Genomic DNA, 56,482 nt, shown 5'->3' on the forward strand with positions numbered 1-56,482 from the left:
AGCTCATGCGCCTTGGCAGCTGGCGCCGGCTGGAGCAAGGCACCGTGCTGATGCGCGAGAACACGCCCGGCGACTCGTTTTGCATCCTCATCGAAGGCCAGGTGGCCGTCAGCCGCCAGGGCTGGAACTTGAGCACGCTGGGCCCTGGCGTCACGCTGGGCGAGATGACCTACCTGCGCCCCGACAACCGCACCCGCACCGCCACCGCCGTGGCCGAGACCGAGGTGCTGGTGCTCAAGGTGCGCAACCCCGCGCTGCGCGAGGCGTCGGAAGATCTGCAGTCGCGCTTTGACAAGGCGTTCATCAAGCTGCTGGTAGGGCGGTTGATTGCCACCAACGAGCAGCTGGCTGAGTGGGAGCTGGTGGCGGCGCCGGGGCCTGCCGGTGGCTGAGGCTTAAGTTGCAATTTAATTGATAGCTGCTCGCGCTTACCTCATAAGCGCGGACGGCCTATTTCATCCAAAAAACCGGTAGCACACCATGATGGCGGCGATCACGCCCGCCAATTCGGCGAGGAGCGCGCAGCCCACGGCGTGCCTGGCGCGGTGAATGCCCACGGCACCAAAGTACACGGCCAGCACATAAAAGGTGGTTTCCGTGCTGCCCTGCACGGTGGCGGCGGCCAGGGCGGCGAAGCTGTCCACGCCCTGGGTCTGCATGGTTTCGATGAGCATGGCGCGCGCCGCGCTGCCTGAAAACGGCTTGACCAAGGCGGTGGGCAGTGCGTCCACAAACCTTGCGTCGGCGCCCAGCGTGGTCACGCACCAGCGGATGCCATCGAGCACATACCCCAGCGCCCCCGAGGCGCGGAACACGCCCACCGCGCACAGCATGGCCACCAGGTAGGGCAGCAGGCCCTTGGCCACGTCAAAGCCTTCGCGGGCGCCGTCGATGAAGGCCTCGTACACCGGCACCTTGCGCCATGCGCCCAGCGCCACAAACAGCACGATCAGCGCGAACAGGGTGAGGTTGCCCAGCAGAGAGGACAGGGATGCGAGTGCGGCGGTGCTGAGCGTGGTGAGCAACGCCATGAAGCCCGCCAGGCCCAGCGCCACGGGCAGCAGGTAGGCCAGCACCACGGGGCTCCACAGCGGCAGGCGCTGCACCACGGCCACGCTCAGCAGCCCCACCAGGGTGGATGCGGACGTGGCCAGCAGGATAGGCAGAAAGCCAGCGTCGGATCAGGCGCACCCTGCTGCATGCGGTACATGAAGATGGTGACCGGCAGCAGCGTGAGCGAGGATGCGTTGAGCACCAGGAACAGGATCTGCGCGTTGGTGGCGGTGTCGGGCTCGGGGTTCAGCTCTTGCAGCGCCTTCATGGCCTTCAGGCCGATGGGCGTGGCAGCGTTGTCCAGCCCGAGGGCGTTGGCGGCAAAGTTCAGCGTGATCAGACCCAGCGAAGGGTGGCCGCGCGGCACGCCGGGCATGAGTGCGGCAAACAGCGGCGCCAGCCAGCGCGCCAGTGCGTCCACCAGGCCCGCCTTCTCGGCAATGCGCAAGAAACCCAGCCACAGCGTGAGCGTGCCAAACAGCAGCACCATCACCTCGACCGAGAGCTTGGCCATCTGGAACAGCGCCTGCACCATGGCCGAAAAGATGTCGGCATTGCCACCCACCAGCCACTGGGCTAACGCGGCCACCGCCGCTGTAATGAAGAAACCGAGCCACAGGGTGTTGAGCATGGGAGAGATTCAGAGGCGAGGGCGCCCGGCGGGCAGGCTGCCGAGGTTACACGCTGGCCCACCGGGCGCCGCGCACATGTACCCCGTTTGGCACCGCCACGACAGCGACAGGGTCGTCTGAACGCGATGGCCGCATGGCCGCGGGTAAACTATAGGGTTTTGCCGCGCGGAGCGACCCACGGCAAACATCCTTCCAACATACACAAAGGTAACCCATGGGCGCGCAGTGGAAAGCAAAAGGCAAGGCACAGGTGGCCGATGCCAAGGGCAAGCTGTTTGGCAAGCTGGTCAAGGAAATCACCGTGGCCGCGCGTGGCGGTGCCGACCCGGCCAGCAATGCACGCCTGCGCCTGGTGGTGGAGCAGGCCCGCAAGGCGTCGATGCCCAAGGACACACTGGAGCGCGCCATCAAGAAGGGCTCCGGCACCGGGGCCGATGCCGTCAACTACGAGCGCGTGATCTATGAAGGCTTTGCGCCGCACCAGGTGGCGGTGATGGTCGAATGCCTTACCGACAACGTCAAGCGCACGGCGCCCGAAATGCGCGTGCTGTTCCGCAAGGGCCAGCTGGGCACGTCGGGCTCGGTGGCCTGGGATTTTGACCATGTCGGCATGATCGAAGCCGAGCCTGCCGTGGCAGGTGCCGACCCCGAAGAGGCCGCGATCGAAGCCGGTGCGCAGGACTGCGAACCCGGCGATGAAGCCGGCACCACCACCTTCTGGACCGACCCGGCTGAGCTGGACCTGGTAAGCCGCGCGCTGCCCGCCCATGGCTTCACCGTGCTGTCGGCCAAGCTGGGCTACAAGCCCAAGAACCCGGTGAACCCCGCCAACCTGACGGCCGAGCAGCTGGAGGAGGTCGAGAACTTCCTGGCCGCCATCGATTCGAACGACGACGTGCAGAACGTGTTTGTGAGCCTGGGTGGCTGACGCGGTTCCACTGGCACCACCAGGGACTGATTTGCAGCCTTTGAAGTACAAACCCACTTTGTCATGACGGCAGACCACTACGCAGCCCTCGGGCTGGCGGCCAACGCGTCGCTGACAGACATCAAGAAGGCCTTTCGCCAGAAGGCCTCGTTCTACCACCCCGACCGCAATACGGCCAGCGACGCCGCGCAGCGCTTTGCCGAGGTGCAAAAGGCCTATGAGGTGCTGTCCGACGACGACGCCCGCCAGGCCTATGACGACAACCGTCGCCGCAACCTGCTGGACGACCCGCTGCAGACCGCCCAGGAGATCTGGCAGGCCTACAGCACGCGCATTCTTTCCAATCCTTCTGCCCTGTGAAACTATCTCCTTATTTTTATGACCTTCGCTCCGCCTACCAGGCCGAGCTGGATGACCTGATCTCCGATTCCGAAGGCAAGGACGTTCTGCGCAAGCGCCTGGCCGAAAAGCGCAACGAGATGGCGTTTCTGGTGCAGATGATGGAGCTGGCCCCCGAGATGGTGGCGGTGGTCTTTCACCGGGGCTTTCGCTTCCTCAAACCGGCGGCGGTGGAGCACCTGCTGGGCCTGCCGGTGAACGAGCTGCCCGACTGGCACAGCCTGAGCCACGCGGTGGTGCTGGAGCCCTGGGCGATGGGCCTGGCCGAAACGGTGTTGCGTGAGCCCCTGGGCGCGCGTTTTCTGGCGGTGGCTGCCGGCCTTGAATACCTGCAGCAGCACGCCCGCATGGCCCCTGCTGCCGCAGCCCATGGCGACAGCGATGCCGAGGACGACGGTGAAGACGCCGCCGAACACGACGACGACTACAACGCCTTGAGCGCCGACGATGCGGTGGACCCGCACAACAGCCGTACGCGCGACGAGGCCAGCGCCAACTGGCTGGCCGATGTGGGCTTTGAGCGGAAAGAATGAACCACCCCCTGAGTCGCCTTCAGCGCCTTCCCCCTCTCCTTCGGGAGGGGGACGCACCCGGTGGCCTGGCAAAGCCAGCTCCACGGGCGCACTGGCTTGGGCCACGCCAGTTTCACCGGACTGCGCGTGTTGCCCGGCGATGTGGAAAATCAAGAAGGAAGATGCATGAGTGACCGCAACCAACACCTGGCCCTGATCACCAAAACCACGAGCCTCATCGCTGCCGGTGACATCGTGGGCGCGGAATCCGCGCTGTCCGAACTGGCGGATGCCGAAGGCGACAACGCCCTGATGGTGGTGCTGGACCAGCTCGCGCCCAAGGACATCCTGGCCGTGATGCGCGAGTACGACGATTCCAAGGCCTCCGTGGTCAACCTGCTGGTCACGCCCGAGCAGTTCGCCCGCGCCATGGTGCTGGAAAAGCAGTACAAGGACCTCACCCACACGCACCTGCGCAACATGGTCAACGCCGTGGTCTTCCGCGACGACGCCGACCCGGTGGAGTTCCTCACCGCCATTGGCGACCTGGAAGGCGGCGCCGAGGCCCTGGCCAACTACTTTGCCGAAAAGTGGAGCCGCATCGAGGCCTTTGCCCGCACCGGCACCTTTGACGCGACCGAAGATTACGGTGTCACGCTGAGCGACGACGAGCTGCTGGCCTCGGGCTACGTGCAGCCGCGCGTGGACCAGGACGAGGTGGCCGACCGCGACTGGATGCAGATGGCCTGGCTGCTGCGCTATGAATGCCGCGACCTTTTCATCGAAATGCTGCTGGTGCTGCGCGCCAAGGCCCGTGCGTTTGATCTGGGCCTGGAAGAGGGCGACGAGACGGCGGAAGAAGATGACGGCAAGTTCGAGACCAGCGAAACCGACCGCGGCAAGGCCACACCTGCCGCACGTGCTTCTGACGAAGAATCCGCTATCTAGAGAACAACCCCCTGTGGCGCTGCGCGCCTTCCCCCTTCTCTCGAATGGCTGTGCCATTCGGGAAGGGGGACACCGCCAGCGCGGCGGGGCGGCCCTTGCGCGGCGGTCCTGGCCTGGGGCCGCGCCAGTTGTAAAGAGCGTGAGCAACACCTAGCGTGATGGATACCCACATGACCCAGCCCGATACGCCTTCATCTGATGCCCAGCCGGTTGCAGCCGCGAACGCCCTGCAATTGCACGACGCGCGGCCTTTCTTTGAAAAGGCGCTGGTCTACGGTGTGCAGCACGGCTTCATTGATGCCGACCGGCTGGCCGCCATCAACACCGATGCGCCCAAGGGCATGGTTCAGATTGCCCGCTACTTTGGCAGCGAGTTCTTGCGGCCCGAGCTGGAGAAGGCGCGCGACCGCATGGTCAACCTCATCAGCCTGTACCTGCTGGAGACCACGGACGGCGACCTGGCCAAGGCGGCGGTCTCGCTGCGCGACAACTCGTTCCTTTCGCGCTCCAAGGGTGGCTCAGACATGCTCAAGCGGCTGATTGCCATGCCCGAGAGCAGCAACTTTGGCATGGCGGGCTATGCCGATGCCGAGACGCAGCTTTTGGCCGTGTGGTCGCTGCGCAGCCATGCTGACTACCGGGCCGAGCTGGCGCGCCGCTCACAGATTGCGCAGGCCATCCATGCCGCGCAGTGGTTGGCAGAGCAGTTCGATCTGGACCCCGATGAGCTCGAAGCTGCAGGCGCCGACGCCGAGGCGGTCATCCGCACCGGGCTGCTCATGCTGGCGCTGGCGTCCAGGGCCATGGACCTGGGCGAATGGCCCAACACCGTGGCGTTTGAAAAATGGGTGCTTGCTCAGCGCAAGAAGAAGCTCGCTGCGCCTTCCCAGCTGCGTCTGCCCCCCGGCCTGCCCGTGGAGCTGCGCGATTCAGTGCAGGCACACTGCGCCAGCGTGCTGGCCGACCTGCCCAAGGTACTGGATGCCGCCACACCGCTTCGCACGCTGCTGCGTCCCACGGGCGCTTTTCGCGCGCGCTACTTTCTGCTGGATGACCCGCTGGCCGAGGTGGACAGCTTCCACCGCAGCCTGGATGCGCTGGACGAGGGTGAAGAGCCCCCGCTGCCTGCCAGCAAGACCTGGACAAGAACCACCCAGGGCAACGACGATGAACATTCGCTGCTCACGCTGTTCCTGTGCCTGGCTGCGGGTGTGCCCAAGAAAACCCTGTTGACCGAAAAGACCGCGGCCAGCCTGGTGCGCAAGGTGCGCAAAGCGGGCCTGCAGCCCCAGCTCGCCACCGACTTCATCCGCGCGCACGCGCCCGGCGTGCACCAGCAGGACTACATCACGCTGTGGACGGGTTTCTTTCAGGACGCAGAAAAAATCTTGCTCAGCGACATGGACTACCAGCTGCACGACGCTCTGGCCCTGCTGCGCCGGGAATGCAATGTGGTGGTTTAAAGAAGCCCGCAGTGAGAAGCGCCCCGCGCTGCTGCCAGCGCCTGTGCCATCCCGCGTGGGGCTGAACGATCTGCCGGGTCAGGCCGGTTAACATTCCAGCCGCCCGCCCTACACCCTCACAGTGCACACGCCCACACTTCTCATCATTGCAGCGCTTCTGACGGGGCTTGTCACCGCCGTGCTGTATGCCGTGTGGTCGTTCAACCGGAATATCCCCGGACTGCGCCTTTGGATGCTTTCGTTCCTGACGGGTTCGGTGTTCGGTGTGAGCCTGCTGGTGCGGGAGCGGTTGCACGAGGTGGTGGCGGTGGTGGTGTCCCAGGCCACGGTATCGCTGGCAGCGTACTTTTGCCTGATGGCAAGCCGCGCCTACATGGGGCGGCGGCCTTTTTCGCATGTCTACGCGGTGGTGGCCATCGCTACGCTGGTGGCCTTGTCGGTGTTTTTCACGGTGGTGCATCCCCATCAGGGCATGCGTTTTGTGTTCGCGGGGCTGGGTGCCGGCATCTGCTACCTGCTGGCCGCAGCCACGCTGGCCCAAGGTGGTTTGCGCCGCGTTCCCGCGCGCTATCTGTTTGCCCTGGTGGCCGGGTTGCACGGGTTGTTTCTGTTGCTCCGTCCGGCGCTGTTCCAGCTGGGCGTGGCGGGGGCCCCCGGGGAGGCTGCGGGCGCCGGTCTGGTGGCGCAGCTTTCGCAGTTTGTGGTGCTCGAAGCCATTGTGGCGGTGGTCCTGCTGGCGTTTGGAGCGCTGATTCTGGCCAATGAATACATCACCACCGAGTTGCGGCACCTTGCCGAGGTGGACCCGCTGACCAGCGTTTTCAACCGCCGCGCGTTTCTCACGTTACTCGACAAGGCCATCAGCAGTGCCCAGCGTACGCAGTCTGCGTTGCCCGTGATGGTGATCGACCTCGATCATTTCAAGAAGATCAACGACACGCGGGGCCACCGTGCGGGTGACGATGTGTTGCGCCACTTTGTGATGCTGGCTCTCCGCTGTCTGCGCAAGGAGGACGTGATGGGCCGCCTCGGAGGCGAGGAGTTCGCCATCTTCCTGCCGAATGCGGGCGATGGCGGAGCCCTTGCCGTGGCGGAGCGACTGCGTGCCCTGGTGCAAGCGCAGCCGCTGCTGGCAACGGACGCGTGCCCGATTCCGCTCACGGTGAGCGTGGGTGTCACGCTGTGCGCTGATGGCGACTCCGCAGACTCGGCCCTGCAGCGCGCCGACGAGGCCATGTACCTGGCCAAGGAGCGGGGTCGCAACCGGGTCGAGACGCTGGCCAAGCCCGCCGCCGCGCACGCCGTGCACGCCGCCACTGAGAGCTGAGTGCCGCCGGCCAGGGATGATAGCGACGGCTATCGCTGTGGTTTGCGCCTTGCCTGACAACGATTTCGATATTTTTTCACCGAACTTCCAACTCAGTGCACTAGATGGACGTGAAATCCACACTGCCAGGCCGTCCGTGCACCTGCAGCTGTGCCACGGGCGCCGGGCTGCTGGCCAGCCGCTTGCCGCGCCGCCACACCCCCAGCCGCACAGCGCGCAGGCGGATGGCCTCCACCGGGTTGCGCGCGTGCAGCAGCACAAAGTCGGCATGGCAGCCGGGCGCGATGCCGTAGTCCTCCAGCCCCAACAGGCGTGCAGGGTTCACCGTCACCGCATCGAAACACTGGCGCATTCCGGCCTGGCTGGTCATCTGGCCCACGTGCAGGCCCATGTGTGCGGCCTCCAGCATGTCGGCGCTGCCGCCGCTGTACCAGGGGTCGAGCACGCAGTCGTGGCCGAAAGCGACGGTGAGGCCCGCAGCCATCAGCTCGGGCACGCGGGTCATGCCCCGGCGCTTGGGGTAGGTGTCGTGGCGGCCCTGCAAGGTGATGTTGATGAGAGGGTTGGCCACCACGCCCAGATCGGCCTCGGCCATCAGGGGAATGAGCTTGCTCACGTAGTAGTTGTCCATGCTGTGCATGGAGGTGAGATGCGAGCCCGTCACACGGCCGTGCAGGCCCAGGCGCTGGGTTTCAAAAGCCAGGGTTTCGACATGGCGCGAGTGCGGGTCGTCGGATTCGTCGCAGTGCATGTCCACGCGCTTGCCGCGTTCGGCGGCCAGCTCGCAGAGGATCTTCACGCTCTCGGCCCCCTGGGCCATCGTGCGTTCGAAGTGAGGAATGCCGCCCACCACGTCCACGCCCATATCCAGAGCCCGTTTCAGGTTGTCGAGCCCGCCCGGCGCGCGCAGCACGCCGTCTTGCGGGAAAGCCACCAACTGCAAATCCAGGTAGGGCGCCACGCGCTGTTTTACATCCAGCAGGGCCTGCACGGGCAGCAGGCTGGGGTGGCTCGTGTCCACGTGGCTGCGAATGGCCAGCAGTCCGCGCGCCACGGCCATGTCGCAATACCGCAGGGCGCGCTCCACGATGGACTCGTGCGTCAGCGTCGGCTTGAGCTCGCCCCACAGTGCAATGCCTTCGAGCAGCGTGCCACTCTCGTTCACGCGCGGCTGGCCGTAGCTCAGGGTCGAATCCATATGGAAATGCGCATCCACAAACGGCGGGCTCACCAGCAGGCCACCGGCATCTACCGTCTCATGCGCGGGCGCTTGCAGGCCCTCGGTCACTTCGGCAATGCGGCCGTCCTGCACGGCGATGGACATGTTCTGGCGGCCATCGGGCAGGGTGACGTGGGTGATGAGCAGGTCGAGCATGGCGTGGGCGGTTCAGGTAGTAGTGTCGGGTTTTTTCAAGACGTGAGCGGGCTCTGTGCCTAAGCTCTGGGTCTCGCTTTGCGCATCAACGTTTTAGCGCATCCATTCTTACAAAGGCAGCTCTCATGCAATTTGGCTACACGATTCTCTACGTCGAAGACGTTCCCAAGACCATCGCTTTTTATGAAGCCGCTTTTGGCTATGCTCGCCGCTTTGTGCACGAGGCAGGCGACTTTGGCGAGTTGGACACCGGCGCCACCGCGCTGGCGTTCTCGTCGCTGCGGCTGATGTCCGAGCTTGGCAAGAACCCGCAGCGCGCGTCGGCCGATGCGCCCAGTTTCGAGATCGCGTTCACCACGGCCGACGTGGCCGCCGCTGTGCAGCGCGCGGTGGATGCCGGTGGGCGCCTGGTGCAGGCGCCCGAGCAGATGCCCTGGGGCCAGACCGTGGCCTATGTGGCGGACATCAACGGGGCGCTGGTGGAGCTGTGCACGCCTGTGGCGCCCCCGGCCGCTTGAACTGTGGGGATCACTTTGGCGCTGGCAGCGTCGCCCCGTCATTGGCGCCAGGTGCACACAACAATCAGGCATAGCCCGCCTGCGCCACCGTGGCCAGCAGTTGCGGTGCGCCGCGCAATGACGCAGGTGTTTGCCCCAGCCAACGCAGGCAATCGCGGCTGAAGTGCGCCTGGTCGGCATAGCCGTGATCCGCGGCAATCTCGGCCAGCGGTTGCGTTGTGCCCAAGGCCAGTGCGGCTCTGCGCACCCGGGCCAGGGCGCGCCAGAAACGGGGCGTTTGGCCGGTGGTGCGATGGGTCAGGCGCTCCAGGCTGCGCTCTGAGACTCCCAGGCTGTGCGCCGCCGTGCCTACGGTTCGGCAATGCGCCAGCGAGCGGAGCGCTTCTTGCGCACGCGGGTCCGCGCGGGTGTGCTGGTCAATGGCTTCCAGCAACAAGGTTTCCGGCGCCGTTGTGCCACCACCGGCCAAGCTGGAGGAGGGCCGCCCTGCGCGGTGCTGGGCTTGCTGCCAATCCTGCCAAATAGCTTGTGCAGACCTCAACAAGGCGGGCCCGTCAATGCGGGTGCCCGGTACAAGGCGAAAGCCCAGCCATTGTTCGCCCGCACGCCCCGGCACGACCACTGCAGCATCGGCCAATGCAGAGATATGCCAGTCAGAGTGGCCGCGCGCATCGATATGCAAGATGAGGTCGCTGCAGCCATCGGGCAACACCGTGGTGGGGTTTGCGTCGGTGGTGTTGAACTGCCAACGCGCCAGCACCGTGGGGGGCAGCACAGGTAGTGCGATGCGATGAAGCGGCGTGGCGGGCATGGCAGGGTAGGGGCTTAGCGCCTTTGGGTGGTGCGAAAACGCACATCGCCTGGCTTGTGCCCTGCATCGATGGTGATGCGGAAAGCACGGTCTCCATGGCCGGACTCCGCCCGCGCGGTAAACCGAATGCCTCGGCGCGTGGGCTGACAGTTCATCTGGGTCAGGGTGATTTCGGCGTGGTCGTTGTTGATGGCGTCAAAGCTGTGTGTGTGCACCTCGCTCGCGCTGTCGTTGCCGTCGCGCACGATCCACTGCAGGTACACAAACGACTGCCCATAGCGCGTTGCGTGCACGATGCGATACATGCCTTGGCCTCCCCCGGGCTGCGTGGGCGCGTGCCATTCGCCACAGACCTTGATCCAGTCCACATCGGGCGCGGTGGCAAAGGATTCATACGGCATGTCCATGCCCAGCGCGTGGGCCTGGCCCGCGCAGGCCAGCAGAGCCGGGGCGAGCCAACGGGCAAAAGTCTGTGGAACCAGTTTCATCGCTCTCCCTTGCGATACGGCTTCATCAGCGCCTGTGGATACGCCGCCTTGCGCGCCACCAGCACCAGCGCCAGGATGGACAGCAGGTAGGGCAGCATCAAATACACCTGGTACGGCAGCCATGCATCGCCCGCCTGCTGAAGGCGCAGCTGCAGCGCATCGAAGAAGGCAAACAGCAGGGCGCCCAGCAACGCCTTGCCGGGCCGCCACGAGGCAAACACCACCAGCGCCACACAGATCCAGCCCCGGCCGTTGATCATGTTGAAGAAAAACGCGTTGAAGGCCGACAGCGTGAGGAACGACCCCGCTACGCCCATCAGCGCCGACCCCGCCACGATGGCGCCCGTGCGTGTGGCCGCCACCGAGATGCCCTGGCCTTCGGCCGCTTGCGGGTTCTCGCCCACCATGCGCACGGCCAGGCCGAGCGGTGTGCGCATCAGCACCCAGGCCAATAGCGGCACCAGCAGCAGGGCCAGCAAGGTAAGTGGCGTCTGGGCAGAGAGGATGGGAATGCCCAGCCACTCCATGGACGCAAAGGGCTCAATGGTGGGCGGCGTGTTCACCTTGGGAAAGCTCACGCGATAACCGTAGTAGCTGAGCGCAGTGGCCAGCAGCGTGATGCCGAGCCCTGACACATGCTGCGACAGCGCCAGCCCCACGGTGAGCCACGCGTGCAGCAGGCCAAACACCGCGCCAGTCAGCGCCGCCACCAGCACCCCGGTCCACAGCCCGTAGCCCGCGTATACCGCCAGCCAGCCGGTGAAGGCGCCTGCGACCATGATCCCTTCAATGCCCAGGTTAAGCACGCCTGCGCGTTCGCACAGCAGCACCCCGAGCGTGCCCAGGACGAGCGGCGTGGCCACCCGCAGGGTGGCGATCCAGAAGGCAGGATTGGCGAGGATGTCGAGCAGTTCGGTCATTTGCCCGCCTCGGCACTGGTTACTTTTATTTTGATAGCTGCTAGCGCTTGATGGATAAGCGCTAGAGGCCAATTTGGGTTGAAATTCTGGTGCGCGTGCTTGTTCATGGCGCTCTCATTTCCACCGCACACGGTATTGCGTGAGAAGCCCGGCCACCAGCACCGCAATCAGCGAGGTCGCAACGATTACATCCGCAATGTAGGTGGGCACACCCACCGCGCGGCTCATGCTGTCGGCCCCCACCAGCACGCCCGCCACAAAGGTGCCCGCTGCGATCACGCCCAGCGGGTGCAGCCCGGCCAGCATGGCGATCACGATGCCGCTGTAGCCGTAGCCCGGCGACATGTCGAGCGTTACATAACTCGTGCGGCCCGCCACCTCGATGGCGCCTGCCAGCCCGGCAAGCCCGCCCGAGAGCAGGGCGACCAGAACGACAGTGCGGGTGATGGGCACGCCTGCAAAGGCGGCAGCCCGCGCATTGGCCCCGGCAGCGCGAATGTCAAAGCCCGGCACCGTGCGCGCCAGCAGCGCCCACAGCATCACCGCCAGAGAGATGGCCCACAGCAGGCCGGTGTGCAGACGCGTCTGCGGCACCAGCTTGGAGAGTTCCAGGTCGCCCTGCAGCGCCACACTCTGCGGCCAGCCCATCGAGAGCGGGTCTTTCATCGGGCCATCGAGCAGGGCCGACACCAGCAGCAGCATGATGAAGTTGAGCAGCAGCGTGGTGACCACCTCGTCCACCCCCAGCCGCGCCTTCATCAGCGCCGGGCCCAGCAGCAGCGCGGCGCCCGCCAGCGCGGCGGCCAGCATCATCAGCGGAAAGAGCACGTAGGGAGACCACTCCAGCCCCGTGCCGCCATGCATGCCGCCCACAGCCACGGCGGCCAGCGCCCCGGCGTAGAGCTGCCCCTCGGCCCCGATGTTGAACAGCCGCGCGCGGAAGGCCACGGCGGCGGCCAGCCCGGTCAGGATCAGCGGCGTGGCGCGGGTGAGGGTTTCGGTCAGCGCGAACACCGAGCCGAACGCGCCTTGGAGCAGCAGCGCATAAGTGCGGCCGACCGGCGCCCCGGCCCACAGCACCAGCAGGCCGCTGATCAGCAGCGTGAACACCACGGCGCCCACCGGCGCCAGCACGTAGGCGGCGGGGGAGGTGTGGTTGCGTTTTTCGAGTCGCATGGGGTTGTTGCTTTTGGCGTGTTTTATTGATCCGGCATCCGTCCACACGAACCGTTCACGCTGAGCCTGTCGAAGCGCCACGCAGGGCTTCGACAGGCTCAGCCCGAACAGTGGGGGGAGCGCCCGCCATGGCCAGGCCGATGGCTTCGCGTGTCCAGTCTTCGGCGCGTCGCGCCTCGCTCAGTTGTCCGTCGTGCATGACGGCCACACGGTCCCCCAGGGCCAGCACTTCGTCGAGGTCGTCCGAAATCAGCAGCACCGCCGCACCGGCATCGCGCGCTGCAATGAGCTGCTGCTGCACAAACATCACTGCACCAATGTCCAGCCCCCAGGTCGGCTGGTGTGCCACGATGAGTTGGGGTGCGGGCGCTGTGTTGCCTGCATCGTCCTGCGGCGGCAACAGCGCCCGGCCCAGAATGAGCTTTTGCATGTTGCCGCCCGACAGCGACCGCGCGGGCGTATCCGGCCCGCCGCCGCGCACATCAAAGGTCTCGGCCACGCTCTGCGCATGCTGGCGCGCGGCGCGGCGTTTGACCCAGAAGGCGCGCAACCACGGGTGCGCAAACCAGGGGCCGCGCAGGCGTTCGGACACGGCGTTCTCCCACACCGGCAAGTCGCCCACCACGCCCACGGCGTGCCGGTCTTCGGGAATGCGGGCCACGCCCTGGCTCACCAGCCACGCGGGCCGGGCTTGCAGGGGGGCGCCACGCAGCGTGACCTGGCCGGCGGCGGCTGCACGCACGCCACACAACACATCGGCCAGCGCCACCTGGCCATTGCCGCTGACGCCTGCAATGGCCACGATCTCGCCTGCGCGCAGGGTGAGGGATACATCGTTCAGCCGGTCGCGCCCGGTGGGGGCGGTGCTGACGTTGCTCAGGGTGCAGATGGGCTCGCCCACGTTCTGCGCGGGGCGGCGTTCGGCCGCTTCGATCGCATGGCCCACCATCCACTGCGCCAATTGCCCTTGGGTCGTGCCCTGCGCTGGCGCCTCGGCCACCAGCTTGCCCTGGCGCAGCACGGCCACCCGGTGCGATACACGCAGTACCTCGCCCAGCTTGTGGCTGATAAAGATGATGGACAGGCCCTGCGCCACCATCTGTGCCAGGGTGTCGAACAGTGCCTCGCTCTCCTGCGGGGTGAGCACGGCAGTGGGTTCATCCAGGATCAGAATGTGGGCGCCCCGGTAGAGCGCTTTCAAAATTTCCACCCGCTGGCGCTCGCCCACCGAGAGACTGCCGACCTTCGCATCGGGGCTCACTGGCAGGCCAAACTGCTGCGACACGGCCAGCAGCTTGGCGCGTGCCTCGCTGCGGCGCGAAAAGGGCTGCCACAGCGGCTCGCTGCCCAGGAGCACGTTGTCCAGCACCGTGAGGTTGTCGGCCAGCGTGAAGTGCTGGTGCACCATACCAATGCCCGCAGCCAGCGCCGCACGCGGCTGGCCGGGGGGCAGGGGCCGGCCGAAGACTTCGATGCTGCCTTCGTCGGCCACGTAGTGCCCGAAGAGGATGGACATCAGCGTGGACTTGCCCGCGCCGTTTTCGCCCAGCAGGGCCAGCACTTCGCCGCGTGCGAGCGTCAGGCTGATGCTGTCGTTGGCAACGAGCTTTCCGAAGCGTTTGGTGATGCCCGACAGACGCAGAACGGGTGTGTCGTTCGCGCTCGCCGCCATCACTTGGCGGTGGACTTGGGCTGGCTGTCGTCCACCTTCACGGTGAACTTGCCCGCCAGGATGTCCGCCTCTTTTGCCTTGACCTTGGCCACGATGTCAGCGGGCACCTTCTTCTCGAACGTGCCCAAGGGGGAAAGTTCAGAGCCCTTGTGCTTCATCATCGAATACGGGCCGTAATCCTCGGCGGTGAACTTGCCTTCCTTCACCAGCTTGAGCGCGCGGTCGATGCTGGGCTCCATGTGCCAGATGGCCGAGGCGACCACGGTGTCGGGATACTGTGGCTGGGTGTCGATCACGTTGCCGATGGCGAGCTTGCCTTTTTCCTTGGCGGCGTCGCTTACGCCAAAGCGCTCGGCGTAGAGCACATCGGCGCCCTTGTCGATCATGGCGAAGGTGGCTTCCTTGGCCTTGGGTGGATCAAACCAGCTGTTGATGAAGGTGACGGTGAACTCGACCTTGGGGTTGGTTTCCTTGGCACCGGCCATGAAGGCGTGCATCAGGCGGTTGACCTCGGGGATGGGAAAGCCGCCCACCATGCCGATCTTGTTGGTCTTGGTCATGCCGCCGGCGATCATGCCGCTGAGGTACGCGGGCTCCTGGATGTAGTTGTCGAACACGCTGAAATTGGGCGCCTGCGGCTTGCCCGACGAGCCGAGCAGGAAGGAGGTCTTGGGAAAGTCCTTGGCCACCTTGCGGGCGGCGGCTTCCACCGCAAAGGCCTCGCCCACGATGAGCTGGTTGCCGCCGGTGGCGTACTCGCGCATCACGCGCTCGTAGTCGGCGTTGCTCACGTTTTCGCTGGCCTTGTATTCGATCTCGCCACGCGATTCTGCGGCCTTGAGCGCCTTGTGGATGCGGCTGACCCATTGCTGCTCGAAAGGCACCGTGTAGATCGCCGCAACCTTGAGCTTGGACTGCGCGAAGGCCAGAGAGGGCGCCATCGCCATGGCGGCAGATAGGGCCATGGAAGTGCAGAGCAGGCGTCCGGTGAAGATGCGGCGAGTGGTCATGGTGGGTCCTTCAGACAAGCGAACAAGGAGGTTGGGTGTGCTGCTACCAAGCAAGGAGCGCGCCAGTCGGTGGCTGTGTAACTGCAAACCAGCGGCAAGTCTGCCAGAGGAAAGCCACCAGTTGGTAAAAAAATGGTGCATGCGTGCAGCGCATCCGGAAACCAGACCGGGGCACCCCACCACGGTAGGGCTCCCAATTGGCAGATGCGCATCGCAGCGAGACCCGGTGATGAAAAAAAGCCACCGCTGGGCGGCAAGCCCTGCGGTGGCTGGTGCACGGGCGCTGCAGTTGTGCGCTTATTTGGTGCCAAAAATGCGGTCACCCGCATCGCCCAGGCCCGGCAGGATGTAGCCGTGGTCGTTCAGCTCGCGGTCGATGGCGGCGGTAAAGATCGGCACATCGGGGTGGGCCTTTTGCAGTGTGGCCACACCTTCGGGCGCGGCCAGCAGGCACACGAACTTGATGGAGCGGGGGTTGAGCTTCTTTAGGCGGTCCACACAGGCGGCGGCCGAGTTGCCGGTGGCCAGCATCGGGTCCACCACGATGATGTCGCGCTCGTCCATCTCGGACGGCATCTTGAAGTAATACTCCACGGGCTGCAGCGTGGCGGGGTCGCGATACAGGCCGATGTGGCCCACGCGGGCGCCGGGCACCACGTTGAGCATGCCGTCCAGAAACCCGTTGCCTGCGCGCAGGATGGAGACCAGCACCAGCTTCTTGCCGTCGATGACCTTGCCGGTCATGGTTTCCAGCGGGGTTTCGATCTCGATGTCCTGCAGCGGCATGTCACGCGTCACTTCGTACGCCATCAGCGTGGACAGCTCGCCCAGCAGGCGGCGAAAGCTGTTGGTGCTGGCGTCTTTCTTGCGCATCAGCGTGAGCTTGTGCTGGACGAGGGGATGGGTGATGACGGTGACGTTGCTGTTCATGGCCTGGCCTGTGTTTTTTTGGGGGGAGAAGCGGGCAAGTCTAATCTGCAAGAAACCGCGCGTAGCGCGACAGATCCACGTTGCCGCCACTGATCAGGATGCCCACCCGCTTGCCGCGCACGTCCACACTGCCATGCTGGGCACCGGCAAAGGCCAGGGCGCCTGTGGGCTCAACCACGAGTTTCATGCGTTCGGCAAAAAACCGCAGTGCCTCGACCAGTTGCGCATCGGTGGCGGTCACCATGTCGTCGGCCAGGCGCTGGATGATGGGGAAGGTGATTTGCCCCAGCGCCTGGGTTTGTGCGCCATCGGCAATGGTGTGGGGTGTGGGGATCTGCACGATGTGGCCGGCGCGCACCGACTGCTGGCCATCGTTGCCGGCTTCGGGCTCCACGCCCACCACGCGGCAATGCGGTGCCAGTGCCTCGGCAGCCAGCAGGCTGCCCGCCAGCAGGCCGCCGCCGCCCACGCAGACAAAGAGGTAATCCAGGTCCGGCACATCTTCCAGCAGTTCCTTGGCGGCCGTGCCCTGGCCCGCGATGACATGGGGGTGGTCAAACGGGGGCACCAGGGTCATGCCACGCTCCAGCGCCAGCTGGCGGCTGATGCCCTCGCGGTCTTCGGTGTAGCGGTTGTAGGTGACGACCTGGGCTCCGTATTGCCGTGTGGCCGCCATCTTGGAGGCGGGCGCGTCTGCGGGCATGACGATGACGGCGGGCATGTCCAGCATCCGGGCCGACAGCGCGATGGCCTGCGCGTGGTTGCCGGCCGAAAAGGCCAGCACGCCGCGCTCGCGCTGCTCATCGGTAAACTGGGCCAGGGTGTTGAAGGCGCCCCGGAACTTGAAGGCGCCGGTGCGCTGCAGGTTCTCGCATTTGAAGAACAGTTGAGCACCCAGTAGGTCGTCGGCGGTGGTGGAGCGCAGCACCGGCGTGTGGTGCGCCATGCCCTTGAGCCGGTGCGCGGCGGCGGCCACGTCGTCGTAGGTGGGCGGGGTGAGGCTGGGCAAGGTCATGGCGGCATCCCTGGTGGCGGGGCAAACGCTTGCCCCTTCAGCCCTCGGATGATAGCGGGTTGCCGCGTGGTTTCAATCCAAAATGGCCTTATGCGCTTGTGTGGCAAGCGCGAGCAGCTATAGATTTTGATGGTTGATGGCGGGTCAGCCCAGCTCGCTGAACCGTTGCAGCGGCGTCAGTGCCGGGAAGTCGCCCGCGCGCTTTTGCTTCATCGCCGTGACCGACTCGCGCACATGCTGGTTGCTCCAGATGGCGCCTTGCAGCCAGCCCATCTGGCGCAGGCTGTCTTCCACCGAATGGTCGCGCGCGTAGTTCACGGCCTGCTTGGTGCCCCAGATGGCCACAGGCGGCTTGCCGGCGATCTCTTGCGCACACTGCAGCGCGGCGGCCAGCATGGCCTCTTGTGTGTCGAACACCTCGTTGACCAGGCCGTAGCCAAGTGCTCTGGCTGCGCCCAGGCGGCGGCCGGTGTAGGCCAGCTCTTTCACCACGCCCAGCGGGATGAGCTTGGGCAGGCGCTGCAGGGTACCCACGTCGGCCACCATGCCAATGTTGATCTCCTGGATGCAAAAGAACGCGTCGGCCGTGGCGTACCGGATGCAGCCTGCCGTGACCATGTCCACCGCGCCGCCAATGCAGCCGCCCTGGATGGCCATGATCACGGGGATGCGCAGGTTGTCGATGCGGGTGAAGGTGGCCTGCATGTCGGTGAGCAGGTCGAAGATGGCGGCGCGGCCTTCGGGGCTCTGGTCGTCCATGGTGATGGCGCCGCCAAAGGTCTCGAGCGCCATGCCAGCACTGAAGTGCTTGCCCGTGCTGCTGATGACCAGCGCCCGCGCCTCGCCCCCTTGGTGCAGCCGGGCAAGCACCGCGTCCAGCTCGCGCCAGAACGTGGGGTGCATGGTGTTCATGGCCTCGGGTTTGTTCAGAACCAGATGGGCTACGTGGTCAGTGATGCTGAGGGAAAAGCAGGTGAGGGCAGGGGTATTCATGGGGTGCCACTGTAGACCTGCTGGCGCGCGCCGTGTCGTCGCCTGGGCGACTTTGGGTGTTTTTGGCCTCTGGCGCTTATCCATAAAGCGCCAGCAGCTATCAATTCAGGAGTTCAAGGCTGCGCTGATGCCGCCTTTGTCGGCGCAACTCAGTCCCCACCGCCGCCGCAACCGCCGCCATCTCCGCCCCCGTCGGAGCTGTCGGCCCCGCCGAAATCCCCTGAACTGCCGCTGTGGCTTCCGTCCGAAAAGCTGGTGCCGCAGTAGGTGCCGCCACCAGTGCCCCCCGCATCGCTTTTCTGGCCGATGTCGGAGCAGTCCGGCACATACGTGAAGCCGTTGGGGATGGCGAATTTGGCATCGAGCGCAAACAGGAGCGGCAGGCGGCTGGGTGCCTTCGGGTCGATCGACTCCTCCTTGCACGCCCAGTACCAGGCGCGGCGCAGCCCATCGTTGTGGCGGGCCTTCGGGCCCAGCGCCTCGGCGGGCGTGTGGTGCAGGAAGAAGCCCAGCGCGTCGCGGCACCAGTGTTTGTAGGCCTGGGTGTGCAGGATGAACTCGTGCCACAGCGCATCCACCGCGCGGGACGGCATGGCCACAAACTGCCTGTTGCTGTGCACGCAGGCAAGGAAGAACTGGCGCAGCCCGCGTTCGACGAGTTCGCAGTCGCGCGGGCTCAGGTGGGGGTAGGTCTCGCGCAACTTGCGCTGCAGAAAGCGGGGCAGGGGGGCTTCACGGATGTGGCGCCGGTGCATTGATTGCGCCCACTGGAGAACGAGTACGGAGAGCACTACCGTGCAGAACAGGTAAAAAAGCCAGATCCCGTGGAACCGCCAGACGGCTGCGAATATTCCGACGAAGGCCAGTGCCCAAGCCCCGACGGCGATCAGCCTGATGTTGTCCCCCACGCGCATCAGCAGGTATTCGAATCGTGTCATCGCTCCTCCTTCTTGTTGTTATGTCTGGCGATTTCACGACCGTTGTATGACTGTTGGATGACACTTTTTGATGTGTCGTCGAATTGTCACGCGCGCACCCGCCAGCCCGGCACGGGCGGGCTGGAAGCGTGGTGGGGGAGAAATGATGAGCGGCGGGGGGAATCGCTCGACGCGGGGCGCGCGCTTTTGGTTGGCGCGCGCGAAGGGGGTGGAGGGTGCGGCGCCACACCCAAGGCTTGTGGATGACCCGCAAACGCCGTGCGGCCCGTCCTGATCCGCGTTGCCGGAGACACGCGAGGGTGATGCAGGTGGTCCTTAACGGCGCTTGCTGCCGCCAAAGATGCTGCCCAGCACACCGCGCAGGATTTCACGCCCCAGGGTGGTGCCCATGGTGCGCACGGCGGATTTGGCCATGGTCTGGGCCAGACCATCCCGCTTTCCGCCCCGCGGGCCGGTGCTGCCAAACAGCACATCGTTCAGCCCGCCCATCAGGCCGCCGCCGTCGCCATCGGCCGCCGCCCCCGTGGGGCCCGCCTTGCCGTTGTCCGCGGCCTGCGTGGCGGCGTCCTGGGCGCGGCCCTTGAGTTTTTCATAGGCGGACTCGCGGTCCACCATCTTTTCGTACACACCCGCCACCAGCGAACTGGCCATGAGCGCCTGGCGCTGCTGCGGCGTGATGGGGCCGAGCTGGCTGCCCGGGGGCAACACGAACACACGCTCGGTCACGCTGGGGCGACCCTTGGCGTCCAGAAAACTCACCAGCGCCTCGCCCACGGCCAGTTCGGTGATGGCGGTCTCGATGTCCAGCCCAGGCTTTTGCCGCATGGTGGTGGCCGTGGCTTTGACGGCCTTCTGGTCGCGGGGGGTGAAGGCGCGCAGCGCGTGCTGCACGCGGTTGCCCAGCTGGGCCAGCACGCTGTCGGGGATGTCCAGCGGGTTCTGCGTGACGAAGTACACCCCCACGCCTTTGGAGCGCACCAGGCGCACCACCAGCTCGATGCGCTCGATGAGCACCTTGGGCGCCTCGTTGAACAGCAGGTGCGCCTCATCAAAGAAGAACACCAGCTTGGGCTTTTCGGGGTCGCCGATCTCGGGCAGCGTCTCGAACAACTCGGACAGCATCCACAACAGAAAGGTGGCGTACAGCCGTGGCGAGTTCATGAGCCTGTCGGCCGCCAGGATGTTGACCACACCATGCCCGTTGGTGTCGGTCTGCATGAAGTCCTGGATGTCGAGCATGGGCTCGCCAAAGAACTTGTCGCCGCCCTGCTGCTCGATCTGCAGCAGGCCGCGCTGGATGGCGCCCACGCTGGCGGCACTGACGTTGCCGTATTCGGTGGTGAACTCCTTGGCGTTGTCACCCACGTACTGCAGCATGGCACGCAGGTCTTTCAGGTCCAGCAGCAGCAGGCCGTTGTCGTCGGCAATCTTGAACACCAGGTTGAGCACGCCCAGCTGCGTCTCGTTCAGGTTGAGCATGCGGCCCAGCAGCAGCGGGCCCATGTCGGAAATGGTGGCGCGCACCGGGTGGCCCTGCTCTCCAAACACGTCCCACAACGTGGTGGGGCAGGCCAGCGGGGTGGGGAGGGGCAGCCCACGGTCCTTGAGCACCGCCGCCAGCTTGTCGCCGATCTTGCCGGGCTGGCTGGCACCTGTGAGGTCGCCTTTCACGTCCGCCATGAACACCGGCACGCCGATGCGCGAGAAGTTCTCGGCCAGGGTCTGCAAGGTCACGGTCTTGCCCGTGCCGGTGGCGCCGGTGACAAGCCCGTGGCGGTTGGCCAGGCCAGGGAGCAGGTGGCATTCAATGGTGTCGTGCTTGGCAATCAGCAGGGGTTCGGCCATTTCGGGTTTCCTCGGAGATCGGTGGCGGGCAAAAAGTAAAATCGCGCCCACTAGATTAAATCAATACAAAAGGACTTCCCGTGGCAGGACACAGCAAATGGGCGAATATCCAGCACCGCAAAGGGCGCCAGGATGAAAAACGCGGCAAGATCTGGACCCGCATCATTCGTGAAATCACTGTGGCTGCCCGCTCGGGCGGCGGCGACCTGTCGGCCAACCCCCGCCTGCGCCTTGCGGTGGACAAGGCCAAAGCGGCCAACATGCCCGCCGACCGCATCAAATACAACATCGACAAGGCCACGGGCAACGCCGAAGGCCTGACCTACGAAGAAATTCGCTACGAGGGCTATGGCATCGGTGGCGCGGCCATCATGATCGACACCATGACCGACAACCGGGTGCGCACCGTGGCTGAAGTGCGCCACGCATTCAGCAAGCACGGTGGCAACATGGGCACCGAGGGCTCGGTGGTGTTCCAGTTCAAGCACTGTGGCCAATTGATTTTTGCACCCGGCACCAGCGAAGACAAGGTGATGGAGGTGGCGCTGGAGGCGGGCGCCGAAGACGTGGTGACCGACGAAGACGGTGCGGTGGAGGTGTTGACCGCCCCGGCCGACTTTGAAGCCGTGAAGAACGCGCTGGAGGCCGCTGGCCTGACGGCCGAGGTGGCGGGCGTGACCATGCGGCCCGAGAACACCATCGAGCTGACCGGCGACGACGCCGCCAGGATGCAAAAGCTGCTGGATGTGCTGGAAGACCTCGACGATACGCAAGAGGTCTATCACAACGCTGCATTGTGAAGCTCCCCCTGAGGCGCTTCGCGCCTTCCCCCTCCGTCGCTGTGCTGCGCTTGCGGGAGGGGGACGCCACCAGCGCACGGAGCGTTAGCGACACGGAAGTGTCTTGGCGGCCCTTGCGCGGTGGCACTGGTCTGGGTCGCGCCAGTTTTGTCGGTTGTGGGTGTAGCACCCAGCGCGATGGGTTGCTGAGATAGTTTTTTACGAACCCCTGTGCTTTGGCTTTGTGCCAGGCAGGGGTTCACCAAAGGTTCCTATGAAAGTACTTGTGATTGGTGGCGGCGGCCGTGAACACGCGATGGCGTGGAAACTGAGCCAGTCCCCCAAGGTGACCAAGGTGTTTGTGGCGCCTGGCAACGGTGGCACCGCCTTGAACTCCAAGCTGGAAAATGTGGCGATCTCCGACGTGCGCGAGCTGCGCATGTGGGCGCAGGCCGAGAAAATCGCGCTGACGGTGGTGGGCCCCGAGGCGCCGCTGGCCGCCGGCGTGGTCGATGAGTTCCGTGCCAACAGCCTGCGCATCTTTGGCCCCACCAAGGCTGCGGCGCAGCTCGAGAGTTCCAAGGCGTTTTCCAAGGCCTTCATGCGCCGCCACGGTATCCCCACCGCCGACTACGACACCTTCACCGACCCGGCTGCCGCCCACGCGTTTGTGGACCGGCTGGGCGCGCCCATCGTCATCAAGGCCGACGGCCTGGCGGCAGGCAAGGGCGTGGTCGTGGCCATGACGCTGCAGGAGGCCCACGATGCCGTGGACTTCATGCTGGTGGACAACAAATACGGCGTGACCCACAACGAAGGTGGCGCGCGCGTGGTGATCGAGGAGTTCCTCGAAGGCGAGGAAGCCTCCTTCATCGTGCTGTGCGACGGCAAGAACGTGCTGGCGCTGGCCACCAGCCAGGACCACAAGCGCCTGAAGGACGGCGACGAAGGCCCCAACACCGGTGGTATGGGGGCCTATTCGCCCGCGCCGGTGGTCACGGCCGATGTGCACGCCCGCGCGATGCGCGAAATCATCCTGCCCACCATCCGTGGCATGGAAAAGGACGGCATTCCCTACACCGGTTTTCTGTATGCCGGCCTGATGATTGATGCCAAGGGGCATCCCAAGACGCTCGAATTCAATTGCCGCATGGGCGACCCCGAAACCCAACCCATTTTCATGCGCCTCAAAAGCGATTTGGCCGATGTGCTGGGTGCTGGCGCCGATGGGAAACTCGATCAGGTGGAACTGGAATGGGACCGTCGCACCGCTTTAGGCGTGGTCATGGCGGCCCTTGGCTACCCGGAAAACCCCCGCAAGGGCGACCCCATCACCGGCTTGCCCGCCGAGGCGGACGATGCCATGGTGTTCCATGCGGGCACACAGCTGAAAGACGGTGTGGTCAGCGTGACCGGTGGTCGGGTGTTGTGCGTGACCGTGCTGGCCGACAGCGTGAAGCAGGCGCAGCAACGTGCGTATGACGTGGCACGCGGCATTCACTTTGATGGTGCGCAGTACCGCCGCGACATTGGCTTCCGGGCGGTGAAATAGCCCCCCCTGAGTCGCCTGCGGCGCCTTCCCCCCACAGGGGGACAACGCCCTCGCTGCGGTGCGGCACTTGCTTGGCGTCCCTGGCCTGGGCCGCGCCAGTTTTACCGGCAGCGCATGGCGCCGATGGCAATGGATAACTGAAATGCAACAACCTGGATTGAATCCGGCCACTACCGTGGCGACCGTAAGCAGCTACTTGCAGGGCCTGCAGGCGCGCATCACCGATGCACTCGAAGCCGTGGAAGCCGCACAAGGCGAGGGCGGCGCCCGCTTTCTGGCCGACGCCTGGAGCAAACCGCCCGGCGAGATGCTGCAGGGCGACGGCATCACGAAGATCATGGAAGGCGGTCTGGTGTTTGAACGCGCGGGCTGTGGCTTCAGCCATGTGCGCGGCCCCCAGCTTCCGCCGTCGGCCACGCAGCATCGGCCAGAGCTGGCGGGGGCCCCGTTCGAGGCCATGGGCGTGTCGCTGGTGTTCCACCCGCGAAATCCATATGTGCCCACCGTGCACATGAACGTGCGCATGATCGCGGCCGGCCACCCCGGCCAGGCGCCGACCTGCTGGTTTGGCGGTGGCATGGACCTCACGCCGTACTACGGCTTTGAGGAAGACGCAGTGCACTTTCACCGCACGTGCCGCGATGCATTGGCGCCTTTTGGCGATGACAAGTACCCGCGCTTCAAGCAGTGGTGCGACGAATACTTCTACCTCAAGCACCGCAGCGAGCAGCGCGGCGTGGGGGGCGTGTTCTATGACGACTTCTCGGAACTGGGCTTCGAGCAGAGCCTGGCCATGACGCAGTCGGTGGGCGACGCGTTCTTGAGCGCCTATCTGCCCATCGTCGAGAAACGCCAGGGCACTGCTTACGGCGAGCGCGAACGCGACTTCCAGCTCTACCGCCGCGGGCGCTACGTGGAGTTCAACCTGGTGTGGGACCGCGGCACGCACTTTGGCTTGCAGTCGGGCGGGCGCACCGAGTCGATCCTGCTCTCCATGCCGCCGCTGGTGTCGTGGTCCTACCAGCGCGCTGACGCTGCCGACTCGGCTGAAGCCGACCTCACGCAGCGCTTTCTGGTGCGGCGCGACTGGCTCGCAGATGGGGCCGTCACCACGCCCTGAATGCTGCGAGAAGCGCAAAAGCTATAATTTCAATAGCTGCCTGCGCTTTTCAGATGAGCGCCAGAGGCCAAAAACACCTCACATTGCTGCAGCGCCCCAGCACGACACCCGCGCAACACCCAAGGCTCAGCCCGCTGGCTGTGCGCTGCGTTGCACGCTATATTGATTCCATTCCCTTTCTAATCACCGCCTGATGACCACCTCCACCAAATCGGAAACCGCCGCCAAAAAAGACGTTACGAAACTCCAGCGCGCCATCGTTGATGGCCTGGAGGACGTCAAGGCGCAAGACATTCAGGTCTTCAACACCGAGCATCTCTCGCCGCTGTTTGAACGCGTGATCGTGGCATCGGGCACCTCCAACCGCCAGACCAAGGCCCTGGCCGCCAGCGTGCGCGACGCGGTGAAAGAAGCGGGCTTTACCAAGCCGCGCATCGAAGGCGAAGACAACGGCGAATGGATCATCGTGGACTGCGGCGCGGCCGTGGCGCACATCATGCAGCCCGCCATCCGCCAGTACTACCGACTGGAAGAGCTGTGGGGCGACACGCCCGTGCGCCTGAAGCTGGGTGCCGCCAAGCCGGTCTCCAGCGCTGCCACCGAACTGGCCGAGAAGAAATCGGCCCAGAAGGCTGCCAAGTCGGACGCCAAGGCCGCTGGCAAGGCGCCCGCCAAGAAGGCAGCCGCGGCACCTGCGGTGCCTGCGCGATCGGGCAAAGCCACGGTGAAGGCCGTTGCCAAGACAGCCGCCAAGCCGGTAGCCGCTGCCTCCAAATCTGCTCCAAAGCCCGCAGCCAAAACAACAGCCAAAGCGCCCGCCAAAGCCCCCGCAAAGAGCAGCAGCACGGCCAAGGCCACACCGGCCAAAACTACCGCAAAGCCAACCACTGCTGCCAAGAAGCCGGCGGCCACCAAGGCACCGATCAAGACCGTGGTGGTCAAGCCATCGGCTCCCCGCGGCAAATCCGCAGCTGCTGCCAAGGCGGGTGCCAAGCCCACCGCAGCACGTGGCGGCGCTGCCGCCAAACCTGCAGCCAAGAGGGCACCGGGCCGCAAGTGATTGCAGCCTTGGTCCATCGACGGCCCTCCCGCACCCGCTCACCCGCGCACCGCGCCTGAGTTGCCATGAAGCTGCTGATCGTGGCCGTGGGCCAGCGCGTGCCCGACTGGGCGCAGACCGCCTACGACGATTACGCCAAACGGTTTCCCCCGGAGCTCAAGGTCGAGCTCAAAGCCGTCAAGACGGAGCCGCGCGGCTCCAAGACGCTGGAGACGCTGTATGCCGCCGAGCGTGAGCGCATCGAATCGGCCATCCCCCGTGGCACGCGCGTGGTGGCGCTGGACGAACGCGGCACCAACCTCACCACCAAGGCCCTGGCAGAACGCCTGAAAGGCTGGCAGCTGGGCGGCGACGATGTGGCGCTGGTCATCGGCGGGCCGGATGGACTGGACCCCGCCTTTCGGCAGGCGGCGCACGAACGCATCCGCCTGTCGGATCTGACCTTGCCCCACGCCATGGTGCGCGTGCTGCTCATCGAGCAGCTGTACCGCGCCTGGTCCGTGAATGCCGGGCACCCCTACCACCGCGAATGAGGTGGTGCCAGCGGGTGTGCTGATGCGTTACTATTTTATTGATAGCTACTAGCGCATGATGGATAAGCGCTAGAGCCGATTTTGACCATAAATCTGTTCATGCCTGACTTCATCTACCTCGCCTCCCAAAGCCCGCGCCGCCGTCAGCTGCTTGAACAACTGGGCGTGCGCCACGAGCTGCTGTTGCCCAATGTGGAGGGCGACGAGGCCGAAGACGCCGAGGCCATCGAGGTAGTGCTGCCCGGCGAAGCGCCCACGGCCTATGTGGAGCGCGTGACCGCCCTCAAGCTTGATGCCGCTGTGGCCCGGCGCGCAAGGCGCCAATTGCCGCAGGCGCCCATCCTGTGCTCGGACACCACAGTGGCGCTGGGCCGCACCATCTACGGCAAGCCCGATGATGCCGCCCATGCGGCGTGCATGCTGGCCGAGCTGGCGGGCCACGAGCACCGTGTGCTCACCGCCGTGGCGCTGCAAGTGGGTCCCAAGCGCCTTTCGGCGCTGTCGGTGTCGCGTGTCACGTTTGCTGCCATGACGCCCGCGCAGATCGATGCCTACGTGGCCAGCGGCGAACCGCTGGGCAAGGCGGGTGCCTATGGCATCCAGGGCCGTGCAGCGGCCTATGTGGAGCACATGGCGGGCAGTTATTCGGGCATCATGGGCCTGCCCATGTACGAGACGGCGCAACTGCTGCGTGCGGCGGGCTTCCCTCTATAAGCAAAAGAACATGGTGACGCTGTCATGCAACAAGACATCCTGATCAACTGGTCGCCCCAGGAAACCCGTGTGGCTGTGGTGGAGCATGGCGCCGTGCAGGAGCTGCATGTGGAGCGCACGCTGGAGCGTGGCCTGGTGGGCAACGTCTATCTGGGCAAGGTTTCGCGCGTCTTGCCCGGCATGCAGTCGGCCTTTATCGACATTGGCCTGGAACGTGCTGCGTTTTTGCATGTGGCCGATGTGTGGCAGCGCCAGCCAGACGGCGAGCCGCCTGCATTCGCCCGCAAGAACGAGCCGCAGGTGCCGATTGAAAAGCAGGTGTTCGAGGGACAGTCGCTCATGGTGCAGGTCATCAAGGACCCGATTGGCACCAAGGGCGCGCGGCTGTCCACGCAGATCAGCGTGGCCGGGCGCCTGCTGGTGTTCTTGCCGCAGGACGACCATGTGGGCGTGTCGCAGAAGATTCCGCCCGCCGAGCGTGATGCCCTGCGCGCGCGGCTGCAGGCGCTGGTGGGCGACAAATCCACGGGCGGTGGCGGCGGCTTCATCCTGCGCACCAACGGTGAGGATTCGACCGATGCCGAACTGGCCGAAGACATTGCCTACCTGCGCAAGACCTGGGCGCGCATCAAGGAGGCATCTCTCAAGCTGCCCGCCATGTCGCTGCTGCACCAGGACCTGGATCTGCTGCAGCGCGTGCTGCGCGATCTGGTGGGCGACCACACGCAGACCATCCGTATCGATTCGATGGAGCAGTTCCAGCGCCTGCGCGCGTTTGGTCAGGAATTCATGCCCGCTGCCGTGGGCAAGCTGCAGCATTACAAGGGCGAGCGGCCCATCTTTGACCTGTATTCCATCGACGAGGAAGTGGCCAAGGCCCTGGGCCGCCGGGTCGATCTGAAATCGGGCGGCTACCTCATCGTGGACCAGACCGAGGCGCTCACCACCATCGACGTGAACACCGGTGGCTATGTGGGCGCACGCAATTTTGACGACACGATCTTCAAGACCAACCTGGAGGCCGCCCAGGCCATTGCGCGCCAGCTGCGCCTGCGCAATCTGGGCGGCATCATCATCGTGGACTTCATCGACATGGTGCGCGACGACCACCAGCAGGCCGTGCTGGCAGAGTTCAAAAAACAGCTCGCCCGCGACCGCGTGAAGACCATGGCGGGCGGCTTCTCGCAGCTGGGCTTGGTGGAGATGACGCGCAAGCGCACCCGCGAATCCCTGGCCCACATGTTGTGCGAGCCCTGCGAAGCCTGCCAGGGCAAAGGTAGCGTGAAGACCGCGCGCAGCGTGTGCTACGACATCCTGCGCGAGATCCTGCGCGAAGCCCGCCAGTTCAACCCGCGCGAGTTCCGCGTGGTGGCTTCACCCCGTGTGGTGGAGCTGTTTCTGGACGAGGAAAGCCAGCACCTGGCCGGCCTCTCGGACTTCATCAGGAAGCCGATCTCGCTGCAGTCAGAAAGTGCGATGGGGCAGGAGCAGTACGACATCGTGCTGCTGTAGGCCGCGGCCGCCTGTGTGACAGCCATGGGCCTCGGTCAGGCGTCGATCTGCATCGCAGGGCGCGCCTGTACCCGGTCCAGCCAGGCCTGCACATGCGGGTGCGCATGGACGGGCGCGCCCAGGTACACGCTGTAGCCCAGCACCGAGCCCACTACTAAATCCACCAGCGAATAGTCGGCACCCAGCATCCAGGGTTGCAGGACCAGCCGGGCGTCCAGCACTTCCAACAGCTCGTTCAGCTGACGCATGACTGCTTCTGCCTGGGCGGTGTTGCGCCACACCTCTTCGCCCTGGGTGGCGACATGCAGGCGCCCCACCAGCGCGCCATAGGTCACATACGACCACGTGCACCACGACAGGGCCTGCAACGCCTCGGGTGTGCCGCCTGCGGGCCACAGGCCACGGTCCACACCATAGCGATGGCCCAGCCACAAATGGATGGCCAGGGCTTCGAACATGGGCGCGCCGTCCACCGTCAACGTGGGCACCTTGCCGTTCGGGTTGAGGGCCAGGTACTCCGGGCGGCGCTGTTCGCCGGTGCGGATGTCGATCTTCACGCGCTCATGCGGCACACCCAGTTCGGTGAGGGCGCATGCGATAGGGGTGGCGCTGGACATGGGGTGCCAGTAAAGGACGATGGACATGGAGAACTCCTTGGTAGTGGTGGAAAAAAGGTGGAGTCACTGTAAGAATCATTGCGGACAATTTCAGTCCTCGATCCACCGTACAGTGGCGCCATGCTGACCTCCTCAATCCGACTGTTGCGCCTGCTGTCTCTATTGCAAACCCGCAGCCACTGGATGGGGCCCGAACTTGCCGAACGCCTGGAGGTGCACCCGCGCACGCTGCGGCGCGACATCGACCGCCTGCGCCAATTGGGCTACCCGGTGCAGGCCAGCAGTGGCGTGGCGGGCGGGTATGCCTTCCGCGCGGGGCAGGCGTTGCCGCCATTACTGCTGGACGACGATGAAGCGCTAGCCGTGTCGATTGCGCTGCGCACCGCCACTGCGGGTGCCGTGGGCGGCATTGAAGAACCCGCCTTGCGCGCCTTGGTGAAACTGGAGCACGCCATGCCCCTGCGGCTGCGCGAACAGGTGGACGCGTTGCGCTCCACCATCCTGCCGCTGGACCGCACCGGGCCGGTGGTGGAAGCCTCGCTGCTGGCCACGCTGGCGTCGGCCTGCCGCGACCAGTTGCGGCTCGGGTTCTCGTACGAGGACGGCAAGGGGCGCACCACCCAGCGCACGGTGGAGCCGCAGGGCGTGGTGCACACGGGCATGCGCTGGTACCTGGTGGCCTGGGACTGCGGCCGCAGCGACTGGCGCACCTTCCGCATCGACCGCATGGTGGCAAAGCTGGAAGTCGGCGCGCATTTCACGCCGCGCCCCGGGCCGGATGGCGGAGATCTCAAGGCCTATGTGGCGCGCTCCATCACTTTGGCGCCGCATGCCGACCAGGCCCGGGTGGTGCTGCTCGCACCTTACGCAGAAATGGCGCGCCGCATTCCGCCGTCAGCGGGCGTGGTCACGGCGCTGGGGAATGGGCAGCGGTGCCAGCTGGAATGCGCCGCCAGTGATGCGCTGGTGTTCTGGCTCATGGCGCTGGAGGTCGATTTTGAGGTGCTGGCACCTGTGTCGCTGAGGGAGCGCCTGCGCGTGGCGGGCGAGCGGGCGTTGCGATGCACGCGGTGAGCGGATTGGGACTTTGGCGCCCACCGGTAACCCATCTCTGGGGCCGTCGCTGCTCTATGGTGAATGTTCGGTCCATATCCACCAATATCCACCTCTATGACGCGTGGCACGGGCAGGGACAGTTTTAAAGTGCTTCAAAATATATAGCTACTAGCGCTTTACGGGCGTGCGCTAGAGGCCAATTCGTTGCAAAACTTCTATCTGAGCCAGCGTTGCAGAGGTCGGCCTGGCCCTCGTTGTCCCCGCGGCACGTGAGCTCGCAGCGAGAACTTGCTCAAGGTGCGATCATGGGCACCCCGCGCCTTTTTGCTGTGCCCCGCCATCGCTCTTCCAGCTTCTATGGTTTCTGCGACGGTCGCGCGCTTCGGCACATTCCGTTCCTATTTCTCATGACCCAGGCCACTCCGCTTCGTCCACGCGCTTCCAGTCAGCTCGATTCCCTCGTCCCTCTGCTGTTTGTGGCGCTCTGGAGCACCGGTTTTATCGGCGCCAAGCTGGGGCTGCCGTTTGTGGAGCCGCTGACCTTTCTGGCGCTGCGGTTTGCCATCGTCATCGTGCTCATGCTCGCGGTGGTCGCCGTGGCGCGTGCGCCGTGGCCGCCAACGGGCAGGGCCTGGCTGCACATCGGGGTGTCGGGCCTGCTGGTGCACGGCGTGTACCTGGGCGGGGTGTTCATGGCCATCGGGCATGGGCTGCCGTCGGGCATCACGGCGCTGGTGGTGGGGTTGCAGCCACTGCTGACCGCCCTGGTGGCCGGGGCTTTGCTGGGCGAGAAGGTGCGGCCGGCCCAGTGGGCGGGCCTGGCCCTGGGCTTTACCGGCGTGGCGCTGGTGGTGGCCGGCAAGGTGGCCACCGTGCCGGCCGGAGCGCTGTTGGGCATGCTGCTGCCCGCTGTGGTCGCGCTGCTGGGCATCACGGCCGGCACGCTGTACCAAAAGCGGTTCTGCCCCTCGTTCGACTTGCGCACGGGCTCCGTCATTCAGTATCTGCCCTGTGCGGTGGCGATGGCTGCGGCCGCCTACGCCACCGAATCCATGGCCATATCGTGGACCGGCAAATTTGTGTTTGCGCTGGGGTGGCTGGTGCTGGTGCTCTCGCTGGGGGCCGTGAGCCTGCTGAACCTGCTCATTCGCCGGGGCGGCGCGGTGAACGTGGCCAGCCTGTTTTACCTGACCCCGCCCACCACCGCGCTGATCGCCTGGGCGATGTTTGGCGAGACGCTCAGCGGCTGGGCGCTGGTGGGGATGGCGTTGGCAGTGGCGGGGGTGTGGCTGGCGCGGCAGACGAGGTAGGGCCTCAATAGGCCCTGCAGATCAGAGCTTGCGCAGCCGCTCCAGCGCTGCACGCAGCGTTTCGTCCTTCTTGGCAAAGCAGAACCGCACCACCCGCTGGTCAAACCCGTCGCCATAGAACGCCGACAGCGGAATCGCCGCCACGCCCACCTCACGGGTGAGCCACTGGCAGAAATCGGCCTCGTTCAAATCGCTGATGGCCGAGATGTCCACGCACTGGAAGTAGCTGCCGGTGCTGGGCAGCAGCTTGAAGCGCGAGCCCTCCAAACCTTGGCGGAACAGGTCGCGCTTGGCCTGGTAGAACGCGGGCAGTTGCAGGTAGGGCGTGGGGTCTTGCAGGTAGGCAGCCAGGCCGTGCTGCATGGGCGTGTTGACGGTGAACACGTTGAACTGGTGCACCTTGCGGAACTCGGCCGTCAGGGCGGCGGGGGCCGCCACGGTGCCGACCTTCCAGCCCGTGACGTGGAAGGTCTTGCCAAAGCTCGACACGATGAACGCGCGGGCAGCCAGGCCTGCAAAGCGCGCGGCGCTCTGGTGCTCGGCGCCGTCGAACACCATGTGTTCGTACACCTCGTCGCTGATGAGCAGGATGTCGGTGGGCGCCAGCAGGTCCTCCAGCTGGCGCATTTCCTCGGCCGTCCAGATGGTGGCGCTGGGGTTGTGCGGGCTGTTGATGAGGATGGCGCGGGTGCGGGGCGTGATGGCCGCGCTGATCCTGGCGAAGTCGGGCCGGAAGGTGCCGGGTGTGAGCGGCACGCGCACCGCCTTGCCACCGGCCAGCTCGATGTTGGGCACATAGCTGTCGTAGCAGGGGTCGAGCACGATCACCTCGTCGCCAGCATGCACGATGGCCAGGATGGCGGTGATGATGGCCTGCGTGGCGCCAGCGGTGATGGTGATTTCGGTGTTGGGGTTGTAGGCGCGGCCGTGCAGCGCCTCGATCTTGCGGGCCACGGCCTCGCGCAGCGCCGGGATGCCAGGCATGGGCGGGTACTGGTTGTGCCCGGCCTGCATGGCGGCGGTGACGGCGTTCACCAGGTCGGGGGCGCATTCAAAGTCTGGAAAGCCCTGGCCCAGGTTGACGGCCTTGTGTTCGGTGGCCAGGGCCGACATCACGGTGAAGATGGTGGTGCCGACGTGGGGCAGCTTGCTGGGGAAGGCTGGGGTGCGGGCGGCAGCGTTAGCTTGGGTCATGGCGCAACAACGTAAAAATCAAAGGTGTTTCAGGGGCAGGTGGATCACGACGCAATCACAGCTCGTAGTCGTTGACATGGCCGGTCATCGCGCGGGCGATAAGGTCGCGGCTCAGGCGGTCGCTGAGCAGTTCGGCAAACTTGTAGACAAAATTGCGCAGGTAAGCGCTGCGTTTGAAAGCCACACGGGCCACGCTTTGGCCAAAAAGGTGCCCCACCGGGCGCACGGCCAGGTCGCCCACCGGGTCGTCGCGCATGGCCATCTCGGCCACGATGCCGATGCCCAGGCCCAGGCGCACGTAGGTCTTGATCACGTCGGAGTCGATGGCTTCGAGCACGATGCGGGGCGTGAGCTTGCGCGCCGCAAAGGCGTGGTCGATCTTGCCCCGGCCGGTGAAGGAGGGGTGGTAGGTGATGAGGGATTCGTGGGCCAGGTCGTCCAGGCCGATGCGTTCCTTTTGCGCCAGCGGGTGGTCGTTGGGCACGACCAGCACGTGCTGCCATTCGTAGCAGGGCAGGGTGACGAGGTCGGGGTAGTCGGCCAGCGATTCGGTGGCCATGCCGATCTCGGCCACTTCGTCGATCACCATGCGCGCCACCTCGTGCGGTGTGGCCTGGTGCAGGCTGATGTTGACCTTGGGGTAGGCCTCGCGCAGCCGGGCCACAGGCACCGGCAGCACATAGCGGGCCTGGGTGTGGGTGGTGGCGATGCTCAAGGTGCCGCTGTCCTGCGCGCTGAACTGCTCGCCAATGCGCTTCAGGTTACCCACCTCGCGCATGATGACTTCAATGCTTTTGAGCACGTGCTGGCCGGGCTCGGTGATGCGCTTGAGGCGTTTGCCGTGGCGGGCAAAGATGTCCACGCCCAATTCTTCTTCCAGCTCGATGATGGCTTTGGAGACCCCGGGCTGCGAGGTATGCAGGGCCTTGGCGGCCTCGGTCAGGTTGAGGTTGCGGCGCGCCGCCTCTTGAACGAAGCGGAATTGGTGCAGGTTCATATCTGATATCGCCTAAAGGGTTGCATCATTATGCTGCAACCGTCTAAGCGATTCGATGAAAACTCCACGTCAGTTGGGTGGGGCCTCGCAAGCAATTTCGGCCATCAATGCCGTCATGCGCGGGTCTTCGCCAATGGCAGCCTGCACATGAAATTCAATAGCCGGGTGGGTGTTGCGCAAATCCTGCACCAGCAGGGGGAGGTCTTCCCGGGCATGCTTGCCGGTGCCCAGGAACATGGGAACTACGGTGATCTGCGTTGCGCCCTGGGCCGCGAGTTGGCGGCAGGCATCGGCCAGCGATGGGGTGCACAGCTCCAGATAGGCACACACCACAAGCCGGTCGGGCTGCTGCGCAGCGATGCGCGCCGCTACCGCCTCCAGCGGCACGCGCCAAAGTACATCACGTGAACCGTGGGCAAACAAAATGATAGCTGCTTGCGCTTGCTGCATAAGCGTTAGAGGCCTAAAAGACTAAAAAACTACCGGCGAAGCACCAGCCACCCAAAGGCGGCCAGCGAGAGCGCCGAGTAAATGAGCCCGGGCGCTGCGGCGGTGAGCCACGGCGACCAGTTCTGAAGATTGCCCGCGTAACCGAAAACGTTGTTCAGCAGGAAGAAGCTGATACCCGCCATGACCCCGCCAAACACGTAGCCCGCGATGCCCCCCGAGCGGAAGTGCAGGTAGGCAAAGGGCAGCGCCAGCACCACCATCACCAGGCAGGAGAGCGGATAAAACACCTTGCGCCAGAACTCGATCTCATACCGCTGGGCCGACTGGCCATTGGCATCGAGGTGCCGGATGTACTGGAACAGGTCGATGGTGGCCATGCGATCGGGCTTGAGCAGCGAGGCGGCCACCATGTCGGCGCTGATCCGGGTGGGCCATTGCAGCGAAGGAATCTGCAGGTGTTCCACATGCGCCTGGTCCGCATCGCGCTGCTCGAAGCGGCTGGTTTGCACGTTTTCAAGGGTCCATGCGCCATCTGCTGCGAACTGGCCCGAAGCGGCACGGGTCTGCGAGGCCAGCCGGCCCTGGGCGTCGAACTCGAAGATGCGCACATCCTGCATGCCCCCATTGGGCGTGAGCGCGCGTACGTTAACGGCATACGAGCGGTCCTCCTGGCGCTCCTTGAGCCAGGCGCCCGTGGCTCCCGTGGTCAGCCTGCCCAGGTATTTCGCCTTGACCAGCTGGGCGGCGCGGTCGGTGGCTGGGGCAATGTAGTCTCCGATGGCAAAGGTCAGCAGCACAAAAAAGCCGCCCAGCGCCAGCAAGGTGCGCAAGGCCTGCCAGGGGCCCATCCCGCTCGTGCGCATGATGGTGAACTCAGAACTCTGCGCAAGGCGTGCCATTACGAAGATGGTGCCGATCAGGACCGTGATGGGCAGCAGCTCGTACAGATGGCTGGGTATGCTCAGCACCACGAACAGGAATGCGTGGGAGAGCTGGTAGCCTTCCGGGCCCCTGCGCCCCACCGAGCGCAGCTCATCGACCAGATCAAAGAAAAAGAACATTGCCAGAAACCCCACCGTGACAAAAGCGACGGCAAACAGGGCTTCGCGGTGGATCAGTCGTCGAAGGGTTTTCATGCTGCGCTCCGGGCGAGCCTGCGTTGCCAGATGCTTCGCACGGACCAGTGGTTGTGGCGCGCAGCCAGGATCAGCAGCGACGTCAGCAGCATGCCGCCGTGCAGCAGCAGCATGAAACTGGCCAGCCCCAGACGGCCGGCGCCCACCCAGCTTTGTCCGAGCGTCATCAGGTTGTAGTAAACGATGAATGCAAAGAGGGCAAACACCAGGCTGGTGCTGCGTGCCGCGCGGGGGTTTACGCTGGCCACCGCCAGGCCCAGCACCACAAAGTTGATGGCGGCCAGTGCCAGCCCCAGGCGCCAGCCGAGCTCGGCGCGGTAGGCCGGAGTCGGCTTCATGAGCAGTTCGTGCGTGGCGCGGGTCTTCACTGAAAACTCTTCCGGCGAGCCGGACGGCGCAGACCCGATGCGCGTGCCGTATTCGGCAAACTCGCTGATCTTGACGCCGGGTTGATCGCGCGAGGTTTCCAGTCGCTGGCCATCACTCAGCACGGCAATGCGATCGCCGTCGCGGATCTCCAGCCGCGCGCTGCGGGCAGAGGTGACCGATTCGCGCGCGCCTTCGGTGGCCGCAATGAAGATGTTGTTGCCCGCCTGGGTGTCCGGGCTGTCCTTGTCGATGAAAAACACCCGGCTGCCGTTGGAGGATTCCTGAAACTCGCCGGGAGCGATGCGGTCGATGTCGCTGCGCTGTTCGTAGCGCGTTTTCAGTTCCTGGATCTGGGAGTTGGCCCAGGGCCATACCAGAAGGGACAGCACGGCAATCACCACCATCACCGGCCAGGCAAACCGCAGCAACGGGCGCAAAAGGCTGATCAGGCCGCGGCCACTGGCAAACCAGATGACCATTTCGCTGTCGCGGTACATGCGCGACAGCGTGCCCACGACGGCAATGAAGAGGCTCAGGCTAAGGATCGTCGGCAGCTGGCCCAGCACGGTGAAGCCCATGACCAGCATCACATCCGAAGGGCTCACGCTGCCCTTGGATGCCTGCCCCAGCGTGCGGATGAGCATCATGGTCATGACCACGGTCACCAGCACCACAAGCGTCGCGCCGAAGCTGCGCGCCAGCTCCTTGCGGATGGATGAATCGAATAACATTGGCTCGAAGGAAAACACCAATTATGAACTTTGATCTCAAGACCCTCGAACTTGCTGCGGCTGCATCAGAAAAATGCGACCTGCTGGTTGTTTTGCTCCCCGATGGATTCAAGCCTGGCAAGGATGCCCTGTCGGCATTGGCGGCACTTGCGATCAAGAACGGTGATCTTTCCACCAAGGCCGGCAAGCAGTTGCAGCTCTATCAGGTGCCAGCGGTAGCCGCCCGCCGCGTCGTGCTGGTGGGGCACGGCGATGGTTCCGCGCGCGCCACGCGCCAGGCAGTGCAGGCCGTGGGCAGCGCCATCAAGGCAGCCCAGACCAAGCGCCTGGTTCTGTGTTTTGCCGGCAAGGCGTCGGCCGGTGCTGTCAGTGCCTGCGTGCAGGCGGTGGCAGAAGCCAGCTATGTGTACGTCACCACCAAGAGCAAGGCCGAGGCCCGCAGCCTGAACCGCTGTGTGGTCGGTGTGCAGGACGCGCCGGCCGCACGTGAGGATTTCGACGCGGGTGTCGCGCTGGTTGCCGGGATTGAGTTCGCGCGGGAATGGGGAAATCGGCCCGCCAACCATGCCACCCCCAGCCTGCTGGCAGATGCTGCCAGGACGCTGGCGAAGCTGCCGCGCATCCAGTGCAAGGTGCACGGCCCGGCGGAGGTGGCGCGGCTGGGCATGGGGGCCTTTCTGGCGGTGGCCCGGGGCTCTGAGGAGCCCTTGCGGTTCATCGAACTGCATTACAACGGCGCGGCCAAGGACCAACCACCCGTGGTGCTGGTGGGCAAGGGCATTACTTTCGACACCGGCGGTATCTCGATCAAGCCGGCCCTGAAATGGACGAGATGAAGTTCGACATGTGCGGTGCTGCCAGCGTGCTGGGCGCGTTCCGTGCCTTGGGCGAGCTGCAGCCAGCGATCAATGTCGTCGGGTTGATCCCTGCCTGCGAAAACATGCCGGATGGCCGCGCCGTGAAGCCCGGTGACGTGGTCACCAGCATGAGCGGGCAGACCATCGAGGTCCTCAACACGGATGCCGAGGGGCGGCTGGTTCTGTGCGATGCGCTCACCTATGCGGCCCGCTTCAAGCCCGCCGCGGTGGTGGATGTGGCCACGCTGACCGGCGCCTGCGTGATCGCATTGGGCGGGGTGCGCAGCGGCATGTTCTCCAACAACGATGCGCTGGCGTCCGCGCTGCATGCCGCAGGGGAGGTGGCGCAGGATCCCTGCTGGCGCATGCCCCTGGACGACGACTACGCCGAAGGGCTCAAGAGCAACTTTGCAGACATGGGCAATGTGGCCGGCCGCGCCGGGGGCTCCATCACCGCCGCCAAATTCCTGCAGAAGTACGTGGGCGAGATGCCATGGGCGCACCTGGATATCGCCGGCACGGCCTGGAAGGGCGGGGCATCCAAAGGGGCTACGGGGCGGCCGGTCGGACTGCTGATCCACTACCTGCTGGGGCAGGCCCAGGCGGCCCAACCCGCGCGCAAGCCGGCTACGGCGAAACGCGCACCGCGTGCCAAGGCGCCCTGATTCGCCATGACCGAAGTTGCGTTTCACTTCAACGCACCGGACAAGCTGGCCTACGCCTGCCGCTTTGCCCGCAAGGTGACGCGCAGCGGGGCGCGCCTTGTGATTGCTGCACCAACGGACACGCTGGCCTTGCTGGACCGCCAGCTGTGGAATCTGGCACCCCAGGACTTCGTAGCCCATTGCATGGCCGATGCGGATGAAGATCTGGTTCTTGCATCGCCTGTGCTTCTTGCGACGGATATCCGCTCTGTGCCGCACCACGATGTGCTGCTGAACCTGCACGCGGACGTGCTGGAAGGATTTGGCCAGTTTGGCCGGCTGGTGGAGGTGGTGAGCGCACACGATGAAATCGACCGGGGACAGGCGCGAGCGCGCTGGCGCCACTACGCCTCGCGCGGCTACGCCATCACCCGCCATGATCTTGTATTGAAAGCTGGCTGATGGCTCTGCCTCCTCCCAAAACACCCCCGCGCTTTGTGCCCACACTCACCGAAGTGGTGCAGATGCCGGAGTCCGGGCGCTCACCGGTGCCGGCCGCTGCACCAACGCGTACCACGGTCATGTCGCCAGCGGCAGCAGCGGGTGCAAGGCCAGCGGCTGCAACTGTTTCAGCAGGGCAACCGGCGGTACGCCCCCGAGCCCTTCACCCTTGCCTGCTGCCCGCCCCATGGCTCCCCCGGCATTCAGCTCAACCAGCCCACGGATACCGCCCGCCGTGGCGATGCCCCCGCCCAAGCCCGTGGCACCGATGGCAGCACCCGCACCAGCACCGGCAAGAGCACCCGCCCGCCCCATGTTGAACCGCCCGCTGCCGGAAGGCATGGAGGAATACATGGTGCACCGAGTCATGCAGCGGGTGGATGTTGTCCTTGATCAACGCCTGCGCGAGGCAATCGCCACGGTGGTGCAGGAGCAGACCCGATCCGTGCTTCCGCGCCTGCGCGAGGAGATTGAATCTGTCGTGCGGCACGCCGTCTATGAAGCGGTCGCCGACGAGCTTGCGAGTGGCGCACCCACAGCCACAAAGGGATGACAGGGTATTCCCCTGTGGTTTCCCTCGCATTTAATCGTGTTCCCTAATGATCTGGCCCGTAAATTGCGATATGTTCGCCTGCGTTGAGACACAAGAATATTCTCAGCGTTTATCTTTACTGGAGATTGATATGCAATTGAAGTTGAAACTGACCGTGGTTGCTGCTATCGCGGCTGCTGCTGGTGTGGCCTCTGCACAAGAGCAGGTGGTCAAGATCGGCCACGTGGCTCCGGTTTCCGGCGCCCAAGCCCACTACGGCAAGGACAACGAAAATGGCGCCCGCATGGCCATTGAAGAGCTGAACGCTCAAGGCATCACCATCGGTGGCAAGAAGATCAAGTTTGAACTTCAGGCTGAAGATGATGCTGCGGATCCGAAGCAAGGCACGGCCGCTGCGCAAAAGCTGTGCGACTCCAAGGTCGCGGGCGTTGTGGGTCACCTCAACTCCGGAACCACGATCCCTGCTTCCAAGGTCTACAACGACTGCGGTATTCCGATGGTGACGGGCGCGGCAACGAACCCCAACCTGACCAAGCCCGGCTACAAGACCACCTTCCGCATCATCGCCAACGACAACGCACTGGGCGCTGGTCTGGCGTTCTATGCCGTGGATACGCTGAAGCTCAAGACCGTGGCCATCATCGACGACCGTACTGCTTACGGCCAAGGTGTGGCAGACGTGTTCAAGAAGACGGCTGCTGCCAAGGGCATGAAAGTGGTTGACGAGCAGTTCACCACCGACAAGGCAACCGACTTCATGGCCATCCTGACCGCCATCAAGTCCAAGAATCCTGATGCCGTGTTCTTCGGCGGCATGGACCCTCAAGCCGGCCCCATGCTGCGCCAGATGGAACAGCTGGGCATGGGCAACGTCAAGTACTTCGGTGGTGACGGCGTCTGCACGTCTGAAATCGCCAAGCTGGCAGCCGGTGCCAAGACCCTGGGCAACGTGATCTGCGCTGAAGGCGGTTCTTCGCTGGCCAAGATGCCTGGCGGTACGGCCTGGAAGGCCAAGTACGATGCCAAGTACCCAGGCCAGTTCCAGGTCTACAGCCCCTACACCTACGACGCCACGTTCCTGCTGGTCGACGCCATGAAGCGGGCCAACTCCGTGGACCCCAAGGTGTATGTGAACGAGCTGGCCAAGTCCAACTTCAAGGGCGTCACGTCCACCATCGCTTTTGAACCCAACGGCGAAATGAAGAACCCTGCCATCACGCTGTACGTGTACAAGGACGGCAAGAAGACTCCTCTGTAATCAGGAGCATTCTCTGGCGGGTGCCTCGCAGCATCTGCCAATTGCAAAAAAGGGCTTCCACAAGGAAGCCCTTTTGCATTGGTACCCGGTGTTGATGGCGGCTGCCTCAATGTCCTGAAGGCGGCTTTTCTGATCAAAAAGCCTTGAATCGCTTGACTGTAAAGCGCTACCAGCTACTGAATGTATAGCATCACTCCAGTTGCCTGCTATGAACCCACGCTGCGGCGGTCGATCTTGCGGCTGAGCACGATGCTGGTCTGCGTCTGGTGCACGCCGTCCAGTTGGCCCACCTTGTCGAGCAGGGTGTCGAGCTGCTCGTGGCTGGTGCATCGCAAGAACACCAGGTAGTCAAACGACCCGCTCACGGCCGATACCTCTTCGACCTCGGCCATGGCCTCCAGCGCGCGCAGCACAGCGGGCGCTGTCTTGGGCAGCACGCTGATGCTGCACCAGGCCCGCACGGTGGTGGCGTCAAGCCGCGTACCCAGCCGCACCCCGTAGCCCGCCACCACGCCCGAGCGCTCCAGCCGCGCAATACGCGCCACCACGGTGGTGCGGGCCAAGCCCAGCTTGCGCGCCAGCGTGGCCGTGCCCTCGCGCGCATTGGCCTGCAACAGGCTGAGCAGTTGCCGGTCGGTGTCGTCCAGGGCTTGGGTCATGAGGGCTCCGTCCAGAAAGTCATAACGCCCATCATATTCGTCGTTATGGCAAAACAAAGAGCTGGTTTCGACGTTTTTGAAGCTACACATTGACAGTGCTGTTGCCTAGCATCAAGGCATTCACAACACCTCGCCGCTGCATGCGGCGAGCACTACCGGGAGCGCTGCCATGACCACCTTTGCCACTATCTCGAACTCCACCGCCCGCCGCGCCATCACCATCCTGGGGGCGGGTCACATCGGCTTTGCGATGGCGCTCTTGCTGCAGCAGTCGGGCGACTACGACATCCTGGTGGCGGACCGTGATCCGGCCCGCTTGGCCGAGGTGGCGGCTTTGGGCATCTCCACCCGGTTGGTCACAGACGACGCGAGCCTGCAGGCCGCCATCGACCGTCGCTTTGCCGTGCTGAACGCATTGCCGTTCCATCGCGCTGTTCCCGTGGCCACGTTGTGCGCACGCGCAGGTGTGCATTATTTTGACCTGACCGAGGACGTGGCCAGCACCCAGGCCATCCGCGCGCTGGCCGCCAACGCCCCCAGCGTGCTCATGCCGCAGTGTGGCCTCGCCCCCGGCTTCATCGGCGTTGTGGGCAACGACCTGGCCCGGCGCTTTGACACCCTGAACACGCTGAGCATGCGGGTGGGGGCGCTGCCCCGCTACCCGCAGGGTGCCCTGCGCTACAACCTGACGTGGAGCACCGAGGGCCTCATCAACGAGTATTGCAACCCCTGCGAAGCCATTGTGGACGGCGTGCGCACCACGGTGCCCGCGCTGGAGGGGCTGGAAACCTTTGCGCTGGACGGCGTGGAGTACGAGGCCTTCAACACCTCGGGTGGGCTGGGCACGCTGACCGAAACGCTGGCAGGCAAGGCCCGGCAGGTGGACTACCAGTCCATCCGCTACCCCGGCCACAACGCCATCCTCAAGCTGCTGCTCAACGACCTGCGCCTGCGCGACCGGCGCGATCTTCTCAAGGACATTCTGGAAACCGCCATCCCCACCACGGACCAGGATGTGATCGTGGTGTTTGCCACCGCATCGGGCCTCAAGGGCGGGCGGCTGGTGCAGGACTCATACTCCGCCCGCATCATGGGCACTAAGCTGGCAGGGCACACGTTGAGCGCCATTCAGCTCACCACAGCCGCGGGCATCTGCACGGCGTTGGATCTGGTGGCAGCGGGGCGTTTGCCGCAGTGCGGCTTCGTGGGCCAGGAGTCCGTGGCACTTCCTGATTTCCTGGCGAACCGGTTTGGCGCCGCCTACGCCACCGAAGGAGAGCTGGTGCTTTGAACGAGCCCGGTCTCAGCGCACCGGCTTCTGGTACATGCCTTCGATGGCTTCGGCAAAGTGCGCCATCAGGTTGTTGCGCTTGAGCTTGAGCGTGGGCGTCATGAAGGTGTTTTCAATCGTCCAAGGCGTTAGCGTCAGGTGCACCGTGCGCGGCACGGCATAGCGGGCAAAGCTGGCGGTGTTCTTTTCGATGCGCGCCAGCACGGCGCGGTGCACGCTGGGGTGGCTCAGGCTGTCAGCCGCCTGGGGGTTCAGGCCCAGGTCAGCGGCGAGCCGCTGCCACTCGCTCGGGTTCAGCACGGCCACACAGGCGATGAAGGGGCGGTTTTCGCCCACCACAAAGGCCTGCTCCAGCAGCGGGTCGGCCAGCAGGGCCAGTTCCAGGTCGCCCGGCGGGATCTTTTCGCCAGTGGATGTGACGATGATTTCCTTGATGCGGCCTTTGATGTAGATGCGGCCGTTCACGATGTCGGCCTGGTCGCCGGTGCCCAGCCAGCCGTCGGTGCTCAGGATGCGCGCGGTGTCTTCGAGGCGCTTCCAGTAGCCCTTCATCACGATGGGGCCGCGCACCTGCAGCTCGTGGTTGTCGCCGATGCGCACCTCCACGCCGGGCAGGGCCTTGCCCACGCAGGCGGGGTCGTTGTCGTCCAATGCGTTGACCGACACCACCGGTGCGGTCTCGGTCATGCCGTAGCCCTGGATCAGCGGCAGCCCCAGGCCCAGAAAACACTTGGCAATGGTGGGCGACAGCGGGGCGCCACCACTCACCGCCACGCGCACACGGCCGCCAAACTGGGCCAGCAAAGGCTTGGCCACCAGGGCCTGCAGCACGGGCCAGGGCAGGGCGGCCATCCAGCCTGCGGCCTGGCTGCTGGCGTCCGGCGTGGGGGCAGCCAGCCCCTGGGCTGCACAAAACCGGGCCCAGCCCTTGTTCTGCGCGGCTTCGTACAGCTGCACCTTCCAGGGCGTGGGCGAGAGTTTTTCGAGCAGCTTGGCGTGGATGCGCTCGTAAATGCGCGGCACCGACACCAGCACCGTGGGGCGTATGGTTTTCAGGTCTTCGGCCAACTGGGCCACCGAGCGCGCATAGGCCACGCAACTGCCCGCTGCAATCGGAAGGTAATAGCCGCCCGTGCGCTCAAACGTGTGCGACAGCGGCAGGAAAGACAGGAACACGTCGTCCACCGTGGGTGCAATGCGCTCGAGCACCGCCTTCACGTCGCTGACCACGTTGCGGTGGGTCAACATCACGCCTTTGGGTTTGCCGGTGGTGCCTGAGGTGTAGACGATGGCGGCCAGGTCATCCTCACCCGGTGGCGTCCAGGTACGCAGCGCGGCCGCATGCTCCGCGCCGGAGAGCCACTGCGCCAGCGTACCGACCACAGGGCCATCGTCGCCAGTCGCAAGCGTCACCATAGCGGCTTCGTCGGCGTCAGTGACGACCACGGCGCGCAGGGCCGGGAACGGCGTGCCCACGGTGCGGATCTTTTCCCACTGCTCGGCCTGGCTCACGATCAGCATCGATGCCTCGCAGTCCGCCAGGATGTAGGCGATGCTGCCGGGGTTGTCGATGGCGTGCAGCGGCACGGGCACGCCACAAGTGGCCAGCGTGGCCTGGTCGGCGCACATGGCGTGGAGGCCGTTGGGCAGCAAGATGGCCACGCGGGCTGCCCGGGGCAACTGCATGGCTGCCAGGGCCTGGGCCCACGTGCTCACACGCTCTGCGGTTTGTGCCCAGGTAAGGCTGGCCCATGCCTGGCGGGCGGGATCAAAAGCCCGGTAGGCCTCGGCATGGGGGGTACGCGCGGCGCGGTAGGCCAGGAGCTGGGGCAGCGTTTGCACGCTGGCGATATCGGCGGGGGTAGAAGTCATCAAACTCGGCGGTAGAGGCTGCGGTGGCGAGCGGCGCCACGGCCTCGGTGGAAACCCGAAGGATGATAACGAGCGAAGCCGTGACCGGGCTGCGAGCGATCACCCCATGTGTTGCAAATGGTGCGTTCCTGTTTGCGGAATGATCGTGGTCGCACCGGTGCGGCTTGGCACGGCCTGGCTGAGACCGTAAACACGTTCTGACGCGTGCGGGTTGGACCTTTTCAGGTTGCCGCTTCCAGCCCTTGCGCAAAGTGCGCCTTCATCGCCTTCACCGTGGCCTTGGCGTCACGCGTGACCATCGCGGCCAGAATGGCGCGGTGTTCGCTCAAGGAATCTTCAATGCGCCCTTGTTTGAACAAGGAGTTGTGGCGGTTGAGCTTCATCACCTTGCGCAGGTCGGCCACCATCTGGCTGCGCCAGCGGTTGTCGGCCAGCTCCAGCAGCAGCATGTGAAAGCGCTCGTTGATGGCAAAGAACTTCTCGCGGTCGGCGGCTGCCGCTTCCAGCTCGGCGTGCAGATCCTGCAATTCTTTCAGTTGTTCAGGTGTGGCCGTGGTGGCCACCACGCCAGCGGCGTCGCTCTCCAGCAGGCTGAGCAGGTGGTACACGTCGCGCAGGTCTTTTTCGCTCATCTCCGTTACATAGGCGCCACGGCGCACCTTCATCGTGACCAGGCCCTCTGCGGCCAGCACCTTCAAAGCCTCGCGCAAGGGGGTGCGGCTGATGCCGAATTCCTCGGCAATCTTGAGTTCGTCGATCCAGCTGCCTGGCTCCAGCTCGCGGCGGAAGATGCGCTGGCGCAATTGCTCGGCCACCTCTTCATACAGCGCGCGGGGAGTGAGGGTGAGGGCAGACATGGGTCGGATTGTAAGCTGCGAAGAATATTTTGAATCAATAATTATGAATGATGTAAACTCGCCGCCACATCGGGATTAGCCCGAGCGCCGTTCTGCGCCCACACACCGCCATCTTCGGAGAAGCCCTTGCCATGAGTGACAACGCCCCCAAAACCGCCCCCGAATTCGCCGCGTCTTCGCTGGAAGCCTGGGCCAAGGCCGCAGCCAAGTCGGCGCCGGGTGGCGATGTCAATGCCCTCAACTGGGTCACGCCCGATGGCATCACCGTCAAGCCGCTGTACACCGCCGAAGACACCGCCAGCCTGCCGTATGCCAACACGCTGCCGGGCTTCGAGCCCTATCTGCGCGGCCCGCAGGCCACCATGTACGCGGTGCGGCCCTGGACCATTCGTCAGTACGCCGGTTTTTCCACCGCTGAAGAATCCAACGCCTTCTACCGCAAGGCGCTGGCCGCCGGCGGGCAGGGCGTGTCGGTGGCGTTCGACCTGGCCACGCACCGCGGTTACGACAGCGACCACCCGCGCGTGACAGGCGATGTGGGCAAGGCGGGGGTGGCGATTGATTCGGTCGAGGACATGAAGATCCTGTTCGACCAGATCCCGCTCGATAAGGTCAGCGTATCGATGACCATGAACGGCGCCGTGCTGCCCGTTCTGGCGGGCTATGTGGTGGCGGCGGAAGAGCAGGGCGTCTCGCAAGAAAAGCTCAGCGGAACCATTCAGAACGACATTCTGAAAGAGTTCATGGTGCGCAACACCTACATCTACCCGCCCAAGCCGTCGATGAAGATCATTGGCGACATCATCGAGTACACGGCCAAGAACATGCCGAAGTTCAACTCGATCTCGATCAGCGGCTACCACATGCAGGAAGCCGGGGCCAACCAGGCGCTGGAGCTGGCCTTCACCCTGGCCGACGGCAAGGAATATGTGAAGACCGCCATCGACAAGGGCATGGACGTGGACGAGTTCGCCGGGCGCCTCTCGTTCTTCTGGGCGATTGGCATGAACTTCTATCTCGAAGTGGCCAAGATGCGCGCCGCCCGCCTGCTGTGGTGCCGCATCATGAAAGCCACGGGCGCCAAGAACCCCAAGAGCCTCATGCTGCGCACGCACTGCCAGACCTCGGGCTGGAGCCTCACCGAGCAGGACCCCTACAACAACGTGGTGCGCACCACCATCGAGGCCATGGCCGCCGTGTTTGGCGGCACGCAAAGCCTGCACACCAACAGCTTTGACGAAGCCATTGCGCTGCCCACCGAGTTCAGTTCGCGCATTGCGCGCAACACGCAGCTCATCATCCAGGAAGAGACCCACATCACCAACGTGATCGACCCCTGGGCCGGCAGCTACATGATGGAGAGGCTGACCCAGGACATGGCCGATGCGGCCTGGAAGATCATCGAAGAGGTCGAGGCCATGGGCGGCATGACCCAGGCCGTGGACAGCGGCTGGGCCAAGCTCAAGATCGAAGCCGCCGCCGCCGAGAAGCAGGCACGCATCGACAGCGGCAAGGACGTGATCGTCGGCGTGAACAAATACAAGCTCAAGAAGGAAGACCCGGTCGACATCCTGCAAATCGACAACATGAAGGTGCGCGACGGCCAGATTGAGCGCCTGAAGAATATTCGGGGAAAACGCGACCCAGCGCTTGTCCAGCAAGCGCTGGATGCTCTCACTTCTGCAGCAGAAAGCGGCGAAGGCAATCTGCTGGACCTGTCGATCAAAGCCGTGCGCCTGCGTGCCACTGTGGGCGAGATCAGCGATGCGCTGGAGAAGGTTTTTGGGCGCCACCGCGCCGATACGCAAAAGGTGACCGGTGTGTACGCAGCAGCCTATGACTCGGCCGAAGGCTGGGACAAACTCAAGACCGAAATCAACGCCTTTGCCGAAGAACAAGGCCGCCGCCCCCGCGTGATGATCGCCAAGCTGGGCCAGGACGGCCACGACCGGGGCGCCAAAGTGGTGGCCACTGCGTTTGCCGACCTGGGGTTTGACGTGGACATGGGCCCGCTGTTTCAGACGCCCGAGGAATGCGCGCGTCAGGCGATTGAAAACGACGTGCACGCCGTGGGCGTGAGCACGCTGGCGGCGGGCCACAAGACACTGGTGCCCGCCATCATCCAGTCGCTCAAGGACCAGGGTGCGGACGACATCATCGTGTTTGTGGGTGGGGTGATTCCGGCGCAGGACTATGACTTCTTGTACGAGTCGGGCGTAAAGGGCGTGTACGGCCCCGGCACACCCATTCCCGCCAGCGCCAAGGATGTGCTGGAGCAGATTCGCAAGGCGGTGGCTGCGTGATGGAACGCATTTCCATAACCACAACCGTTCGGGCTGAGCTTGTCGAAGCCGGGGCACTGACCTGTGCGGGCCTTCGACAGGCTCAGGCTGAACGGTCGTGGCTGGTTCGGGCTGAAGAGTTTGATGCAATCAAGGGCCCGATCCAATTCAACGCCTGAAACATGCGCCCGTTTTACGTTTACATCCTGCGCTGCGCCGACGGTTCTTACTACGTCGGCCACACCGATGACATGGAGCTGCGCATGCAGCAGCATCAAAACGGTGACGTGGGCTACACAGCGCTGCGAAAGCCCATAGAGCTTCTCTGGCAAGGTGAGTTTGAGACCCGCGAGGGCGCGCTGGCTTTCGAGCTGCAGGTCAAGGGCTGGTCGCGGGCTAAGAAGGAAGCATTGATTGCGGGGGATTGGGAACGAGTGCAAGAGTTGGCGCAGTCGCGCGGAAAATCCACCAGTGCACCCCGGCTTCGACTGGCTCAGCCCGAACGGGTGGGGGGAGACGAAGCCAGCACACCCCCAGCCGTTCGGGCTGAGCCTGTCGAAGGCTGGGTGAAAACTGTCCCAAACCTGCTCCAAGGAATCATTGGCCAGCCCGGCACTCTCCAGCGCCGCGCCATGTCCAAAGCCATCACGCTGCTCGAATCAACGCGGGTGGACCACCGCGCCCAGGCCGACGAGCTGCTGACCCAGCTGCTCCCGCACACCGGCAAAGCCTTCCGCCTCGGCATCAGTGGCGTGCCCGGCGTGGGCAAATCCACCTTCATCGAAGCCCTGGGCCTGTACCTGATCGGCCAGGGCCACCGCGTGGCCGTGCTCACCATCGATCCGTCCAGCACCGTCTCGGGCGGATCCATCCTGGGCGACAAGACGCGCATGGAACACCTGTCGGTGCATGAAAAGGCCTACATCCGCCCCAGCCCGTCGAGCGGCACGCTGGGCGGCGTGGCCGAGAAGACGCGTGAAGCCATGCTGGTCTGCGAAGCCGCAGGCTACGACTTGGTCATCGTCGAGACCGTAGGCGTGGGCCAGAGCGAGATTGCAGTGGCAGGCATGACGGACATGTTCGTGCTGATGCAGCTGCCCAACGCGGGCGACGACCTGCAGGCCATCAAGAAGGGCGTGATGGAGATTGCCGATCTGGTCGTCATCAACAAGGCCGACATCGACAAGAACGCCGCCACACGGGCGGAGGCGCAGATCACGTCGAGCCTGCGCCTGCTCAGCCAACACGGCAACCCCGAGAACGCCCACCACGACGAAACGCTGTGGCACCCGAAGGTCGTGCAAATGAGCGCGCTGCTGGGGCAGGGCGTAGACAGCTTCTGGGCCGCCGTCACGCAGTTCCGCCAGCTGCAAACCGCCAACGGCCGCCTGGCCACGCGGCGCGAGAAGCAGGCGCTGTCATGGATGTGGGAGCGCATCGACGCGGGCCTCAAGCTCGCGTTTCGCCAGCATCCAGAGGTCAAAGCGTTGCTGCCGCAAATGCAGGCCGATGTGGCCGCGGGGCGCATCGCGGCATCGACTGCAGCACGAAATCTGCTGCTGGCGCAATCCAATCATGCGCCAGCAGCTATCAAATAAATAGTAGACACAACCCCATTCACCAAAGGACGACCATGCAAGACATCCTGGATCAACTGGAGAAAAAGCGTGCGCTGGCACGCCTGGGCGGCGGGCAAAAGCGCATTGATGCGCAGCACGCCAAGGGCAAGCTCACCGCGCGCGAGCGCATCGAGCTGCTGCTGGACGACGGCACGTTCGAAGAATGGGACATGTTTGTCGAACACCGGTGCACCGACTTTGGCATGGAGGACAACAAGATCCCCGGCGACGGTGTGGTGACCGGCTACGGCATGATCAACGGCCGCCTGGTGTTCGTGTTCAGCCAGGACTTCACGGTGTTTGGCGGCGCACTCAGCGAAACGCACGCCGAGAAGATCAGCAAGGTGATGGACCAGGCCATGAAGGTCGGCGCACCGGTCATCGGCCTCAACGACTCGGGCGGCGCCCGCATCCAGGAAGGCGTCGCGTCCCTCGGTGGCTATGCCGACGTGTTCCAGAAGAACGTGTTGGCCAGCGGCGTGATTCCGCAGATCAGCATGATCATGGGCCCGAGCGCTGGTGGCGCCGTGTACTCGCCCGCCATGACGGACTTCATCTTCATGGTCAAGGATTCGAGCTACATGTTCGTGACCGGCCCCGAGGTGGTCAAGACCGTGACGCACGAAGAAGTCACCGCCGAGGAACTGGGCGGTGCCGTGACGCACACCACCAAGAGCGGTGTGGCCGACATGGCGTTCGAGAACGACGTGGAGGCGCTGATGATGCTGCGCCGCCTGTACAACTACCTGCCGCTCAACAACCGTGAGAAGGCTCCTGTTCGCCCCAGCAACGACCCGGCCGACCGCATGGACCGGAGCCTCGACACCCTGGTGCCCGAGAACCCCAACAAGCCCTACGACATGAAGGAGCTGATCCTCAAGACGGTGGACGACGGGGACTTCTTTGAGCTGCAGCCCGAATACGCCAAGAACATCCTCATCGGCTTTGCCCGCATGGAAGGCCAGACCGTGGGCATCGTGGCCAACCAGCCGCTGGTGCTGGCGGGCTGCCTGGACATCAAGTCGAGCATCAAGGCCGCACGCTTTGTGCGCTTTTGCGATGCGTTCAACATCCCCGTGGTCACGTTTGTGGACGTGCCCGGCTTCATGCCTGGCACCAGCCAGGAGTACGGCGGCATCATCAAGCACGGCGCCAAGCTGCTTTACGCGTATGCCGAATGCACCGTGCCCAAGATCACCGTCATCACCCGCAAGGCCTACGGCGGCGCGTACGACGTGATGAGCTCCAAGCACCTGCGCGGCGACGTGAACCTGGCCTGGCCCAACGCCGAAATTGCGGTGATGGGCGCCAAGGGCGCGGTGGAAATCATCTTCCGCGAAGACAAGAACGACCCGGTGAAGCTGGCCGCGCGCGAGGCCGAATACAAGCAGCGTTTTGCCAACCCGTTTGTGGCCGGTGCACGCGGCTTTATCGACGACGTGATCCTGCCGCATGAGACGCGCAAGCGCATCTGCCGCAGCTTGGTCATGCTGCGCGACAAGAAGCTGGAAAACCCCTGGCGCAAGCACGGGAACATTCCGCTGTAAGCAGGGCATCGGCAGCAGGCAATGGCACAGATCCGCGCGTTCTTCCCATCCAGAGTGGACTCATGGCTTGTTGCCATCGGCCCGCTCGCGGCATTGACGGCAGCAACCGCAGTAGCAGGGCTTGCGGGGCCGTTCGTGCTGAACTCTGGTGGCACGCCACCGATGCTTGCGCTGTTGGCGGTCATCGTGGCCCTTACGCTGCTGCTGCCGCTGTGGTTGGTACTGGACACCAACTACACACTCACGGCGGACGATCTGCTGATTCGCAGTGGTCCGTTTCGCTGGCGCATTGTGCTGGGCGATGTACGCGAGGTCTCGCCATCGCGCAGTTGGATTTCGTCGCCTGCGCTGTCGCTCGACCGCTTGAGCATTCGCTATGGGGCAGACCGAAGCATTTTGGTGTCGCCGCGTGAGAAGCAGCGCTTCATTGACGCTTTGCGCCAGCGCTGTCCTTCCGTCTTAGTTACTGGTTTTTGAAATTTCCTTTTGAGGAACTTGTTATGTTCACCAAAATCCTGATCGCCAACCGTGGCGAAATCGCCTGCCGAGTGATTGCAACGGCCAAGAAAATGGGCATCGCCACCGTCGCCGTCTATTCCGACGCCGACAAGGAAGCCCGGCACGTCAAGCTGGCCGACGAGGCCGTGCACATTGGTGCCGCGCCCTCGCGCGAGTCGTACCTGCTGGCCGACAAAATCATCGCTGCCTGCAAGCAGACTGGCGCGCAGGCCGTGCACCCCGGCTACGGCTTCCTCTCGGAAAACGAAGCTTTTTCCAAGCGCTGCGAAGACGAGGGCATTGCGTTCATCGGCCCCAAGGCGCATTCCATTGCGGCCATGGGCGACAAGATCGCGTCCAAGAAGCTGGCCAACGAGGCCAAGGTCAACACGATTCCTGGCTACAACGACGCCATCGCTGGCCCTGAGCAGGCGGTGGAGATCGCCAAGGGCATTGGCTACCCCGTGATGATCAAGGCCTCGGCCGGGGGCGGCGGCAAGGGTCTGCGCGTGGCGTTCAACGACAAGGAAGCGTTTGAAGGCTTCGCTAGCTGCCAGAACGAAGCTCGCAACAGCTTTGGCGACGACCGCATCTTCATCGAGAAGTTTGTGCAGGAGCCGCGCCACATCGAGATCCAGATCCTGGGCGACAGCCACGGCAACGTGATCTACCTAAACGAGCGCGAGTGCTCCATCCAGCGCCGCCACCAGAAGGTGATTGAAGAGGCGCCATCGCCCTTCATCTCTGACGCCACGCGCAAGGCCATGGGCGAGCAGGCCGTGCAGCTGGCAAAGGCCGTGAAGTACCAGAGCGCGGGCACGGTGGAGTTCGTGGTCGGCAAGGACCAGGACTTTTACTTTCTGGAGATGAACACCCGCCTGCAGGTGGAGCACCCGGTGACGGAATGCATCACCGGCCTGGACCTGGTGGAGCTGATGATCCGCGTGGCGGCGGGCGAGAAGCTGCCCCTGACGCAAGCCGATGTGAAGCGCGACGGCTGGGCCATAGAGTGCCGCATCAACGCCGAAGACCCGTTCCGCAACTTTTTGCCGTCCACCGGCCGTCTGGTGCGCTTTCAGCCGCCAGAGGAATCCATGTTCCAGTCCGATACGACCAAAAAATGGGGCGTGCGGGTGGACACGGGCGTGTATGAGGGCGGCGAGATCCCCATGTACTACGACTCGATGATTGCCAAGCTCATCGTGCACGGCACCGACCGCAACGACGCCATTGCCAAGATGCGCGCGGCGCTGAACGGCTTTGTGATTCGTGGCATCAGCAGCAACATCCCGTTCCAGGCGGCGCTGCTGGCGCACCCCAAATTCGTGACGGGCGACTTCAACACCGGCTTCATCGCCGAGAACTACGGCAAGGGCTTTCACGCCGAAGACGTGCCGCACAGCGACCCGCTGTTCCTGGTGGCCCTGGCGGCCTTCATGCACCGCCGGTACCGCGCACGCGCCTCGGGCATCAGCGGGCAGCTGGCCGGGCATGAGGTGAAGGTGGGCGAGCAGTTTGTGGTGGTGACGCTGGGCGCCGAAGGGCAGAACCAGCACCACGAAGTGACGGTGTCCGACTTTGAAGACAAATCGGGCTCCAGCGCTGTACTGGTGGGCGGTACCAGCTATCAGATCAGTAGCAACGCCACGCTGGGCCAGATCCGCGTGCAGGGCGCGTGCAACGGCCAGGGCTTCACGGCCCAGGTGGAGCGCGGTGTGGGCAAGAACCCGCTGGCGCTGCGCATTGCGCACAACGGCACGCAGGTGGACACACTGGTGCTGTCGCCCCTGGGCGCGCGCCTGCACAAGCTCATGCCCTTCAAGGCGCCGCCAGATCTGTCCAAGTTCCTGCTCTCGCCCATGCCCGGCCTGCTGGTGGACGTGGCGGTGCAGCCTGGCCAGAAGGTGCAGGCAGGTGAAAAGCTGGCGGTGATCGAGGCCATGAAGATGGAGAACATCCTCTTTGCCGCGCAGGACGGCGTGGTGGGCAAGATCACGGCGGGCAAGGGCGAATCACTCTCGGTGGACCAGATCATTCTGGAATTCCAGTGATCTGCCGCCTGGTTCGTTGACTTGTTGTCGCTAACCCATCCAGAGGGGCCTTGCGCCCCTTTTTTTAGCCTTTTTGGCCTCTGGCGCTTGAGGAGTAAGCGCTGGCAGCTATCAAATATGGAGCATTCATGAGCACGACCCAACGCCCCTTCAAAGTGCTGGGCATCCAGCAGGTCGCCATTGGCGGCACCGACAAGCAACGCATGAAGACCTTGTGGGTGGACATGCTGGGCCTGGAACAGACCGGCACCTTCCAGAGCGAACGTGAGAACGTCGATGAAGACATCCTGGCCATGGGCAAAGGGGCCTTCAAGGTGGAGGTGGACATCATGCAGCCGCTGGACATCGACAAGAAGCCCGCCGTGCACACCACGCCGCTCAACCACATTGGCCTGTGGATCGATGACCTGCCCAGGGCGGTGGAATGGCTCACTGCCAAGGGCGTGCGCTTTGCGTCTGGCGGCATCCGCAAGGGGGCTGCGGGGTATGACATCACCTTCTTGCACCCCAAGAGCAACGACGAGTTTCCGATTGCAGGCGAAGGCGTGCTGATCGAACTGGTGCAGGCCCCGGCGGACGTCATTGCCGCCCTGGGCTGAGTGTTCTGCTACACTTTGTCCGGCCAGCGCGCTTCAAGCCCCTCGGCAACAGCGCTTATCTCCCGACGGGGGCAGCTCACTAGCGCAGCAGTTAACTTCAGATGTCAGCTGGTTGCCAACGGGTGGTGCGTGCTGGCAGGCAGCGACATGCAATGGCCGCCAAATTTCTGGAAATGCCCGTCTTCTGCGCGCAAAAAAATTTGTACTTCCGAGCCGTTACGCCCGCCGTTTTGTTGGCGCTTTTTGTGACCCCGCAGCGTGCGTTTGTGCCGTTTTCTCCTCCAGAATCCGCCCCAGCCGCTGCGCACCCAGCCCGAACCCCATGGCGCGGCTGGCGCGTGCCGATGAACGATGACTAAGTAAGCAACCCTGGCCCACCGCTGGCATCCCGCCGCTGCAGGGCCAATGCCTTGACTGTTGAAGGAACCCACCCGATGTCCGCCACCATGGCTCCAGCCGCTCCCGCCACCGTACAGACCACGCAACCGGTTCAGTTGCACCGCCGCAACCCAGCCCCCGCGGCCCAAGGCCCCTGGTCGGTAGAGGCCATCCAGGCGCTACTCGACAAGCCCCTGATGGACCTGCTGTTCGAAGCGCAAACCGTGCACCGCCAGCACTGGCCCGCAGGCGACATCGAACTGGCGACGCTGCTTTCCGTCAAGACCGGCGGCTGCCCTGAAAACTGCGGCTACTGCCCGCAGGCGGCCGAGTTCGACACGGGCGTAAAGGCTGAAAAGCTGATGGAGGTGGACGAGGTAGTACGCGCAGCCCAGGCCGCCAAGGACGCGGGCGCAACGCGGTTTTGCATGGGCGCTGCCTGGCGTGCGCCCAAGGACCGCGACATCGAAAAAGTCAGCGCCTTGATTGGCGCGGTGAAAGGCCTGGGCCTGCAGACCTGCGCCACGCTGGGCATGCTCGAGTCGCACCAGGCGCAGGCGCTCAAAGATGCGGGCCTGGACTACTACAACCACAACCTGGACACGGCCCCCGAGTACTACACCGACGTGGTGAGCACCCGTGCCTACCAGGACCGGCTGGACACGCTGCAGAACGTGCGCGATGCCGGCATCAGCGTGTGCTGCGGCGGCATTGTGGGCATGGGCGAGGCGCCCGTGCACCGCGCAGGCCTGATTGCGCAGCTGGCCAACCTTCAGCCCTATCCGGAATCGGTGCCCATCAACAGCCTGGTGCGCGTGCCGGGCACACCGCTGGCCGACAGCGAACCCATCGACCCGTTCGACTTTGTGCGCGTGATTGCGGTGGCCCGTATCACCATGCCCAAGGCGCGCGTGCGCCTGTCGGCAGGCCGCCAGCAATTGGGCGAGGCCGTACAGGCCTTGTGCTTCCTGGCCGGGGCCAACTCGATTTTTTACGGCGACAAGCTGCTGGTGACCGGCAACCCTGACGTGGACGCCGACGTGCAACTGCTTGCCAAGCTGGGGCTGAATGGCCACCGCACCGCGAGCACAGAGGCTGGCCCCACGCACTGCGCCTGACGCCACCCCGTAGAAAGGCAGCGGCACTGCCTGTGCGGCGCCCGAGTCACTGGGGCTCTGCAGGAAGGCCGGCGGCCAGGCGGTCCAGCTGCGCCAGCCGGGTGGGTTCCGCATCGGCAAACCGCTGCGCGATGCGCCTGAATTCTTCCGACAGGGTCAGGAAGGCATCGACGATGTCCGGGTCGAAATGGCTGCCCCTGCCATCGGTGATGATTTCCACGGCTTTTTCGTGCGTGTACGCAGCTTTGTAGACGCGCTCCGAGATGAGCGCGTCATACACATCGGCCACCGCCATCAGACGCGCTGACAGCGGGATGGTGTTGCCGGCCAGGCCCTCTGGGTAGCCCGAGCCATCCCATTTCTCCTGGTGACTGTAGGCAATCTCCTTGGCGTAGCGGAAGAACGGGTTGTCCTGCGTGGTGCCGGTTTCGGCCGCAATGATGGCGTCGCGCCCCAGGGTGGTGTGCGTCTTCATGATCTCGAACTCTTCCGGCGTCAGCTTGCCGGGCTTGAGCAGGATGCGGTCGGGGATGCCCACCTTGCCAATGTCATGCAGCGGGGCCGACTTGAAGATGGTTTCGATGGCTGTGTCGGTGAGTTCGGGTTGGAATCGCGGGTGGTTTTGCAGGTGGCGGGCCAGGGCTTCCATGTAGTGCTGCGTGCGCCGGATGTGGTTGCCTGTTTCGTTGTCACGCGTTTCCGCGAGAGATGCCATCGCGCGGATGGTGGCATCCTGCAATTCGGCCATGGCGCGTGTGCGGTTGGCCACCTCCTGCTCCAGAAACTGGTTGTGCTGTGCCAGAAAATCCCGTGCGCGCTTGAGCTGCAGGTGGTTGCGCACCCGCGCCATCACGATCGCGGGGTTGATGGGCTTGGTGATGTAGTCCACCGCGCCCAGCTCCAGGCCGATGCTTTCGTCCTCGGCAGCACTCATGGCGGTGAGGAAGATCACGGGGATGTCTTCCGTCTCGGGGTTGAACTGCAGGCGCCGCAGCACTTCATAGCCGTCCATGTCCGGCATCATGATGTCCAGCAGGATGAGGTCGGGCTTGCTCTCGCCTGCCACGATCTGCAACGCGCGCTCTCCGCCGGGGGCCAGTTTGACCTTGTAGTCCGTGCGCAGCAGGTCGCTCATCAACGACAGGTTGTCGGGCGTATCGTCAACGACCAGCACCGTGCATCGCCCGCTGGGCGCGAAAGGGCTATTCATGGTGGGGCTCCTTATTGTTGCGAATGTCTGTCGGGGCCGTCTGGCGCAGTGCAGCCAGGGCCTCCAGGAAATCGTAGCTGTCGAGCGCGCGTTTGATCTGGCCGTATGCAGGCCCCAGGTGCGCGTGCAGAGGGCCTGCAGATTCTTTGAAGAGCTCGATGGCATCGGAGTCGTCCTCCGCCAGCAAGGCGGCGAGCCGGTGCACCAGCTGTTGCGCCGCTGCAGCGTCCACCGGCATGCCGTCGCTCGCACCGCCAGGGGGCGTTGCCTCCTCAGCGGGCAGGGCAGCCTGCAAAGCAGCCACCAATGCATTGCATGCTGCTTCGACAGGGTGGAGCACCGAGTCCACTTCATCGATGGGCAAGTTTTGCGCTATGGCCTTTTCGGCCTTTTGCGCCTGGGCAGCCAGGGCCGTTGCGCCAATGGTGCCTGCGGTGCCTTTGAGGGTGTGCATGGCACGCAGTGCGTCCGGCTGCTGGCCCGCAGCCAGTGCGGCGCGGGTGGTCTGCACGGCATTCGCCTGCCCGTGGATGAACTTGCGCAAAAGGCTCTCGTAGGCAATGCGTTTGCCCAGCACACGCCGCAGTCCGGCTGATACGTCGAGT

The 56,482-nt window shown here is 64.6% G+C and carries 52 protein-coding genes and 3 pseudogenes (2 of these 55 cut by a window edge); 30 read left to right on the forward strand and 25 right to left on the reverse strand.

Annotated features, from left to right (window positions below; genetic code table 11):
- A protein-coding gene (locus KYG_RS10210) for a protein kinase (protein WP_008904811.1) crosses the window boundary here: on the forward strand, positions 1-392 show its end. It extends 847 nt beyond the left edge of the window; the window shows 392 of its 1,239 coding nt (coding positions 848-1,239); its start codon lies beyond the left edge, outside the window; its stop codon occupies positions 390-392.
- A 63-nt stretch (positions 393-455) separates the two neighbouring features.
- Here KYG_RS10210 and KYG_RS10215 read toward each other — a convergent pair.
- Positions 456-1,684: pseudogene (locus KYG_RS10215) on the reverse strand (nucleoside recognition domain-containing protein).
- A gap of 215 nt (positions 1,685-1,899) precedes the next feature.
- Between KYG_RS10215 and KYG_RS10220 the strand changes: the two are divergent.
- The 6 genes from KYG_RS10220 (at position 1,900) to KYG_RS10245 (ending at position 7,262) form a co-directional block, all read left to right on the forward strand.
- A complete protein-coding gene (locus KYG_RS10220; protein WP_008904814.1) occupies positions 1,900-2,613 on the forward strand; it encodes a YebC/PmpR family DNA-binding transcriptional regulator in 714 nt (237 codons plus the stop codon).
- Positions 2,614-2,676: 63 nt separating this feature from the next.
- Positions 2,677-2,973: a DnaJ domain-containing protein gene (locus tag KYG_RS10225; RefSeq protein WP_008904815.1), complete on the forward strand. Its 297-nt coding sequence runs from the start codon at positions 2,677-2,679 to the stop codon at positions 2,971-2,973.
- Positions 2,970-3,545, forward strand: coding sequence for a hypothetical protein (locus KYG_RS10230; RefSeq protein ID WP_008904816.1), 576 nt, complete (start codon positions 2,970-2,972; stop codon positions 3,543-3,545). The genes KYG_RS10225 and KYG_RS10230 overlap by 4 nt, the downstream gene beginning before the upstream one ends.
- A gap of 165 nt (positions 3,546-3,710) precedes the next feature.
- On the forward strand, positions 3,711-4,472 hold the full coding sequence (locus tag KYG_RS10235) for a hypothetical protein (protein ID WP_008904817.1): 762 nt from the start codon (positions 3,711-3,713) through the stop codon (positions 4,470-4,472).
- A 170-nt stretch (positions 4,473-4,642) separates the two neighbouring features.
- Positions 4,643-5,935 (forward strand): hypothetical protein, encoded by a 1,293-nt coding sequence (locus KYG_RS10240; RefSeq protein ID WP_008904818.1) that lies wholly within the window; start codon positions 4,643-4,645, stop codon positions 5,933-5,935.
- A 121-nt stretch (positions 5,936-6,056) separates the two neighbouring features.
- On the forward strand, positions 6,057-7,262 hold the full coding sequence (locus KYG_RS10245) for a GGDEF domain-containing protein (protein WP_008904819.1): 1,206 nt from the start codon (positions 6,057-6,059) through the stop codon (positions 7,260-7,262).
- A 100-nt stretch (positions 7,263-7,362) separates the two neighbouring features.
- Here KYG_RS10245 and KYG_RS10250 read toward each other — a convergent pair whose 3' ends face one another.
- Positions 7,363-8,637: an amidohydrolase family protein gene (locus tag KYG_RS10250; protein ID WP_008904820.1), complete on the reverse strand. Its 1,275-nt coding sequence runs from the start codon at positions 8,635-8,637 to the stop codon at positions 7,363-7,365.
- Between the two features lie 125 nt (positions 8,638-8,762).
- Between KYG_RS10250 and KYG_RS10255 the strand changes: the two genes are divergently transcribed.
- Positions 8,763-9,155 (forward strand): VOC family protein, encoded by a 393-nt coding sequence (locus KYG_RS10255; RefSeq protein WP_008904821.1) that lies wholly within the window; start codon positions 8,763-8,765, stop codon positions 9,153-9,155.
- Positions 9,156-9,219: 64 nt separating this feature from the next.
- Here KYG_RS10255 and KYG_RS10260 read toward each other — a convergent pair whose 3' ends face one another.
- From KYG_RS10260 to KYG_RS10310, 11 genes are all read right to left on the reverse strand, one after another.
- Entirely contained in the window at positions 9,220-9,966 is a 747-nt protein-coding gene (locus KYG_RS10260) for an AraC family transcriptional regulator (RefSeq protein WP_008904822.1), read from the reverse strand.
- Between the two features lie 14 nt (positions 9,967-9,980).
- The gene (locus KYG_RS10265) at positions 9,981-10,454 is read right to left on the reverse strand and encodes a hypothetical protein (protein ID WP_008904823.1); all 474 of its coding nucleotides are present in this window, start codon (positions 10,452-10,454) and stop codon (positions 9,981-9,983) included.
- Positions 10,451-11,374: an ABC transporter permease gene (locus KYG_RS10270; protein WP_008904824.1), complete on the reverse strand. Its 924-nt coding sequence runs from the start codon at positions 11,372-11,374 to the stop codon at positions 10,451-10,453. The genes KYG_RS10265 and KYG_RS10270 overlap by 4 nt, the downstream gene beginning before the upstream one ends.
- A 114-nt stretch (positions 11,375-11,488) precedes the next feature.
- Positions 11,489-12,550, reverse strand: a complete 1,062-nt coding sequence (locus KYG_RS10275; protein ID WP_008904825.1) for an ABC transporter permease — start codon at positions 12,548-12,550, stop codon at positions 11,489-11,491.
- A gap of 55 nt (positions 12,551-12,605) precedes the next feature.
- A complete protein-coding gene (locus KYG_RS10280) occupies positions 12,606-14,222 on the reverse strand; it encodes an ABC transporter ATP-binding protein (protein ID WP_008904826.1) in 1,617 nt (538 codons plus the stop codon).
- On the reverse strand, positions 14,222-15,232 hold the full coding sequence (locus KYG_RS10285; RefSeq protein WP_008904827.1) for a BMP family protein: 1,011 nt from the start codon (positions 15,230-15,232) through the stop codon (positions 14,222-14,224). The genes KYG_RS10280 and KYG_RS10285 overlap by 1 nt, the downstream gene beginning before the upstream one ends.
- A gap of 297 nt (positions 15,233-15,529) precedes the next feature.
- Entirely contained in the window at positions 15,530-16,162 is a 633-nt protein-coding gene (upp, locus tag KYG_RS10290; RefSeq protein ID WP_008904828.1) for a uracil phosphoribosyltransferase, read from the reverse strand.
- 40 nt (positions 16,163-16,202) lie between these two features.
- Positions 16,203-17,177 (reverse strand): threo-3-hydroxy-L-aspartate ammonia-lyase, encoded by a 975-nt coding sequence (locus KYG_RS10295; RefSeq protein ID WP_008904829.1) that lies wholly within the window; start codon positions 17,175-17,177, stop codon positions 16,203-16,205.
- Between the two features lie 144 nt (positions 17,178-17,321).
- Positions 17,322-18,170: an enoyl-CoA hydratase-related protein gene (locus KYG_RS10300; protein WP_008904830.1), complete on the reverse strand. Its 849-nt coding sequence runs from the start codon at positions 18,168-18,170 to the stop codon at positions 17,322-17,324.
- A 149-nt stretch (positions 18,171-18,319) separates the two neighbouring features.
- The gene (locus tag KYG_RS10305) at positions 18,320-19,108 is read right to left on the reverse strand and encodes a hypothetical protein (protein WP_008904831.1); all 789 of its coding nucleotides are present in this window, start codon (positions 19,106-19,108) and stop codon (positions 18,320-18,322) included.
- Between the two features lie 315 nt (positions 19,109-19,423).
- On the reverse strand, positions 19,424-20,953 hold the full coding sequence (locus KYG_RS10310) for a helicase HerA-like domain-containing protein (RefSeq protein WP_008904832.1): 1,530 nt from the start codon (positions 20,951-20,953) through the stop codon (positions 19,424-19,426).
- Between the two features lie 80 nt (positions 20,954-21,033).
- Between KYG_RS10310 and KYG_RS10315 the strand changes: the two genes are divergently transcribed.
- The 7 genes from KYG_RS10315 (at position 21,034) to rng (ending at position 28,223) form a co-directional block, all read left to right on the forward strand.
- On the forward strand, positions 21,034-21,753 hold the full coding sequence (locus KYG_RS10315) for a YebC/PmpR family DNA-binding transcriptional regulator (RefSeq protein WP_008904833.1): 720 nt from the start codon (positions 21,034-21,036) through the stop codon (positions 21,751-21,753).
- Positions 21,754-22,006: 253 nt separating this feature from the next.
- Positions 22,007-23,284, forward strand: a complete 1,278-nt coding sequence (gene purD, locus KYG_RS10320; RefSeq protein WP_008904834.1) for a phosphoribosylamine--glycine ligase — start codon at positions 22,007-22,009, stop codon at positions 23,282-23,284.
- Positions 23,285-23,426: 142 nt separating this feature from the next.
- Positions 23,427-24,404: an oxygen-dependent coproporphyrinogen oxidase gene (gene hemF / locus KYG_RS10325; protein WP_034694038.1), complete on the forward strand. Its 978-nt coding sequence runs from the start codon at positions 23,427-23,429 to the stop codon at positions 24,402-24,404.
- A gap of 193 nt (positions 24,405-24,597) precedes the next feature.
- Positions 24,598-25,464: a ribosome silencing factor gene (rsfS, locus tag KYG_RS10330; protein WP_008904836.1), complete on the forward strand. Its 867-nt coding sequence runs from the start codon at positions 24,598-24,600 to the stop codon at positions 25,462-25,464.
- Positions 25,465-25,529: 65 nt separating this feature from the next.
- Positions 25,530-25,997, forward strand: a complete 468-nt coding sequence (gene rlmH, locus KYG_RS10335) for a 23S rRNA (pseudouridine(1915)-N(3))-methyltransferase RlmH (protein ID WP_008904837.1) — start codon at positions 25,530-25,532, stop codon at positions 25,995-25,997.
- 99 nt (positions 25,998-26,096) lie between these two features.
- Positions 26,097-26,711, forward strand: coding sequence for a nucleoside triphosphate pyrophosphatase (locus tag KYG_RS10340; protein WP_008904838.1), 615 nt, complete (start codon positions 26,097-26,099; stop codon positions 26,709-26,711).
- 24 nt (positions 26,712-26,735) lie between these two features.
- Positions 26,736-28,223, forward strand: a complete 1,488-nt coding sequence (gene rng, locus KYG_RS10345) for a ribonuclease G (RefSeq protein WP_008904839.1) — start codon at positions 26,736-26,738, stop codon at positions 28,221-28,223.
- A gap of 35 nt (positions 28,224-28,258) precedes the next feature.
- Here rng and KYG_RS10350 read toward each other — a convergent pair whose 3' ends face one another.
- Positions 28,259-28,867 carry a glutathione S-transferase family protein gene (locus KYG_RS10350; protein ID WP_008904840.1) on the reverse strand — a complete coding sequence of 203 codons (609 nt, stop codon included), beginning with the start codon at positions 28,865-28,867 and terminating at the stop codon, positions 28,259-28,261.
- A 93-nt stretch (positions 28,868-28,960) separates the two neighbouring features.
- Between KYG_RS10350 and KYG_RS10355 the strand changes: the two genes are divergently transcribed.
- Both KYG_RS10355 and KYG_RS10360 read left to right on the forward strand, forming a co-directional pair.
- Complete coding sequence (locus KYG_RS10355) at positions 28,961-29,914, forward strand: YafY family protein (RefSeq protein ID WP_034694041.1); 954 nt, start codon at positions 28,961-28,963, stop codon at positions 29,912-29,914.
- 389 nt (positions 29,915-30,303) lie between these two features.
- Entirely contained in the window at positions 30,304-31,206 is a 903-nt protein-coding gene (locus tag KYG_RS10360; RefSeq protein WP_034694042.1) for a DMT family transporter, read from the forward strand.
- A gap of 21 nt (positions 31,207-31,227) precedes the next feature.
- On the opposite strand, the gene KYG_RS10365 is transcribed toward KYG_RS10360, so the two are convergent.
- The 5 genes from KYG_RS10365 to lptF form a co-directional block, all read right to left on the reverse strand.
- On the reverse strand, positions 31,228-32,400 hold the full coding sequence (locus KYG_RS10365; RefSeq protein WP_008904843.1) for a pyridoxal phosphate-dependent aminotransferase: 1,173 nt from the start codon (positions 32,398-32,400) through the stop codon (positions 31,228-31,230).
- Between the two features lie 55 nt (positions 32,401-32,455).
- The gene (locus KYG_RS10370; protein WP_008904844.1) at positions 32,456-33,397 is read right to left on the reverse strand and encodes a CysB family HTH-type transcriptional regulator; all 942 of its coding nucleotides are present in this window, start codon (positions 33,395-33,397) and stop codon (positions 32,456-32,458) included.
- Between the two features lie 69 nt (positions 33,398-33,466).
- Positions 33,467-33,847: a sirohydrochlorin chelatase gene (locus tag KYG_RS10375; protein WP_034694052.1), complete on the reverse strand. Its 381-nt coding sequence runs from the start codon at positions 33,845-33,847 to the stop codon at positions 33,467-33,469.
- Positions 33,848-33,876: 29 nt separating this feature from the next.
- Positions 33,877-34,983, reverse strand: a complete 1,107-nt coding sequence (gene lptG / locus KYG_RS10380) for an LPS export ABC transporter permease LptG (protein ID WP_008904846.1) — start codon at positions 34,981-34,983, stop codon at positions 33,877-33,879.
- The gene (lptF, locus tag KYG_RS10385) at positions 34,980-36,083 is read right to left on the reverse strand and encodes an LPS export ABC transporter permease LptF (protein ID WP_008904847.1); all 1,104 of its coding nucleotides are present in this window, start codon (positions 36,081-36,083) and stop codon (positions 34,980-34,982) included. Before lptF ends, lptG begins: the two co-directional genes overlap by 4 nt.
- A 23-nt stretch (positions 36,084-36,106) precedes the next feature.
- On the opposite strand from lptF, the pseudogene KYG_RS10390 reads away from it, so the two are divergent.
- Positions 36,107-37,605: pseudogene (locus KYG_RS10390) on the forward strand (leucyl aminopeptidase).
- A gap of 6 nt (positions 37,606-37,611) precedes the next feature.
- Entirely contained in the window at positions 37,612-38,046 is a 435-nt protein-coding gene (locus KYG_RS10395) for a DNA polymerase III subunit chi (protein WP_008904848.1), read from the forward strand.
- Positions 38,047-38,163: 117 nt separating this feature from the next.
- Here KYG_RS10395 and KYG_RS10400 read toward each other — a convergent pair whose 3' ends face one another.
- Positions 38,164-38,439, reverse strand: a complete 276-nt coding sequence (locus KYG_RS10400; protein ID WP_139019353.1) for a hypothetical protein — start codon at positions 38,437-38,439, stop codon at positions 38,164-38,166.
- Between KYG_RS10400 and KYG_RS10405 the strand changes: the two genes are divergently transcribed.
- Positions 38,438-38,638, forward strand: coding sequence for a hypothetical protein (locus KYG_RS10405; RefSeq protein ID WP_034694105.1), 201 nt, complete (start codon positions 38,438-38,440; stop codon positions 38,636-38,638). The genes KYG_RS10400 and KYG_RS10405 overlap by 2 nt on opposite strands.
- Before the next feature lie 130 nt (positions 38,639-38,768).
- Positions 38,769-39,896, forward strand: coding sequence for a branched-chain amino acid ABC transporter substrate-binding protein (locus KYG_RS10410; RefSeq protein ID WP_008904851.1), 1,128 nt, complete (start codon positions 38,769-38,771; stop codon positions 39,894-39,896).
- A 206-nt stretch (positions 39,897-40,102) separates the two neighbouring features.
- On the opposite strand, the gene KYG_RS10415 is transcribed toward KYG_RS10410, so the two are convergent.
- The gene (locus tag KYG_RS10415) at positions 40,103-40,555 is read right to left on the reverse strand and encodes an Lrp/AsnC family transcriptional regulator (protein ID WP_008904852.1); all 453 of its coding nucleotides are present in this window, start codon (positions 40,553-40,555) and stop codon (positions 40,103-40,105) included.
- Positions 40,556-40,724: 169 nt separating this feature from the next.
- On the opposite strand from KYG_RS10415, the gene KYG_RS10420 reads away from it, so the two are divergent.
- On the forward strand, positions 40,725-41,846 hold the full coding sequence (locus tag KYG_RS10420; protein WP_008904853.1) for a saccharopine dehydrogenase family protein: 1,122 nt from the start codon (positions 40,725-40,727) through the stop codon (positions 41,844-41,846).
- 12 nt (positions 41,847-41,858) lie between these two features.
- On the opposite strand, the gene KYG_RS10425 is transcribed toward KYG_RS10420, so the two are convergent.
- Positions 41,859-43,718, reverse strand: a complete 1,860-nt coding sequence (locus tag KYG_RS10425) for a long-chain fatty acid--CoA ligase (RefSeq protein WP_008904854.1) — start codon at positions 43,716-43,718, stop codon at positions 41,859-41,861.
- A gap of 221 nt (positions 43,719-43,939) precedes the next feature.
- Positions 43,940-44,575 (reverse strand): GntR family transcriptional regulator, encoded by a 636-nt coding sequence (locus KYG_RS10430; RefSeq protein ID WP_008904855.1) that lies wholly within the window; start codon positions 44,573-44,575, stop codon positions 43,940-43,942.
- A 131-nt stretch (positions 44,576-44,706) separates the two neighbouring features.
- Between KYG_RS10430 and scpA the strand changes: the two genes are divergently transcribed.
- The 8 genes and pseudogenes from scpA to bioB all read left to right on the forward strand — a co-directional run bounded on the left by scpA (position 44,707) and on the right by bioB (position 54,667).
- Positions 44,707-46,878 (forward strand): methylmalonyl-CoA mutase, encoded by a 2,172-nt coding sequence (scpA, locus tag KYG_RS10435; protein WP_008904856.1) that lies wholly within the window; start codon positions 44,707-44,709, stop codon positions 46,876-46,878.
- A gap of 161 nt (positions 46,879-47,039) precedes the next feature.
- A pseudogene (locus KYG_RS25365) lies at positions 47,040-47,249 on the forward strand (GIY-YIG nuclease family protein); the annotation flags it as partial.
- A 174-nt stretch (positions 47,250-47,423) separates the two neighbouring features.
- The gene (meaB, locus tag KYG_RS10440) at positions 47,424-48,455 is read left to right on the forward strand and encodes a methylmalonyl Co-A mutase-associated GTPase MeaB (protein WP_050813844.1); all 1,032 of its coding nucleotides are present in this window, start codon (positions 47,424-47,426) and stop codon (positions 48,453-48,455) included.
- Between the two features lie 35 nt (positions 48,456-48,490).
- Positions 48,491-50,023 carry an acyl-CoA carboxylase subunit beta gene (locus tag KYG_RS10445; protein WP_008904859.1) on the forward strand — a complete coding sequence of 511 codons (1,533 nt, stop codon included), beginning with the start codon at positions 48,491-48,493 and terminating at the stop codon, positions 50,021-50,023.
- Between the two features lie 21 nt (positions 50,024-50,044).
- Complete coding sequence (locus KYG_RS10450) at positions 50,045-50,500, forward strand: PH domain-containing protein (protein ID WP_034694059.1); 456 nt, start codon at positions 50,045-50,047, stop codon at positions 50,498-50,500.
- A 23-nt stretch (positions 50,501-50,523) separates the two neighbouring features.
- Positions 50,524-52,572 (forward strand): acetyl/propionyl/methylcrotonyl-CoA carboxylase subunit alpha, encoded by a 2,049-nt coding sequence (locus KYG_RS10455; RefSeq protein ID WP_008904861.1) that lies wholly within the window; start codon positions 50,524-50,526, stop codon positions 52,570-52,572.
- 128 nt (positions 52,573-52,700) lie between these two features.
- Positions 52,701-53,171 carry a VOC family protein gene (locus tag KYG_RS10460; protein ID WP_008904862.1) on the forward strand — a complete coding sequence of 157 codons (471 nt, stop codon included), beginning with the start codon at positions 52,701-52,703 and terminating at the stop codon, positions 53,169-53,171.
- Positions 53,172-53,605: 434 nt separating this feature from the next.
- Positions 53,606-54,667, forward strand: a complete 1,062-nt coding sequence (gene bioB, locus KYG_RS10465) for a biotin synthase BioB (protein WP_008904863.1) — start codon at positions 53,606-53,608, stop codon at positions 54,665-54,667.
- Between the two features lie 46 nt (positions 54,668-54,713).
- On the opposite strand, the gene KYG_RS10470 is transcribed toward bioB, so the two are convergent.
- Positions 54,714-55,877, reverse strand: coding sequence for a two-component system response regulator (locus KYG_RS10470; protein WP_008904864.1), 1,164 nt, complete (start codon positions 55,875-55,877; stop codon positions 54,714-54,716).
- A protein-coding gene (locus KYG_RS10475) for a response regulator (RefSeq protein ID WP_008904865.1) crosses the window boundary here: on the reverse strand, positions 55,870-56,482 show its 3' portion. It continues 2,489 nt past the right edge of the window; 613 of the gene's 3,102 nt are visible here — the last part of the coding sequence; the start codon falls outside the window, past its right edge — the gene reads right to left on this strand; the stop codon is at positions 55,870-55,872. The genes KYG_RS10470 and KYG_RS10475 overlap by 8 nt, the downstream gene beginning before the upstream one ends.

Origin of the sequence: Acidovorax sp. NO-1, from assembly GCF_000238595.1 — a bacterium.
GTDB lineage: Bacteria > Pseudomonadota > Gammaproteobacteria > Burkholderiales > Burkholderiaceae_C > Acidovorax.

Bases quoted from the DNA above. Each gene is read 5' to 3' on its own strand.
- KYG_RS10450 (WP_034694059.1), top strand. From the start codon at position 50,045: ATGGCACAGATCCGCGCGTTCTTCCCATCCAGAGTGGACTCATGGCTT.
- scpA (WP_008904856.1), top strand. From the start codon at position 44,707: ATGAGTGACAACGCCCCCAAAACCGCCCCCGAATTCGCCGCGTCTTCG.
- purD (WP_008904834.1), top strand. From the start codon at position 22,007: ATGAAAGTACTTGTGATTGGTGGCGGCGGCCGTGAACACGCGATGGCG.
- KYG_RS10305 (WP_008904831.1), bottom strand. From the start codon at position 19,108: ATGACACGATTCGAATACCTGCTGATGCGCGTGGGGGACAACATCAGG.
- KYG_RS10420 (WP_008904853.1), top strand. From the start codon at position 40,725: ATGACCACCTTTGCCACTATCTCGAACTCCACCGCCCGCCGCGCCATC.
- rlmH (WP_008904837.1), top strand. From the start codon at position 25,530: ATGAAGCTGCTGATCGTGGCCGTGGGCCAGCGCGTGCCCGACTGGGCG.
- KYG_RS10275 (WP_008904825.1), bottom strand. From the start codon at position 12,550: ATGCGACTCGAAAAACGCAACCACACCTCCCCCGCCGCCTACGTGCTG.
- KYG_RS10430 (WP_008904855.1), bottom strand. From the start codon at position 44,575: ATGTCTGCCCTCACCCTCACTCCCCGCGCGCTGTATGAAGAGGTGGCC.
- KYG_RS10260 (WP_008904822.1), bottom strand. From the start codon at position 9,966: ATGCCCGCCACGCCGCTTCATCGCATCGCACTACCTGTGCTGCCCCCC.
- KYG_RS10270 (WP_008904824.1), bottom strand. From the start codon at position 11,374: ATGACCGAACTGCTCGACATCCTCGCCAATCCTGCCTTCTGGATCGCC.
- KYG_RS10395 (WP_008904848.1), top strand. From the start codon at position 37,612: ATGACCGAAGTTGCGTTTCACTTCAACGCACCGGACAAGCTGGCCTAC.
- KYG_RS10445 (WP_008904859.1), top strand. From the start codon at position 48,491: ATGCAAGACATCCTGGATCAACTGGAGAAAAAGCGTGCGCTGGCACGC.
- KYG_RS10265 (WP_008904823.1), bottom strand. From the start codon at position 10,454: ATGAAACTGGTTCCACAGACTTTTGCCCGTTGGCTCGCCCCGGCTCTG.
- lptG (WP_008904846.1), bottom strand. From the start codon at position 34,983: ATGAAAACCCTTCGACGACTGATCCACCGCGAAGCCCTGTTTGCCGTC.
- KYG_RS10455 (WP_008904861.1), top strand. From the start codon at position 50,524: ATGTTCACCAAAATCCTGATCGCCAACCGTGGCGAAATCGCCTGCCGA.
- KYG_RS10350 (WP_008904840.1), bottom strand. From the start codon at position 28,867: ATGTCCATCGTCCTTTACTGGCACCCCATGTCCAGCGCCACCCCTATC.
- KYG_RS10470 (WP_008904864.1), bottom strand. From the start codon at position 55,877: ATGAATAGCCCTTTCGCGCCCAGCGGGCGATGCACGGTGCTGGTCGTT.
- KYG_RS10370 (WP_008904844.1), bottom strand. From the start codon at position 33,397: ATGAACCTGCACCAATTCCGCTTCGTTCAAGAGGCGGCGCGCCGCAAC.
- rsfS (WP_008904836.1), top strand. From the start codon at position 24,598: ATGACCACCTCCACCAAATCGGAAACCGCCGCCAAAAAAGACGTTACG.
- KYG_RS10375 (WP_034694052.1), bottom strand. From the start codon at position 33,847: ATGCAGCAAGCGCAAGCAGCTATCATTTTGTTTGCCCACGGTTCACGT.
- KYG_RS10300 (WP_008904830.1), bottom strand. From the start codon at position 18,170: ATGAATACCCCTGCCCTCACCTGCTTTTCCCTCAGCATCACTGACCAC.
- KYG_RS10295 (WP_008904829.1), bottom strand. From the start codon at position 17,177: ATGACCTTGCCCAGCCTCACCCCGCCCACCTACGACGACGTGGCCGCC.
- upp (WP_008904828.1), bottom strand. From the start codon at position 16,162: ATGAACAGCAACGTCACCGTCATCACCCATCCCCTCGTCCAGCACAAG.
- KYG_RS10365 (WP_008904843.1), bottom strand. From the start codon at position 32,400: ATGACCCAAGCTAACGCTGCCGCCCGCACCCCAGCCTTCCCCAGCAAG.
- KYG_RS10425 (WP_008904854.1), bottom strand. From the start codon at position 43,718: ATGACTTCTACCCCCGCCGATATCGCCAGCGTGCAAACGCTGCCCCAG.
- KYG_RS10255 (WP_008904821.1), top strand. From the start codon at position 8,763: ATGCAATTTGGCTACACGATTCTCTACGTCGAAGACGTTCCCAAGACC.
- KYG_RS10280 (WP_008904826.1), bottom strand. From the start codon at position 14,222: ATGGCGGCGAGCGCGAACGACACACCCGTTCTGCGTCTGTCGGGCATC.
- KYG_RS10250 (WP_008904820.1), bottom strand. From the start codon at position 8,637: ATGCTCGACCTGCTCATCACCCACGTCACCCTGCCCGATGGCCGCCAG.
- KYG_RS10405 (WP_034694105.1), top strand. From the start codon at position 38,438: ATGGTGCACCGAGTCATGCAGCGGGTGGATGTTGTCCTTGATCAACGC.
- KYG_RS10240 (WP_008904818.1), top strand. From the start codon at position 4,643: ATGACCCAGCCCGATACGCCTTCATCTGATGCCCAGCCGGTTGCAGCC.
- hemF (WP_034694038.1), top strand. From the start codon at position 23,427: ATGCAACAACCTGGATTGAATCCGGCCACTACCGTGGCGACCGTAAGC.
- KYG_RS10235 (WP_008904817.1), top strand. From the start codon at position 3,711: ATGAGTGACCGCAACCAACACCTGGCCCTGATCACCAAAACCACGAGC.
- KYG_RS10410 (WP_008904851.1), top strand. From the start codon at position 38,769: ATGCAATTGAAGTTGAAACTGACCGTGGTTGCTGCTATCGCGGCTGCT.
- KYG_RS10340 (WP_008904838.1), top strand. From the start codon at position 26,097: ATGCCTGACTTCATCTACCTCGCCTCCCAAAGCCCGCGCCGCCGTCAG.
- KYG_RS10460 (WP_008904862.1), top strand. From the start codon at position 52,701: ATGAGCACGACCCAACGCCCCTTCAAAGTGCTGGGCATCCAGCAGGTC.
- KYG_RS10225 (WP_008904815.1), top strand. From the start codon at position 2,677: ATGACGGCAGACCACTACGCAGCCCTCGGGCTGGCGGCCAACGCGTCG.
- KYG_RS10285 (WP_008904827.1), bottom strand. From the start codon at position 15,232: ATGACCACTCGCCGCATCTTCACCGGACGCCTGCTCTGCACTTCCATG.
- KYG_RS10355 (WP_034694041.1), top strand. From the start codon at position 28,961: ATGCTGACCTCCTCAATCCGACTGTTGCGCCTGCTGTCTCTATTGCAA.
- rng (WP_008904839.1), top strand. From the start codon at position 26,736: ATGCAACAAGACATCCTGATCAACTGGTCGCCCCAGGAAACCCGTGTG.
- KYG_RS10400 (WP_139019353.1), bottom strand. From the start codon at position 38,439: ATGTATTCCTCCATGCCTTCCGGCAGCGGGCGGTTCAACATGGGGCGG.
- KYG_RS10310 (WP_008904832.1), bottom strand. From the start codon at position 20,953: ATGGCCGAACCCCTGCTGATTGCCAAGCACGACACCATTGAATGCCAC.
- KYG_RS10360 (WP_034694042.1), top strand. From the start codon at position 30,304: ATGACCCAGGCCACTCCGCTTCGTCCACGCGCTTCCAGTCAGCTCGAT.
- lptF (WP_008904847.1), bottom strand. From the start codon at position 36,083: ATGTTATTCGATTCATCCATCCGCAAGGAGCTGGCGCGCAGCTTCGGC.
- KYG_RS10220 (WP_008904814.1), top strand. From the start codon at position 1,900: ATGGGCGCGCAGTGGAAAGCAAAAGGCAAGGCACAGGTGGCCGATGCC.
- KYG_RS10415 (WP_008904852.1), bottom strand. From the start codon at position 40,555: ATGACCCAAGCCCTGGACGACACCGACCGGCAACTGCTCAGCCTGTTG.
- bioB (WP_008904863.1), top strand. From the start codon at position 53,606: ATGTCCGCCACCATGGCTCCAGCCGCTCCCGCCACCGTACAGACCACG.